General features: G+C 51.7%; 52 protein-coding genes and 2 tRNA genes (1 of these 54 running past the window's edge). 29 read left to right on the plus strand and 25 right to left on the minus strand.

Going from position 1 to position 57,671, the window contains the following annotated elements; genetic code table 11:
• Nucleotides 1-212: 212 nt before the first annotated feature.
• The 3 genes from BS639_RS12050 to BS639_RS12060 all read left to right on the plus strand — a co-directional run bounded on the left by BS639_RS12050 (nt 213) and on the right by BS639_RS12060 (nt 5,317).
• Nucleotides 213-497, plus strand: a complete 285-nt coding sequence (locus tag BS639_RS12050; protein WP_055782614.1) for a YjcB family protein — start codon at nt 213-215, stop codon at nt 495-497.
• Nucleotides 498-751: 254 nt separating this feature from the next.
• The gene (gene bglX, locus BS639_RS12055) at nt 752-3,064 is read left to right on the plus strand and encodes a beta-glucosidase BglX (RefSeq protein WP_084983187.1); all 2,313 of its coding nucleotides are present in this window, start codon (nt 752-754) and stop codon (nt 3,062-3,064) included.
• Between the two features lie 219 nt (nt 3,065-3,283).
• Nucleotides 3,284-5,317 carry an oxidoreductase gene (locus tag BS639_RS12060; RefSeq protein WP_084983188.1) on the plus strand — a complete coding sequence of 678 codons (2,034 nt, stop codon included), beginning with the start codon at nt 3,284-3,286 and terminating at the stop codon, nt 5,315-5,317.
• Between the two features lie 22 nt (nt 5,318-5,339).
• Here the strand turns inward: BS639_RS12060 and rlmG are convergent, their stop codons facing one another.
• Nucleotides 5,340-6,479 (minus strand): 23S rRNA (guanine(1835)-N(2))-methyltransferase RlmG, encoded by a 1,140-nt coding sequence (gene rlmG / locus BS639_RS12065; protein ID WP_055782604.1) that lies wholly within the window; start codon nt 6,477-6,479, stop codon nt 5,340-5,342.
• Nucleotides 6,480-6,650: 171 nt separating this feature from the next.
• Between rlmG and BS639_RS12070 the strand changes: the two genes are divergently transcribed.
• The 7 genes from BS639_RS12070 to BS639_RS12100 all read left to right on the plus strand — a co-directional run bounded on the left by BS639_RS12070 (nt 6,651) and on the right by BS639_RS12100 (nt 12,788).
• On the plus strand, nt 6,651-7,157 hold the full coding sequence (locus BS639_RS12070) for a M48 metallopeptidase family protein (RefSeq protein WP_055782601.1): 507 nt from the start codon (nt 6,651-6,653) through the stop codon (nt 7,155-7,157).
• A gap of 70 nt (nt 7,158-7,227) precedes the next feature.
• Entirely contained in the window at nt 7,228-8,241 is a 1,014-nt protein-coding gene (locus BS639_RS12075; RefSeq protein ID WP_084983189.1) for a Gfo/Idh/MocA family protein, read from the plus strand.
• Between the two features lie 9 nt (nt 8,242-8,250).
• Complete coding sequence (locus BS639_RS12080; RefSeq protein ID WP_055782594.1) at nt 8,251-8,997, plus strand: glutamine amidotransferase; 747 nt, start codon at nt 8,251-8,253, stop codon at nt 8,995-8,997.
• Nucleotides 8,998-9,371: 374 nt separating this feature from the next.
• Nucleotides 9,372-10,331, plus strand: a complete 960-nt coding sequence (locus tag BS639_RS12085) for a TerC family protein (RefSeq protein ID WP_084983190.1) — start codon at nt 9,372-9,374, stop codon at nt 10,329-10,331.
• A gap of 361 nt (nt 10,332-10,692) precedes the next feature.
• A complete protein-coding gene (locus BS639_RS12090) occupies nt 10,693-11,157 on the plus strand; it encodes a hypothetical protein (RefSeq protein WP_084983191.1) in 465 nt (154 codons plus the stop codon).
• 96 nt (nt 11,158-11,253) lie between these two features.
• Nucleotides 11,254-11,730, plus strand: a complete 477-nt coding sequence (locus BS639_RS12095; RefSeq protein ID WP_084983192.1) for a hypothetical protein — start codon at nt 11,254-11,256, stop codon at nt 11,728-11,730.
• 140 nt (nt 11,731-11,870) lie between these two features.
• Nucleotides 11,871-12,788, plus strand: coding sequence for a nucleoside hydrolase (locus tag BS639_RS12100; protein ID WP_055782578.1), 918 nt, complete (start codon nt 11,871-11,873; stop codon nt 12,786-12,788).
• Nucleotides 12,789-12,851: 63 nt separating this feature from the next.
• Here the strand turns inward: BS639_RS12100 and mgtA are convergent, their stop codons facing one another.
• Nucleotides 12,852-15,563 (minus strand): magnesium-translocating P-type ATPase, encoded by a 2,712-nt coding sequence (gene mgtA / locus BS639_RS12105; protein WP_084983193.1) that lies wholly within the window; start codon nt 15,561-15,563, stop codon nt 12,852-12,854.
• 466 nt (nt 15,564-16,029) lie between these two features.
• On the opposite strand from mgtA, the gene treR reads away from it, so the two are divergent.
• The 3 genes from treR to treC all read left to right on the plus strand — a co-directional run bounded on the left by treR (nt 16,030) and on the right by treC (nt 20,244).
• Nucleotides 16,030-16,989, plus strand: coding sequence for a trehalose operon repressor TreR (gene treR, locus BS639_RS12110; protein ID WP_055782569.1), 960 nt, complete (start codon nt 16,030-16,032; stop codon nt 16,987-16,989).
• Between the two features lie 138 nt (nt 16,990-17,127).
• Complete coding sequence (gene treB / locus BS639_RS12115) at nt 17,128-18,543, plus strand: PTS trehalose transporter subunit IIBC (RefSeq protein WP_055782952.1); 1,416 nt, start codon at nt 17,128-17,130, stop codon at nt 18,541-18,543.
• 51 nt (nt 18,544-18,594) lie between these two features.
• The gene (gene treC, locus BS639_RS12120) at nt 18,595-20,244 is read left to right on the plus strand and encodes an alpha,alpha-phosphotrehalase (protein WP_084983194.1); all 1,650 of its coding nucleotides are present in this window, start codon (nt 18,595-18,597) and stop codon (nt 20,242-20,244) included.
• On the opposite strand, the gene BS639_RS12125 is transcribed toward treC, so the two are convergent.
• Complete coding sequence (locus BS639_RS12125) at nt 20,217-20,762, minus strand: NAD(P)H-dependent oxidoreductase (RefSeq protein WP_055782563.1); 546 nt, start codon at nt 20,760-20,762, stop codon at nt 20,217-20,219. The two genes, treC and BS639_RS12125, sit on opposite strands and share 28 nt — an antisense overlap.
• A 306-nt stretch (nt 20,763-21,068) precedes the next feature.
• On the opposite strand from BS639_RS12125, the gene nrdD reads away from it, so the two are divergent.
• The 12 genes from nrdD to BS639_RS12185 all read left to right on the plus strand — a co-directional run bounded on the left by nrdD (nt 21,069) and on the right by BS639_RS12185 (nt 31,460).
• Nucleotides 21,069-23,195, plus strand: coding sequence for an anaerobic ribonucleoside-triphosphate reductase (nrdD, locus tag BS639_RS12130; RefSeq protein ID WP_084983212.1), 2,127 nt, complete (start codon nt 21,069-21,071; stop codon nt 23,193-23,195).
• Between the two features lie 4 nt (nt 23,196-23,199).
• Nucleotides 23,200-23,664 carry an anaerobic ribonucleoside-triphosphate reductase-activating protein gene (gene nrdG, locus BS639_RS12135; protein WP_084983195.1) on the plus strand — a complete coding sequence of 155 codons (465 nt, stop codon included), beginning with the start codon at nt 23,200-23,202 and terminating at the stop codon, nt 23,662-23,664.
• Between the two features lie 212 nt (nt 23,665-23,876).
• On the plus strand, nt 23,877-24,602 hold the full coding sequence (phnF, locus tag BS639_RS12140) for a phosphonate metabolism transcriptional regulator PhnF (RefSeq protein ID WP_084983196.1): 726 nt from the start codon (nt 23,877-23,879) through the stop codon (nt 24,600-24,602).
• Entirely contained in the window at nt 24,602-25,045 is a 444-nt protein-coding gene (phnG, locus tag BS639_RS12145; protein WP_055782554.1) for a phosphonate C-P lyase system protein PhnG, read from the plus strand. The genes phnF and phnG overlap by 1 nt, the downstream gene beginning before the upstream one ends.
• 2 nt (nt 25,046-25,047) lie before the next feature.
• Nucleotides 25,048-25,629: a phosphonate C-P lyase system protein PhnH gene (gene phnH, locus BS639_RS12150; protein WP_055782551.1), complete on the plus strand. Its 582-nt coding sequence runs from the start codon at nt 25,048-25,050 to the stop codon at nt 25,627-25,629.
• Nucleotides 25,629-26,723, plus strand: a complete 1,095-nt coding sequence (locus tag BS639_RS12155) for a carbon-phosphorus lyase complex subunit PhnI (protein ID WP_084983197.1) — start codon at nt 25,629-25,631, stop codon at nt 26,721-26,723. Before phnH ends, BS639_RS12155 begins: the two co-directional genes overlap by 1 nt.
• Entirely contained in the window at nt 26,713-27,594 is an 882-nt protein-coding gene (locus tag BS639_RS12160; protein ID WP_055782545.1) for an alpha-D-ribose 1-methylphosphonate 5-phosphate C-P-lyase PhnJ, read from the plus strand. Before BS639_RS12155 ends, BS639_RS12160 begins: the two co-directional genes overlap by 11 nt.
• The gene (gene phnK, locus BS639_RS12165; protein ID WP_055782542.1) at nt 27,591-28,379 is read left to right on the plus strand and encodes a phosphonate C-P lyase system protein PhnK; all 789 of its coding nucleotides are present in this window, start codon (nt 27,591-27,593) and stop codon (nt 28,377-28,379) included. Before BS639_RS12160 ends, phnK begins: the two co-directional genes overlap by 4 nt.
• A gap of 24 nt (nt 28,380-28,403) precedes the next feature.
• Entirely contained in the window at nt 28,404-29,114 is a 711-nt protein-coding gene (phnL, locus tag BS639_RS12170; protein ID WP_055782541.1) for a phosphonate C-P lyase system protein PhnL, read from the plus strand.
• On the plus strand, nt 29,111-30,247 hold the full coding sequence (gene phnM, locus BS639_RS12175; protein ID WP_055782538.1) for an alpha-D-ribose 1-methylphosphonate 5-triphosphate diphosphatase: 1,137 nt from the start codon (nt 29,111-29,113) through the stop codon (nt 30,245-30,247). Before phnL ends, phnM begins: the two co-directional genes overlap by 4 nt.
• Entirely contained in the window at nt 30,247-30,849 is a 603-nt protein-coding gene (phnN, locus tag BS639_RS12180; protein WP_084983198.1) for a ribose 1,5-bisphosphokinase, read from the plus strand. Before phnM ends, phnN begins: the two co-directional genes overlap by 1 nt.
• Entirely contained in the window at nt 30,846-31,460 is a 615-nt protein-coding gene (locus BS639_RS12185; protein WP_084983199.1) for an LbetaH domain-containing protein, read from the plus strand. Before phnN ends, BS639_RS12185 begins: the two co-directional genes overlap by 4 nt.
• Nucleotides 31,461-31,674: 214 nt before the next feature.
• Here BS639_RS12185 and BS639_RS12190 read toward each other — a convergent pair whose 3' ends face one another.
• The gene (locus tag BS639_RS12190; protein WP_084983200.1) at nt 31,675-32,112 is read right to left on the minus strand and encodes a YhbP family protein; all 438 of its coding nucleotides are present in this window, start codon (nt 32,110-32,112) and stop codon (nt 31,675-31,677) included.
• Between the two features lie 228 nt (nt 32,113-32,340).
• On the opposite strand from BS639_RS12190, the gene BS639_RS12195 reads away from it, so the two are divergent.
• Nucleotides 32,341-32,628: a GIY-YIG nuclease family protein gene (locus BS639_RS12195; RefSeq protein ID WP_084983201.1), complete on the plus strand. Its 288-nt coding sequence runs from the start codon at nt 32,341-32,343 to the stop codon at nt 32,626-32,628.
• Between the two features lie 61 nt (nt 32,629-32,689).
• On the opposite strand, the gene BS639_RS12200 is transcribed toward BS639_RS12195, so the two are convergent.
• The 3 genes from BS639_RS12200 to ubiT form a co-directional block, all read right to left on the minus strand.
• Complete coding sequence (locus BS639_RS12200) at nt 32,690-34,045, minus strand: carbohydrate porin (protein WP_055782522.1); 1,356 nt, start codon at nt 34,043-34,045, stop codon at nt 32,690-32,692.
• A 406-nt stretch (nt 34,046-34,451) separates the two neighbouring features.
• The gene (locus tag BS639_RS12205) at nt 34,452-34,955 is read right to left on the minus strand and encodes a GNAT family N-acetyltransferase (protein ID WP_055782519.1); all 504 of its coding nucleotides are present in this window, start codon (nt 34,953-34,955) and stop codon (nt 34,452-34,454) included.
• Nucleotides 34,949-35,500: a ubiquinone anaerobic biosynthesis accessory factor UbiT gene (gene ubiT / locus BS639_RS12210; protein ID WP_084983202.1), complete on the minus strand. Its 552-nt coding sequence runs from the start codon at nt 35,498-35,500 to the stop codon at nt 34,949-34,951. The genes BS639_RS12205 and ubiT overlap by 7 nt, the downstream gene beginning before the upstream one ends.
• A 281-nt stretch (nt 35,501-35,781) precedes the next feature.
• Between ubiT and ubiU the strand changes: the two genes are divergently transcribed.
• Nucleotides 35,782-36,777: a ubiquinone anaerobic biosynthesis protein UbiU gene (gene ubiU / locus BS639_RS12215; protein ID WP_084983203.1), complete on the plus strand. Its 996-nt coding sequence runs from the start codon at nt 35,782-35,784 to the stop codon at nt 36,775-36,777.
• Between the two features lie 13 nt (nt 36,778-36,790).
• Complete coding sequence (locus BS639_RS12220) at nt 36,791-37,669, plus strand: U32 family peptidase (protein ID WP_084983204.1); 879 nt, start codon at nt 36,791-36,793, stop codon at nt 37,667-37,669.
• A 24-nt stretch (nt 37,670-37,693) separates the two neighbouring features.
• Here the strand turns inward: BS639_RS12220 and BS639_RS12225 are convergent, their stop codons facing one another.
• From BS639_RS12225 to BS639_RS12235, 3 genes are read right to left on the minus strand one after another with little or no spacing between them, the layout of a single operon-like run.
• Complete coding sequence (locus tag BS639_RS12225) at nt 37,694-38,863, minus strand: ABC transporter permease (protein ID WP_084983205.1); 1,170 nt, start codon at nt 38,861-38,863, stop codon at nt 37,694-37,696.
• Nucleotides 38,860-40,008, minus strand: coding sequence for an ABC transporter permease (locus BS639_RS12230; RefSeq protein ID WP_084983213.1), 1,149 nt, complete (start codon nt 40,006-40,008; stop codon nt 38,860-38,862). Before BS639_RS12230 ends, BS639_RS12225 begins: the two co-directional genes overlap by 4 nt.
• A gap of 11 nt (nt 40,009-40,019) precedes the next feature.
• Nucleotides 40,020-40,997: an HlyD family secretion protein gene (locus BS639_RS12235; RefSeq protein ID WP_055782505.1), complete on the minus strand. Its 978-nt coding sequence runs from the start codon at nt 40,995-40,997 to the stop codon at nt 40,020-40,022.
• A 225-nt stretch (nt 40,998-41,222) separates the two neighbouring features.
• On the opposite strand from BS639_RS12235, the gene BS639_RS12240 reads away from it, so the two are divergent.
• The gene (locus tag BS639_RS12240) at nt 41,223-42,260 is read left to right on the plus strand and encodes a luciferase-like monooxygenase (RefSeq protein ID WP_055782502.1); all 1,038 of its coding nucleotides are present in this window, start codon (nt 41,223-41,225) and stop codon (nt 42,258-42,260) included.
• A gap of 86 nt (nt 42,261-42,346) precedes the next feature.
• Here BS639_RS12240 and BS639_RS12245 read toward each other — a convergent pair whose 3' ends face one another.
• The 15 genes from BS639_RS12245 to folP form a co-directional block, all read right to left on the minus strand.
• A complete protein-coding gene (locus BS639_RS12245; RefSeq protein ID WP_055782499.1) occupies nt 42,347-44,278 on the minus strand; it encodes a DEAD/DEAH family ATP-dependent RNA helicase in 1,932 nt (643 codons plus the stop codon).
• The gene (gene yrbN / locus BS639_RS25285) at nt 44,268-44,348 is read right to left on the minus strand and encodes a protein YrbN (protein ID WP_096335046.1); all 81 of its coding nucleotides are present in this window, start codon (nt 44,346-44,348) and stop codon (nt 44,268-44,270) included. The genes BS639_RS12245 and yrbN overlap by 11 nt, the downstream gene beginning before the upstream one ends.
• 115 nt (nt 44,349-44,463) lie before the next feature.
• Entirely contained in the window at nt 44,464-45,348 is an 885-nt protein-coding gene (nlpI, locus tag BS639_RS12250) for a lipoprotein NlpI (RefSeq protein ID WP_009636792.1), read from the minus strand.
• Nucleotides 45,349-45,478: 130 nt separating this feature from the next.
• Nucleotides 45,479-47,596, minus strand: coding sequence for a polyribonucleotide nucleotidyltransferase (pnp, locus tag BS639_RS12255; protein ID WP_055782496.1), 2,118 nt, complete (start codon nt 47,594-47,596; stop codon nt 45,479-45,481).
• Between the two features lie 343 nt (nt 47,597-47,939).
• Nucleotides 47,940-48,209 carry a 30S ribosomal protein S15 gene (gene rpsO / locus BS639_RS12260; RefSeq protein WP_055782493.1) on the minus strand — a complete coding sequence of 90 codons (270 nt, stop codon included), beginning with the start codon at nt 48,207-48,209 and terminating at the stop codon, nt 47,940-47,942.
• A 155-nt stretch (nt 48,210-48,364) separates the two neighbouring features.
• Nucleotides 48,365-49,309 carry a tRNA pseudouridine(55) synthase TruB gene (gene truB / locus BS639_RS12265; RefSeq protein ID WP_084983206.1) on the minus strand — a complete coding sequence of 315 codons (945 nt, stop codon included), beginning with the start codon at nt 49,307-49,309 and terminating at the stop codon, nt 48,365-48,367.
• Nucleotides 49,309-49,722, minus strand: coding sequence for a 30S ribosome-binding factor RbfA (gene rbfA / locus BS639_RS12270; protein ID WP_055782486.1), 414 nt, complete (start codon nt 49,720-49,722; stop codon nt 49,309-49,311). Before rbfA ends, truB begins: the two co-directional genes overlap by 1 nt.
• 98 nt (nt 49,723-49,820) lie before the next feature.
• Nucleotides 49,821-52,520, minus strand: coding sequence for a translation initiation factor IF-2 (gene infB / locus BS639_RS12275; protein WP_055782483.1), 2,700 nt, complete (start codon nt 52,518-52,520; stop codon nt 49,821-49,823).
• Between the two features lie 24 nt (nt 52,521-52,544).
• Nucleotides 52,545-54,053, minus strand: a complete 1,509-nt coding sequence (gene nusA / locus BS639_RS12280) for a transcription termination factor NusA (protein ID WP_055782480.1) — start codon at nt 54,051-54,053, stop codon at nt 52,545-52,547.
• A gap of 21 nt (nt 54,054-54,074) precedes the next feature.
• On the minus strand, nt 54,075-54,527 hold the full coding sequence (gene rimP / locus BS639_RS12285; RefSeq protein WP_139804091.1) for a ribosome maturation factor RimP: 453 nt from the start codon (nt 54,525-54,527) through the stop codon (nt 54,075-54,077).
• Between the two features lie 213 nt (nt 54,528-54,740).
• Nucleotides 54,741-54,817, minus strand: a tRNA-Met gene (locus BS639_RS12290).
• A gap of 91 nt (nt 54,818-54,908) precedes the next feature.
• Nucleotides 54,909-54,995 (minus strand) — tRNA-Leu (locus tag BS639_RS12295).
• A 111-nt stretch (nt 54,996-55,106) separates the two neighbouring features.
• Nucleotides 55,107-55,442, minus strand: a complete 336-nt coding sequence (secG, locus tag BS639_RS12300) for a preprotein translocase subunit SecG (RefSeq protein ID WP_045049016.1) — start codon at nt 55,440-55,442, stop codon at nt 55,107-55,109.
• Between the two features lie 289 nt (nt 55,443-55,731).
• Nucleotides 55,732-57,066, minus strand: a complete 1,335-nt coding sequence (gene glmM / locus BS639_RS12305; RefSeq protein ID WP_084983207.1) for a phosphoglucosamine mutase — start codon at nt 57,064-57,066, stop codon at nt 55,732-55,734.
• A gap of 10 nt (nt 57,067-57,076) precedes the next feature.
• Nucleotides 57,077-57,671, minus strand: the 3' portion of a protein-coding gene (folP, locus tag BS639_RS12310) for a dihydropteroate synthase (protein ID WP_055782471.1). 242 nt of this gene lie beyond the right edge of the window; 595 of the gene's 837 nt are visible here — the last part of the coding sequence; the start codon falls outside the window, past its right edge; the stop codon is at nt 57,077-57,079.

Genomic DNA, 57,671 nt, shown 5'->3' on the forward strand with positions numbered 1-57,671 from the left:
TTTTATTACTTTTATGCGAATTAGGCAGATTTATATTCCAGATTGTTTTTTGCACAACCTCCGAATCCGATGGTAGAATGTGATCTGCATCACACTTGGTAGTATTTAACGCCTTACACTTTAATACTTTTAATTTTTTAAAATCAGTTAATTACCTAACTCAGGCAACGTTTTAAGCGTAAAAAACTAACTGCATCAAAGGAAAATATTCGATGAGTACCCTAACGACTGGATTCATGATGATGCGCTGGGAATTGCTGAGCGCACTGATGATGTTTCTCGCCAGCCAAATGAACGTGGTATGCCGTCAAACCAGTAAAAATACCCTCGCCTTTATGTGCAGTGGTTTAGGCCTGTCCATGACCTGCTGGTTTGTGATGGGATTAATGGGCATGACATTCAGCGTTGAGGCTATTACACAATTCTGGATGACGTCCAAAGATGTATTCATCGATATTATGAGCAAAACGCCAACCAACTGGCCAATGCCGTCATAACAGGTCTGTTGCCCGAAATCTGCCTTTAAGCGAGTGCCTGCCAGTACTCGCTGTCACTCCCCTCCTCATTGCTTCAGGGCAAATGGCTGCCTGCATCCGTAAAAATTAAATAATGAGTTGTTTAACAGAGTTATTAATTGCTAAATCGCGAATTCCCGTATTAGATTCACCCTTACTTCACCTAAAATTAATAATCTTTCCATCACCCTTTGAGCCATTGGCCGGGTAGAAGAAGTTGGGATAAAGGATCTTGAATGAAACCGCATTACTTGATTAGCGCCGTTGTTTTACTGTTTAGCTCACCGCTTTATGCTCAAAACGTACCGCCAGCTTCTACAAATTCGGATATACCTCAGTCACAGACTCAGGCGCGCGAGCTCTTCATCTCGAACCTGATGAAAAAAATGACCTTGGACGATAAAATCGGCCAGCTCAACCTCGTCAGCGTGGGCCCCGAGAATCCCAGGGAACAAATTATGGCCGATATTCGTGCGGATAAGGTTGGCGGCGTTTTTAACACCGTCACCAAGCATGATATTCGTCAGATGCAAGATCAGGTGCAATACAGCCGACTGAAAATCCCTCCTTTTTATGCCTATGACGTCGTGCACGGTCAACGTACCGTTTTCCCTATCAGTCTGGGGTTAGCCGCCAGCTGGGACATGAGCGCCGTAGCGCTGAGCGCGCGCATTTCTGCCGAAGAAACTGCGGCAGATGGCCTGAACATGACCTTTTCACCGATGGTCGATATTACCCGAGACCCGCGCTGGGGCCGTGTTTCTGAAGGCTTCGGGGAAGATACCTATCTCACCTCGCGCCTGGCCTATGAAACGGTCAAAGCCTATCAGGGCAATGATCCTTCAGCCCCGAACAATGTCATGGCTAACGTTAAACATTTTGCGCTGTATGGCGCGGTGGAAGGCGGACGCGAATACAACACCGTGGATATGAGCCTGTCGCGGATGTTTAACGACTATATGCCCCCCTATAAAGCTGCCTTGGACGCTGGAGCCGGTGGCGTAATGGTTGCACTCAACTCGGTCAATGGCGTACCCGCCACCTCAAATTCCTGGCTGTTAAAAGACATTTTACGTGACCAGTGGAAATTTCACGGGCTAACGGTCAGTGACCACGGCGCAATCGGCGGATTAGTTAAACACGGCGTAGCGGAGAACGATCGTCAGGCGGCCGCAATGGCGCTGAAAGCCGGTGTCGATATGGACATGGCCGACAACATGTATGGTAAATATCTTAAAGGCTTACTTAAAGATGGGCTGATATCACAAAAGGACATCGACAGCGCAGTACATGACGTATTAACGGCCAAGTGGGACATGGGCCTGTTTGTCAGTCCGTATCGCCATCTAGGCCCCGTCTCATCGGACCCTGTCGATACTAACGCCGAAAGTCGCTTACACCGCAAAGAGGCGCGAGAAGTTGCTCGTACCACCTTAGTGCTGCTTAAAAATGAAAACCAAATACTGCCGTTGCAGAAAAAAGGCACCATCGCGCTGATTGGGCCGCTAGCGGACAGCCAGCGCGATATGATGGGCAGTTGGTCGGCCGCAGGGGTGGCCAAGCAGTCAATTACGGTGCTTAAAGGTATGCAGGATGCTTTGGGCGATAAAGCTACCCTGCTTTATGCCCGCGGTGCCAACATTACCAATGATAAAACCATTTATGATTTCCTGAACTCCTATGACAAGGCGGTAACCAACGATCCGCGAACGCCGCAGCAGATGATTGATGAAGCGGTTAAAACGGCCGAAAAAGCCGACACCGTCGTCGCGGTGGTCGGTGAGTCACAGGGTATGTCTAGCGAAGCCTCGAGCAGAACGGATATCAACATCCCTGAAGCTCAACGTGAGCTGCTCAAAGCGTTGAAGGCCACTGGAAAACCGCTGGTACTGGTGCTGATGAACGGCCGCCCGTTGACGTTAAGCTGGGAAAACGACATCTCCAACGCCATGCTGGAAACCTGGTTTAGTGGCACCGAGGGAGGCCATGCAATCGCCGACGTACTGTTTGGCGACTACAATCCGTCAGGAAAACTGCCGATGACCTTCCCGCGCGACGTGGGTCAAATTCCTATTTATAACAGCATGTTGAATACCGGCAGGCCGTTCAATCCTCAAAAGCCTGATAAATATACCTCGCGCTATTTTGATACGCCGAATGGCCCACTGTTCCCCTTCGGCTATGGCCTGAGTTACACCCAGTTCAGCGTCTCGGATATTACTCTGTCAGCCACCACGCTTGCGGCGAAAGGTGACATCAAGGCCAGCGTGATGGTTAAAAATACCGGCAAAGTTGCGGGCGCAACCGTGGTGCAGCTGTACATGCAAGATGTGACCGCCTCTATCAGTCGTCCGGTGAAAGAGTTACGTGGATTTGAAAAAGTTTATCTGCGGCCCGGTGAAGAAAAACGAGTGACCTTTAGCCTAGAAGAAAAAGATCTGCGTTACTTCGACAACCAGCTGAAATGGGCTTCACAACCCGGTAAATTCAACGTATTCGTTGGATTAGATTCTCAAAACGTTAAGCAAAGCAGTTTCCAATTGCAATAAACGTTATCGCTATGCCAAACATCGCCTCTCGGGCAGTCATTCTCCCGAGAGGCGATCGCTCACGCCTCTTTCCCGCATTATTTATGACCCCTATCACAATCACAGCAGCCTTTATTTGAAAGCCCCACGGCAAGCGGTAGATTTAATCTCATCTCATCCGACCACTTAAGGCATTACCCCCATTTATGGGTGTGGCGGAATTTATTGATGGAGCCCGTTATGAAAAATCAATCCGCCCCCTACCCTCATCTGCTTGCGCCACTGAGTCTCGGCTTTACGCAGTTGAAAAACCGCGTCCTTATGGGCTCAATGCACACCGGTTTAGAGGAAAAAGAAGACGGTCCACAGCGCATGGCGGCCTTCTATGCGGAAAGAGCTGCCGCTGGCGTTGCGCTGATTGTGACCGGAGGCATTGCACCCAATGCTCAGGGGGTGGTGTATCAGGGGGGAGCGATATTCAATCACGCCTCGCAAATTCCTCATCACCAAATCGTGACTGACGCTGTGCACGCCGCAGGAGGAAAAATTGCGCTGCAAATTCTTCATGCCGGGCGCTACAGCTATCAGCCAAACCCCGTTGCTCCCTCAGCGCTGCAGGCGCCAATTAACCGTTTTTCACCGCAGGCGCTAAGTGATGAACAAATTGAACAAACTCTTGAGGATTTTGCGCAATGTGCAGAGTTGGCGCAGCTGGCGGGCTATGACGGCGTGGAGATCATGGGCTCAGAGGGATATTTGATTAATCAGTTTCTGACCGCACGTACCAACCAGCGTGAAGACCAATGGGGAGGTAACGCAGAGAATCGTAGGAAATTTGCGATTGAAACCGTGCGCCGCGTGCGCGCCCGCTGTGGGGCCGAATTTATCATTATTTATCGACTGTCGATGCTAGACCTGGTGGAACAGGGTTCTGACTGGCATGAAATCGAGCAGTTGGCGGTAGAAATTGAACGCGCCGGTGCGACGCTGATTAATACCGGGATCGGCTGGCATGAAGCCCGCATTCCAACCATCGCCACCCGCGTACCTCGCGCCGGGTTTAGCTGGGTCACGCAACGTCTCATGGGAAAAGTGACTATTCCACTGATCACCACGAACCGAATTAACGATCCGCAGGTTGCTGAAGACATACTCGCACGCGGAGACGCCGACATGGTTTCTATGGCACGGCCGTTTCTCGCTGACCCGCAGTTTGTGCAAAAAGCCGCGGAAAACCGCGCCGACGAAATTAACACCTGCATTGGTTGTAATCAGGCCTGCCTTGACCAGATTTTCATTGGCGAGTTGACCTCGTGCCTGGTCAATCCGCGCGCCTGTCGTGAAACACACATGCCGATTGTCGCCACCGAGCGGCCTAAACGGCTTGCCGTGGTGGGCGCAGGTCCAGCGGGGCTGGCGTTTGCCACTGCCGCCGCCCAACGCGGGCATCGTGTGACCCTGTTTGATGCCAAGCGGGAAATTGGTGGGCAGTTTAATATCGCCAAGCAAATCCCGGGTAAAGAGGAGTTTTATCAGACTCTGCGCTACTTCTCACGTCAGCTCAGCCTGCTTAATGTACAGCTTGAACTGGGCGAAAAGGTGGAGGCGGATGCGCTGACGGAGTTTGACGAGGTCATTCTCGCCTGCGGTATTTTACCGCGCCTGCCGGAAATAAACGGCATCGACCACCCCAGCGTACTCACTTATCTTGACGTGCTGCGTGATAAAAAACCGGTCGGACAGCGGGTGGCTATTATCGGCGCGGGCGGAATTGGTTTTGATACCGCAGAATATCTCAGCCACGTTGAACCCTCGTCAAGCCTGAATATTCAGGCCTTTCAGCAGGAATGGGGTATCGATCCCAGCCTAAAAACGCGCGGAGGTTTAGCCGCAGAAGGCCCTCATCCCACGCCCTCGGCACGCGACATCACGCTTTTGCAACGTAAGAGCAGCAAAGTTGGGGCGGGATTAGGTAAAACGACTGGCTGGATCCACCGAGCAAGCCTGTTGGCACGCGGCGTTCATATGCAAAATGGCGTGACCTATGAGCGCATCGACGGCGAGGGGCTGCACATTATTCGTGAGGGAGAAACTTACTGCCTGCCGGTAGATAACGTGATTATTTGTGCGGGACAGGAGTCACAGAGGAGCCTGTCGGAGCCACTGCGTCAACGAGGGAAAATTGTTCATCTGATAGGCGGCGCAGATGTCGCCGTTGAACTGGATGCCCGTCGCGCCATCGATCAGGGCACCCGTTTAGGTCTAACTATTTAATAATATCTTTTTAATCAAAATGTTAGTAACCCGCGTTGGTTTTCACCGAGCGCAGGATAACAAATTTCTGATTGGTGGCAATGGTGGTGCAGTTGCCGAACAGGCGGCGCAGTTTCTGGTAATAGTCCAGGTGACGGTTGCCGACTATACGCAATTCTCCCCCCGGCTGTAGGCAGCGCTTGGCGTCGCAGAACATACGCCATGCGGTGTCATCGCTGACCACGGTCCCCTGATGGAACGGCGGATTGCACAGTACGGCGTGCAGCGTTTCACGTTCAACGCCGGCCAACATGTTGTTCACTTCAAACTCACAGCGGGCAAGATCCTGCGGCAGGTTATTTTCGACGTTGGTGCGACTTGATTCAACGGCCATGTAGGACTCATCAACAAACAGCATGTCAGCCTCTGGATTAAGCGCCAGTGCAGTGATGCCGATGACGCCATTGCCGCAGCCAAGATCAACCATCCGGCCTTCAATGCCCTCAGGCAAGTGCTGCATAAAGAAACGTGCGCCAATGTCCAGTCCGGTGCGAGAAAATACGTTGGCGTGGTTGGTGATACGCATTTCGCTGTCGTCTAGCGCCCATTCGGCGGTGACCGGTTCGGCAGGCTGCATATCGCTTTCAGCCTGACAGTGGATCAGACGGGCTTTTTTCCAGGCCAGGCTGGTACGCGTGGTGCCGAGGATCTTTTCAAACAATTGCAGTGTAGAGGTGTGAATGTCTCGCGCCTTGGCACCGGCGATAATTTGCGTATCGGGGGTCACGACTTCACGCAGTGCACGCAGCTGTTGCTCAAGCAGTGCCAGCGTTTTGGGCACTTTGATAACCACCAAACCCGGCGCCTGCGGTAGAGGTGCCAGGCTGCTCTGGTGGGTTACCCGCGAATCATCCAGTCCGTTGAGGCGCAGATTATGCTGGGTCGCCAGTTGGCTCATAAACGAGTCGCCGATGCTGACCGGTGAAAACGCATGCAGCGCGCAGGTCAAGGTACCGAAACTGTCGTTAAAAATAAGCACAGGACGGCCATTGAGTGTGTCGGTGGTCAAAGTTTGCAGCAAATACTCATCCGCCGCTTCCCATGCCTGCAACGTGGTGGATTCTTCCTGCAGCGGATAACGTTCCAGCTCAAGATGCAGTGTATCCAGTTCAAAATGGCTCATTGGCCCTCCTCAAATTTCAATTTGCGCTGTTTATCCCTTAAATTGCGCTATCAGTAAAATGTTTTTTCAGTTAAAAAGGGATTATCTGTCACCCCCTGCTGCCCACAGGCCTGTTATGGGCGGATTGCGTGCAGGTTTTCCCCTAATTAAAGAGAGCCAAAGCAAATAGTTATGCCAGAATTGACCTATCTGCAAGGGTATCCGGAACATCTTCAGGCCCAGGTTCGCCAGTTGATCGACCAAAATCGTCTTGGCAGCGTTTTGCTGAGTCGCTATCCAGAACCTCACGAGCTGACTACCGACAAATCGCTCTATCAGTATACGCTCGACCTTAAAAACCAATATTTACGCAGCTCGTCTCCGCTAAGCAAAGTGGCCTACGACAATAAAATTCACGTTATGCGCCACGCGTTAGGTCTGCATACTGCAATTTCTCGTATTCAGGGCGGCAAACTAAAAGCCAAGGCCGAAATACGCGTTGCGACCGTGTTTAAAAGTGCACCGGAGGCTTTTCTGCGTATGATTGTGGTTCACGAGCTGGCACATATTAAAGAAAAAGAACATAACAAAGCGTTCTACAGCCTGTGCTGTCATATGACGCCGGATTATCATCAGCTGGAATTTGATACGCGTATGTACCTGACTCACCTCGATCTGTTTGGAAAACTGTATCGTTAGTAATCTGTGTTCACTCACATCTTACTCATGTTTTTCTCAGATATTTTTCATGCCAATAAGGGAGTAAACCATGATTCGCTTTGCCGTAGTGGGCACTAACTGGATAACCAAAAGCTTTATCGACGCCGCCCACGAAAGTGGCAAACTCAAGCTGACGGCGGTTTACTCACGCACGCTGGAAAATGCCAAAGCACTTGGTCACGACTACCCGGTAGAACACTATTTTGACTCGCTGGAAGCGCTGGCTGCTTCTAACGAAATTGACGCCGTTTATATTGCCAGCCCCAACTCCCTGCACTGCGAACAAACTCTGCTGTTTCTCAACCATAAGAAACACGTAATTTGCGAAAAACCGCTGTCCTCGACCCTTGCAGAGGCAGAGCGCGCTATTCGCTGTGCCAACGAGAATCAGGTGGTGCTGTTTGAGGCCTTCAAAACGGCCTATTTGCCTAACTTCCTGCATATGAAAAGTACGCTCGGTAGAATGGGCCCACTGCGCAAAGCCGTTTTCAACTACTGCCAGTACTCGTCGCGCTATCAACGCTATCTGGCGGGAGAGAACCCAAATACCTTTAATCCGGCGTTTTCCAACGGCTCCATTATGGATATCGGTTATTACTGCCTCGCCAGCAGCGTGGCCCTTTTTGGCGAGCCGGACTCGGTGATTGCCAGCGCGACGCTGCTTGAGAGCGGCGTGGATGCTCAAGGAACCGTGCTGATGGGCTATAAAAATACGGCCTACGGTAATTTTGAGGTGGTGATCAACCACTCGAAAGTGAGTGATTCGCTGCTGCCAAGTGAAATTCAGGGCGAAGATGGCACACTGCAAATCGATAAGCTGTCTGAATGCCAAACGCTGCGCTATACGCCGCGCGGAGGGCAAACGCTGGACCTGACGCAGCCTCAGCACATCAACACCATGCTCTATGAGGCAGAAACTTTTGCCACCTTGGTAGACAGCAAGTTTTATGGCCATCCGGGATTAGAAGTGTCGCGTATCACGGCCAAACTGCTGACCGAAATTCGTCGTCAGACGGGCGTAGTCTTCCCTGCGGATATCAATCCGGTTGTTGAAAATAGTTAAGGAATTAGCATGAGTCAACGCGTCCAAAAACCCCTGCTTATTTTGCAAACCGGCCAGGCGCCTGAACCTATTCGTGCGCTGCACGGCAATTTCCCGCAGATGTTTATTCGTCAGGGAAATATCGACAGTCAGCAGGCAGTCATCATCGACCTACAGGCCGGTGAGCGACCTCTTCCACCGAGCCACTATGCCGGAGCCGTCATTACCGGTTCACGCAGCATGGTGACTGAGCACCTCGAGTGGAGCGAGTACGCCGCTGACTGGATACGACAGGCCATGCTAAGCAATTTACCCATGTTTGGTGCCTGCTATGGTCATCAACTGATGTCGTATGCGCTAGGCGGAAAAGTCGATTTTCATCCACAGGGGATCGAAGTCGGCACGGAAGAAATTGAGCTGCTGCCGGCGGCCGACAATGACCCGCTGGTTTCATCCCTTCCAGCTCGGTTCAGCGCCAACTTGATCCATCTGCAAACCGTGCTGCAACCACCAGCCTGTGCCACGGTCTTGGCAAAATCAGCGCACGATCCGCATCAGATCCTGCGCTACGGCCCCAATGCCATTAGCACCCAGTTTCACCCAGAGTTCAGCGCAGCCGTGATGAGAACTTATCTGCCCTGGCTTGACCAGCAAGCCTCCGATGACAGCGTTGATTACTATGGGAAACTCGAAAACGTAAGCGAAACGCCGCGCAGTCAGGGCCTGCTACTCGCTTTCATAGCGTCAGTGGAAAAGCAGCGCGCACTGGCAGGTTAGCCACCTAAATGTTTCGCGGCGCTTGACGAATGAAACATTTTGAATTACTTTCCCCTCTGCAAAGGGGAGTAACTTCCTAGTCGGCTAATCGTCAATACGGTGATTCACTTCACCCGGTTACCGAGCAACCCTAATTATATATTCCTGTTATAGATACTGTAGCAAGGCGGTAAGTGAACGCATTCCAATGAGCCTACGAGTGTAGGTGATTCGGGTAAGTGAACGCAGCGAACGCCGCTACAGTGTCAAGAACGCAGAATATTTTGGGTTGTGAGTGAGACCTTGCCAGAAGGCGAGGTTTGCTCACAGCTCAACAAAGAGCGGCTAACGTCTTCTGACGTTAGCCGTTTTTTTGCTTTTTAGAGGGTTGTAACATGATGAATTCCGTAGGAAATCCGCTGCTTTGGGGTTCTTTCGCAGTGGTGGTGGTGATCATGCTGGCGATAGACATGCTGCTGCAAGGGCGCAAAGGCGAGCAGAGCATGACGATGAAAAGCGCAGCACTGTGGTCACTGCTCTGGGTAGGCCTATCACTGCTGTTTAACTATGGTTTCTGGTGGTATCTCAACGGCGAATTTGGCCGCGAAGTTGCCGATAAGCAGGCGCTGGCATTTCTAACCGGCTATCTGATTGAGAAAGCCCTGGCGGTCGATAACGTCTTTGTCTGGTTAATGTTGTTCAGCTATTTCAGCGTACCTGCCAGCCTGCAACGCCGAGTGTTGGTCTACGGCGTGCTGGGTGCAATTGTGCTGCGTACCGGCATGATTTTCGCCGGCAGCTGGCTGGTCTCTGAGTTCAGCTGGATCCTTTACGTATTTGGCGCGTTCTTGCTGTTTACCGGTATTAAAATGGCACTGGCCAAAGAAGATGATGGCGCGATTGGCGACAAACCTATTATCCGCTGGCTGCGCGGGCGTTTACGCATGACCGATGAGCTGTCGGGCGAGAAGTTTTTCGTGCGCCGCAACGGTCTGCTGTACGCAACCCCGCTGGTGTTAGTATTAATCATGGTTGAACTCAGCGACGTTATCTTTGCCGTTGACAGCATTCCAGCTATTTTTGCCGTCACCACCGATCCGTTTATTGTGCTGACCTCAAATCTGTTTGCGATCCTTGGCCTGCGCGCGATGTATTTCTTGTTGGCTAACGTTGCCGAGCGTTTCTCAATGCTCAAATATGGCCTTGCCGTGATTCTGGTATTTATTGGTGCAAAAATGCTGCTGCTGGACCTCATTCACATTCCAGTGGGGATCTCTCTGGGCGTTGTTGCCAGTATTTTGGCCTTAACCTTAATCATTAACGCCTGGGTTAACTACAGAAACGATAAATCTTAGATTGCCTAAAAATGTAATAACTGTTAACACAAAGGCATTATTTTGATGTTTTAAAAAACCTCACTATATATTCAATTAACTCAATCGATTAATAAAGCTTTGAAACATCCCTTTCTACCGGTAAAAGAAATCACCAATACGGGTAGAAAGGGAAACGAGTACGCTGAGTATTTCATCCTTCGACAGCACAAATACCTTAAACAATATAAACATCAAATGAGTTAACTCACTAAAAATCACACATGCAAATGATGAAGTATCCGAAATGCGTCATAGGCGATAGGATTAAAGCGTTTTTTGATAAAACAACATCCATTTTCAGCCTAATATCGATCACTATTTCAATAACTAGGTGAAGAAAATGCCGATGATGTCCGTTATGTTTATTAGACAACCTGCGACTTCTTTTATCATGACAGCTGTTCCAAAAGCAGGTGATAACCCTAAGGGGTTTAAAAAATTTATAAGTAAGGTAATGAATATTTTTAAAAAACCATCAAGCACTAAGAAAAATACCCACATTTCAAGTTTACCAGCCGAATTGGAGCACTTCACCACACATACGGGAGTCAGTAACCGCATCATTGATATATATAAATCCATCACACTCCCCCCAAGAATAACTGCCAGAGATGACCGTTATAATACTATTGAAATCTGCTATAAAAAGCCCGACATTTTACCCGAAATATCAGCAGAGGAAATTTTCAACAGCATATTTAAGCCATCGGAAAGACAGTCTGACCTTGCGAAGTGTATAATTAGAGCAAGAGAAGAAACGGCTAAAAAACACTTAGATCAGCGCCCTAAAGATCAAGAAGTTTAGAAAAAGTTGCATGCAAAAGAAATTTGAGCGTTTTTTGATAGTTTATAATTCTAAAAATATTAAGTTATGAAAAAACAATTTTATAGAGAATAATCGATGACTACACAAATCGCACAAATCAATTGTTCAATGGCTCGCATCAGCAAGTTGTCTAATAACGCAATTAATGAACCATTAAATAAAAATTATAACAAGGTGATTGACACTATTCTCGGAATAAAAAACGGCGGCCAAACTCTGACAAAATTACTGCCCATAAAAATAGAACATCAACCGGTACCCTTCGCGTTGGATCATCTGAAAGAATTTCAGAAAAAACTCATTAATCATAGAAATGTCAGCTATGAGCCGTTAGATGCATTAATTACCACGATGATTAATAACGAAAAGGAAAAATCCACCAGAGTTAACAACATTAAAAAAAACCTTTCTCAGGATGAGAGTCTGTCTGCAAAATCTAAAACGCTTACGCATTCATTCCAGCCCTTGGCATCTCTTCACGCTTTTGCGAAAAAAATACTCATTAAAATCAAAACCTGGTTTACGCAGTCTCCATTCCCCCAGCCACCATAAAAACAGAAAATAACCGCAATGAGTCAGACGCATAATGACATCAAGTATCACTAAAATCGGTTGCCGATGTGTCACAAGGCAGCTAGTTTTATAGCCTCTGTGGCGCGTAGGCGCGCCCATAAACTAGAGGCAGGTGTTCTGTGGCACATCATAAAATTATTCTCGATTGCGACCCAGGTATAGATGACGCAGTGGCCATTTTACTGGCGCTGGCCTCACCCGAAGAGATAGAACTGGTGGGCATAACCACGGTTGCAGGCAATGTGCCACTCGAGCGTACGGCCTACAATGCCAGACGAATTTGTACTCTCGCGGGTCGTGAAGACATTCCAGTATATGCCGGCTGCCCTCGCCCGATGCTTGAGACAGAAGGCCTGCATTCAACGGTACACGGCGACGACGGACTAGGCAGTGTCAAACTGCCCGAGCCGGGCTTTGCTCTACAGGCTCAACATGCCGTAGATTTTATCATCCATTCAGTTCACGCCGAGCCGGGTCAGATAACCCTTTGCCCTATTGGGCCGATGACGAATATTGCGCTGGCGATTATTAAAGACCCGTCTATCGTCCCAAAAATAAAGCAGATTGTTTTCATGGGCGGTGCGGCTTTTTGCCAGGGAAACGTCTCTCCGGTGGCCGAATTTAATATCTTCGTTGACCCTTTGGCGGCGCATGTGGTGCTGAGCGCGGGCATTCCTCAGATTATGCTAGGTCTTGATGTCACCTTGCAGGCTAAAATTGACGCCGCTTATCTTGATGAGCTGCAACAGGTTAATTCTCTGCTGAAAACCACCACGGCGATGATGCGCAGCTATGGCGCAGCTGACCCTTGTCTGCATGACCCCTGTGCAATTGCCTGGCTTATTGACCCAAGTTTATTCAAAGGGATACGGGGAAATATTAGCGTAAGTTATCAGGATGGCAGGCACCGCGGCCAAACGTTGGTGGCGGTGAAGTCGCGCCATTTAGAAAACGACGCGACCAATATTGAAGTGATTACCGAGGTGAATAATCCTCTACTGCTAAAGATGCTGAGCGAACGACTGAGCCGCCTGTAAGGCAAGCGACTCCCCGCGCACCGTGCAGCATCACGCATTAAGCGCGCAGGGAGTTTACAGCGATTACTGCCAACCGTAGCGGCGGAAAAAAATGCCTTTAACCGCCTGAGTTAACACCATATAGCCCGCCAAAATCGCCACCAGCCACGGGAAGTATCCCAGCGGTAATGCCTGAAGCTGAAGGAATCCGGCGGCGGGAGTAAAGATCAGGCCAATGCCCACCACGACCACCAGCAACGTCATCATACACAGCGGCCAAGACGCGCGACTCTGAATAAAGGGGACTTTCCGGGTGCGGATCATATGCACAATCAACGTTTGGGACAGCAGCCCTTCTATAAACCAGCCGGTCTGGAATAAGGTGTGCATTTCTGGCGTATTAGCCTTGAATACCCACCACATTAGCGCGAAGGTCAGCATATCAAACACCGAGCTTATCGGACCAAAGAACACCATAAAACGACCGATATCTCCCGCGTTCCAGCGCTGTGGCTTCGCCAACTGTTCTTCGTCAACGTTATCAAAGGGGATCGCGACCTGAGAGACATCATAAATCAGGTTCTGCACCAGCAGGTGCAGCGGCAGCATCGGCAGAAACGGCAGAAAGGCACTGGCTACCAATACGCTGAAAACGTTACCGAAGTTGGAGCTGGCGGTCATTTTGATATATTTGAGCATGTTGGCAAAGGTGCGACGGCCCTCGGTAACGCCCTGCTCCAGCACCATCAGGCTTTTTTCCAGCAGGATAATATCCGCCGCTTCTTTGGCGATATCTACCGCAGAATCTACGGAAATACCAATATCAGCCGCCCGCAGTGCCGGTGCATCATTGATGCCGTCGCCCATAAAACCAACGACGTGGCCCTGTTCACGCAGCACGCGGACAATGCGTTCTTTATGTAACGGCGCAAGTTTAGCGAATACGCGGGTTGTTTTAGCCACCTCTGCCAGTTCGGCATCGCTAAGTCGTTCTATTTCACTGCCGATGACAATTTTATCCACAGACAGACCGACGTCCAGACAGACTTTTCTCGCCACCAGTGGATTGTCACCGGTGAGGATTTTCACCGTTACGCCTTTATTTTGCAGCGCTTTTAAAGCCGGTGCGGTGCTCTCTTTTGGCGGATCGAGGAAAGCAATATATCCGGCGAGGATCAGGCTGGACTCATCGGCCACCGCATAGTCTCCTGCACGCGACGGCATAACTTTATGGGCAACGGCGACGACTCTCAATCCCTGCTGATTAAGATCATCGGTAATACGACGGATGCGCTTTAACAGTTGATCCGTCAGCGGTACGGTTTCATCATTGAGCTGCACAAGGGTACAAATCGACAGAATTTCTTCCAGCGCGCCCTTACAGATCAGCCGATGATGATCGGCGGCTTCTGACACCACCACCGACATACGACGTCGATCGAAATCAAACGGGATTTCATCGACTTTACTGTAATGATCAACACCCTGCTCCATCTTCACGGCTTCCGCACCTGCAAGCACCGCCACGTCGAGCAGATTTTTCAGTCCGGTCTGATAATGGCTGTTGAGCCAGGCAAGATGCAGCACGTTGTTGCACGGTGAACCCAGTACATCGGTATGACGCTCAAGAATGATTTTATCCTGCGTCAACGTCCCGGTTTTATCGGTGCACAGAATGTCCATCGCGCCAAAGTTTTGAATCGCATCCAGATGTTTAACAATTACTTTCTGACGTGAGAGCTTAACCGCGCCTTTTGCCAAAGTAGAAGTCACAATCATCGGCAGCATTTCAGGCGTGAGGCCTACGGCAACAGATAGTGAGAACAACGCCGCTTCCCACCAGTCACCCTTGGTATAGCCATTAATCAGCAACACCACCGGCGTCATCACCATCATAAACCGAATCAGTAACCAGCTCACTTTGCTGATCCCGCGCTGGAAGGCGTTCGGCTGCTCATCCTGTTTAATCACCCGTTCGGCGAGCTGGCCAAACCAGGTCTGTGCGCCCGTGGAAATCACCATCGCCATCGCGGTACCACTGATAACGTTGGTGCCCATAAAGCACAGCGTGTCCTGCTCCAGCGGGTCACAGTCAACCGGCAGACGGCTGTGGGCCAATTTTTCGACCGGCAATGACTCACCGGTCAGCGCCGCTTGGCTGATAAACAGGTCTTTTGCGGAAAGAATACGCAGGTCTGCTGGGATCATATCCCCCGCCGAGAGTTTGACCAGGTCACCCGGCACCAACTGATTGATAGGTAATTCTAGCGTTTCACTGCGCCCAGTGTGGCTATCGCAGCGCAAAACTGTGGCGGTATTACTGACCATGGCTTTCAAGGCGTCGGCAGCTCTGTTCGAGCGGGCTTCCTGCACGAAGCGCATAAGGGTAGAAATAACCACCATGCTGCCAATCACCAGCGTAGCTTTCATGTCTTCCGTGGCGTAGGACACCGCAGCCAGCAGGGTTAGAAGCAGGTTGAAAGGGTTACGATAGCAAATCCACAGATGCTGCCACCAGGGCGCAGGCTGCTGATCGTCGGTTTGATTGGCCCCGACACGTTCGCGTATTGCGTCGGCTTCAGCATGGGTTAGCCCTTCAAAATGGCTATCGAATTGGGTATATAATTGTTCAACATCGGCACGGGCACAGGCCTGTGAGTGCTGAACAATAGACGTTGGTACATCATGACCTGCGGTGGGTTGCGCATTTTCCAGCATAGGAGAACGGCGGATCAGGCGGCGTGGCAAATTACGGCTGAACATAGTGAACAGACGGTGGGTGAAAGCTTTGAACATAACTCGTACCTTTATTGCGCCCACGACCCGACATTCCCTTGGGTTTTAAAGCAATATCCGCAGTCATTAAAACGCAGACACCGCATCAAACCACGGGCTATTACGTCGTGGGGATGGCAAAGGATTAAAAGCATTGCGAGCAAGAGTGCAGGCAGATGCTTACCAAATTTTATCCGGTAAGTAGCTGCAAAAAGGCGGGTGCTTACCGGATCAAGACGAACTCACTGGGTTGGGGTCGGGATCCATAAAAATTTTCTCGGTAAGTTAAAAACATTTTCGCTGAGAGAAGGGACATGTGTAAAACTCTGACCCAGGTTGCATTCGTCTCAGGAATTCATGCCTAAAGAAGTAAAATCCGTTAGGGTATGACGGTGCGTCATTGTCGCGCATACTGCGCCACTTGAACTGATCTCGATCAATTCGGTGCGCGAAATATACTCCTCTTAACTTGAACCGTTGATAAACCATGCAAAATCGTCTGACTATTAAAGACATTGCCCGACTGAGCGGTGTGGGGAAATCTACCGTTTCCAGAGTGCTGAACAATGAAGGCCACGTCAGTCCACAAACGCGTGAACGCGTGCTGGCGGTTATCGAGCAACAGTCATTTCTGCCCTCAAAATCCGCCAGAGCGATGCGCGGTCAAAGCGACAAAGTGGTTGCCATTATCGTCTCCCGACTTGATTCGCCCTCTGAAAATCAGGCGGTACGCACTATGCTGCCGCTGCTGTATGAACAGGGCTACGATCCCATCGTGATGGAAAGCAAGTTCAGCGTGCAGCGCGTACAGGAGCATCTGCAAGTTTTACAACAGCGTGCGGCCGATGGCGTCATTCTGTTTGGCTTCACCGGCCTCGACGAGCAAATCCTAGAAGGCTGGCAGGAAAAAACCGTGATCGTGGCGCGTCAGTATCAGGGATTTTCCAGCGTGTGCTACGACGACAGCGGTGCCGTTAATCTGCTGTTGAATCAGCTTTATCAGCAAGGGCATCGCCACATCAGCTACATGGGAACCCACGAGGCCGACACGACGACGGGTGCGCTGCGTACTCAGGCTTATCAGGCATTTTGTGAGCATAAACAGCTTGAACCGGTGCTGATATTGGGCGAGCTCACCTATCACAGCGGATATGAGCTGGCAGAGGGAATTTTACGCCCCGACACCACGGCGGTAATTTGTGCCTCCGACAGCATCGCACTTGGGGTAGCCAAGTACCTGCAACAGCAGCATAAAAGCGACATTACCCTGTGCGGGATCGGTAATAACCTATTGATGCGCTTCCTGTTTCCTCAGGCACTGACGGTGGAATTAGGCTATGGGCGCGCAGGCACTGAAGCCGTACGCCTGCTGATGTCGCAGCTGCACTCCGCCCCGTCTGGACAACATATTATTGTGCCCTGCCAGCTGGCCGATCCCCTGCCTTAGACCGTCTGATTTATATCTGAATGTGCGTACAAAAAGATGATTTTGTGATCTTCCGCTAATTTCCGGGAACGTTCCCAGACAGAGTTAACTTCTCAGGATATGCTCATGTTTTTCTCACACTGCCGGAAAGGCCAAACCATGAGTAAAATGAGACTTCAGGATGTAGAACAACTGATTGAGTGGGTGGGCGGCAGCGAAAATATCGCCTCCGTCACTCACTGTATTACCCGTTTGCGTTTTGTGCTTAACGACACCTCGAAGGCCAAGCCCTCAGAGATTGAAACTCTGCGCATGGTCAAAGGGTGCTTCACCAATGCCGGTCAATTCCAGGTCGTTATCGGTCCTGAAGTGGATGACTATTATAAAGCTCTGCTTAAGCTCACCGGCAAAAACAGCGACAACAAAGAGCAAACCAAGGTGGCCGCTCGCCAGAATATGAATATATTCGAGCGCTGCATCTCTCATTTTGCCGAAATATTTTTCCCCCTGCTGCCAGCGTTAATCAGCGGCGGTCTGATCCTCGGATTCCGCAATCTGATCGGCGACATCCCGCTCAGCGGCGGTCAAACGCTGGCACAGATGCACCCGCTATGGCAGACGGTTTATGATTTCCTGTGGCTGCTCGGCGAAGCGATCTTTATGTTCCTGCCGGTCGCGGTGTGTTGGTCAACCGTTAAAAAGCTCGGCGGTACCGAGATTCTGGGCATTGTTTTGGGCATCACACTGGTGTCACCACAGCTGATGAATGCCTATCAGCTGGGTCAGCAAACGCCTGACGTGTGGCATTTCGGTTGGTTCACCGTGCAAAAAGTGGGTTACCAGGCGCAGGTCATTCCTTCCATGCTCGCCGGTATTGCACTGGCCTGGATTGAAAATGGCCTGAAGAAAATAATACCTAACTATCTGTATCTGGTGATTGTGCCGGTTACTTCGCTGATTATTGCCGTATTCCTGGCGCACACGCTGATAGGGCCGTTTGGCCGCATGATTGGCGACGGTGTTGCCTGGGCGGTTAAGTCGGTAATGACGGGCAGCATGGCGCCGATTGGTGCCGCACTGTTCGGCTTCCTCTATGCGCCTCTGGTGATTACTGGCGTGCATCAAACCACACTGGCTATTGATATGCAGATGGTGCAAAGCACTGGCGGAACACCGGTCTGGCCGCTTATCGCCATCTCCAACATTGCACAAGCCGCTGCGGTGCTGGGCATTGTGATCATTAGCCGCAAACACAACGAACGTGAAATCTCTGTCCCAGCCACTATTTCGGCCTTTTTAGGGGTAACCGAGCCAGCAATGTACGGGATTAACCTGAAATACCGCTTCCCGATGCTCTGCGCGATGATAGGTTCTGCCCTCGCCTCACTGGTCTGTGGCCTGTACGGCGTTACCGCTAACGGTATCGGCGTAGGTGGCTTACCCGGCATTCTGTCCATCAAATCTCAGTTTTGGTCGGTGTACCTGGTCTCGATGCTCATCGCCATCGTGGTTCCGCTGGTGCTGACCATCCTGGTTTATAAACGTAAACATCGCCGTGGTGAATTGGCCGTTTAACTTTTCTCGGCGGAAGTCCCCCTTCCGCCTAATTTGAGAGGGATTTTGTTAATGAGTACTTCTTTACCCTGGTGGCAAAACGGCGTTATCTATCAAATTTATCCCAAGAGTTTTCAAGACAGTACCGGCAGCGGTACGGGAGATTTGGTAGGCATTATTCGCCGTCTGGACTATTTGCAGCAGCTTGGCGTGGATGCCATTTGGCTCACGCCGGTTTATCTGTCGCCACAGGTTGATAACGGCTATGACGTGGCCGACTACTGCGCCATTGACCCGGCTTATGGCACCTTAGACGACTTTATCGCCTTGGTTGATGCTGCCCACCAGCGCAATATTCGCATCGTTATGGATATGGTGTTTAACCACACCTCTACCCAACACCGCTGGTTTACCGAGTCGCAAAATCCACAAAGTCCTTATCGTCAGTACTATGTATGGCGCGACGGGGAAGCCGATGTGCCGCCTAACAACTGGCACTCAAAGTTTGGCGGCAATGCCTGGCAATGGCACGCAGAGAGCGGGCAATATTATTTGCATCTTTTTGCCCATGAGCAGGCAGATTTGAACTGGGAACATCCTCCGGTTCGCCAAGAGCTCAAAGAGATTTGCGAGTTTTGGTCCAATATTGGCGTTGACGGTCTGCGCCTCGACGTCATTAATCTGGTGTCAAAACAGCAAGATTTCCCGAATGATGACCAGGGCGACGGGCGCCGTTTCTATACTGATGGTCCGCGCATTCATGAGTTTTTGCAGGAGATGAGTCGTGACGTCTTTAAGCCACTCGGCCTGATGACAGTAGGTGAAATGTCGTCAACGCGTTTGGAACACTGCCGCCGCTATGGCGCACTGGACGGCAGTGAGCTTTCAATGACCTTTAACTTCCACCATCTCAAAGTGGATTATCCTGGCGGTCAAAAATGGACGCTGGCCAAGCCTGATTATGTGGAACTCAAAAAAATCTTCAACCAGTGGCAGCAGGGAATGCACGGACATGCCTGGAATGCGCTGTTCTGGTGTAACCACGATCAGCCGCGGATCGTGTCTCGCTTTGGCGACGAGGGAATATATCGAGTTAAAGCCGCCAAAATGTTAGCCATGGTGCTGCACGGCATGCAGGGAACACCCTATATATATCAAGGGGAAGAGCTTGGGATGACCAATCCTGGCTTTAAAGACATCAAGCAGTATCGCGATGTTGAAAGCCTGAATATGTTTGCCGAGCGGTGGGCTTTGGGTCAGGACAGCAAACCACTGCTGGATATTCTGGCCTCAAAATCTCGCGATAACGGCCGCACGCCGATGCAGTGGGACGACACTGAAAATGCGGGCTTTACCCAAGGAGAGCCGTGGATTGAGCTGTGCGCTAATTATCCCATCATCAATGCGGCAGAGGCGCTCGAAGATATTGATTCGGTGTTCTATTTTTACCAGCGGCTCATTACGCTGCGTAAAAAGCAGCCGCTACTGACCCACGGTGACTATGTCGATCTGTTGCCTGAACATCAGGCGCTCTGGTGCTACCAGCGACGTTGGCAGAGTCAGCAACTCAGCGTGCTGGCAAATCTGAGTAACGAACCGCAGTTCTTTGATTTACCAGACGTTAAAGGGAGTCTGCTGTTGAGTAACTATCCAAACAAACCGCAGGATAACGTCCTGCGGCCGTTTGAGGCGGTTTACTGGCTGCACAATAGCGACGACTGATGGCTCACCAACCTGACCGCGGCATCAACGTGCTTTTCCAGCAGGCTATCGGTCAGGCTATTCGCGCCCTGCAGCAGCAGCGGCGCGGCATAGTGCATGCCGGTACGATTTGCCATTGCGTGGAAAGGCAGCAGCAGTGACTCCACAGGATATCGGTTATAACCTTCTGCCGTGTAGGCCTGCTCGTTACCACCGGTTGATACCACCAGTTGCAGGGTTTTACCTTGCAGCGCATTGCCTTCAGAACCGTAAGCATAACCATAAGTTAATACCGCATCCTGCCATTCGCTGAGGATAGCCGGGGAGCTGTACCAGTAGAATGGAAACATCATCACCAGTCGTTGATGAGCATCCAGCAGTTGATGCTCACGCGCCACATCAATCTTATAATCTGGATAAGCACGTGACAGCTCATGCAACGTGACGTCAGGCAGATCTTTCAGAGCATTGACCAGCGCTTTGTTGATAACCGCAGTGTCCGGGGTACGATGGGCGCTTAAAATCAGCGTTTTTGGCATAGTAAAATCCTCAAATCAGAATGTAAATCCCCCCCTACTGATGGAGTGGCGTTCAATATTGGGCATTGTTTCACAGCTCTCTCTCAGTCTGTAGAGTGTCACCGGTCAATTCAGTTTCAACCCAAAGTTAAAGCCACTTCATCGCACCTCGCGATAACAAAATTCCTTGTTTCAGATCAATTCGCACGGGATTAAGCTCAGGGAAAAATCAACATATGGTGTGTATAGTGATTTGATTATCCATATGTAGTAACCATACCCCTTAAAAGGAGTGACCTTGTGAATTCAGAAACCCCGCACCTGCTGGTGATTAAACGCGATGGCTGCCTGGTAGCATTTGATGAGAAACTGATCGAACAAGCCGTTCAGCGCGCCGCGCAGGCCGTGGGTATTGAAGATGTGGCGTATAGCATTCAGGTCGCGTGCAGGGTCGCCGAAAGTTTCAATGGCTGCCAGAGAGTGGATATTCACGACATTCAAAACGCAGTTGAAAATCAGCTGATGGCCGGTGCGCACAAACGCCTCGCACGGGCCTATATTGAATACCGCCACGACAGAGACGTAAAACGCGAGCAGCGTGGCCGTTTAAATCAGGAGATCCGCGGTCTGGTTGAGCAAAGCAACCTTGAGCTGCTTAATGAAAATGCCAATAAAGACAGCAAAGTCATTCCTACCCAGCGTGATCTGCTGGCCGGTATTGTGGCGAAACACTATGCCCGGCAACATATTTTGCCGCGTGACGTGGTGCTGGCCCATGAGCGCGGTGAAATTCACTATCATGACCTCGATTACTCGCCTTTTTTCCCCATGTTCAACTGTATGCTCATCGACCTAAAAGGCATGTTGAATCAAGGTTTTAAAATGGGTAATGCCGAAATAGACACGCCAAAGTCGATTTCGACCGCCACCGCAGTGACGGCTCAAATCATTGCTCAGGTTGCCAGCCATATTTACGGCGGCACCACGATAAACCGTATTGACGAAATTCTGGCCCCCTTTGTCACGCAAAGTTTTGAGAAACATAAGAAAACCGCACGAGAATGGAGCATCACCGACGTTGAGGCCTACGCCCACCGATTAACCGAAAAAGAGTGCTACGACGCCTTCCAGTCTTTGGAATATGAGGTTAACACGCTGCACACCGCCAATGGACAGACGCCTTTCGTCACCTTCGGCTTTGGTCTGGGCACCTGTTGGCAGTCGCGCCTGATTCAGCAGTCGATTCTGCGCAATCGCATCGCTGGGCTAGGTAAAAATCGAAAAACGGCGGTGTTTCCGAAACTGGTTTTTGCCATTCGCGATGGGCTCAATCATAAAGCAGGTGATGCCAATTATGACATCAAGCAGCTGGCGCTAGAGTGCGCCAGCAAGCGCATGTATCCTGACATTCTTAATTATGATCAAGTGGTCAAGGTTACCGGTTCGTTTAAAACCCCGATGGGCTGCCGCAGTTTTTTAGGCGTTTATGAAGAGCACGGTGAGCAAATTCACGACGGGCGCAACAACATCGGCGTGATTAGCCTTAATTTGCCGCGCGTGGCTCTGGAGGCCAAGGGAGACGAAAGCGTCTTTTGGACTCTGCTCGACCAGCGCCTGCTGTTGGCCAAAAAAGCCTTGATGACGAGAATTGCACGCCTCGAAGGGGTAAAAGCACGCGTGGCGCCCATTCTTTATATGGAAGGCGCATGCGGTGTTCGTTTGCAGGCCGATGATAATATTGCCGAAATTTTTAAAAATGGCCGCGCCTCAATCTCATTGGGCTATATCGGCGTGCATGAAACCATTAATGCGCTGTATGGCAATCGACAGCATCCGTTTGATGCCAGCGCCCTGCGCGACAAGGCCATTGCTATTGTTGCCTATCTCAAAGCGGCCACTGAAAGTTGGAAACAAGAAACCGGTTATGGGTTCAGCCTCTACAGCACGCCGAGCGAGAATCTTTGCGACCGTTTCTGTCGCCTCGATAAGGCAGAATTCGGCATCATCGCCGACGTCACCGACAAAGGCTATTACACCAACAGCTTCCATCTCGACGTTCAGAAAAAGGTTAATCCTTATCAAAAACTGGATTTTGAAGCACCTTACCCTCCGATTAGCAACGGCGGTTTCATCTGCTATGGGGAATACCCCAATCTGCAGCACAACCTGCGCGCGCTGGAAGACGTGTGGGATTATAGCTATTCGCGCGTGCCCTATTACGGCACCAATACGCCGATCGACGAATGCTATGACTGCGGTTTTACCGGCGAGTTTTCCTGCACCAGCAAGGGGTTTACCTGCCCGAAATGCGGCAATCACGATTCGGCCCGCGTATCAGTGACCCGGCGAGTTTGTGGCTACCTAGGCAGCCCCGATGCTCGACCATTTAATGCCGGCAAGCAGGAGGAAGTGAAACGGCGGGTGAAACATCTTGCCAGTGGACAATTAGGCTAATAGCATGAATTATCATCAATATTATCCGGTCGATGTGGTCAACGGCCCCGGTACTCGCTGCACGCTGTTTGTTTCCGGCTGCGTGCATCAGTGCCCCGGATGTTATAACAAAAGTACCTGGCGGCTGAATTCCGGCCTGCTTTTTACTCAGGAAATGGAAGACCTGATCGTCGCCAATCTGCAGGATACGCTTATCCCGCGTCAGGGGCTGTCGCTGTCGGGCGGCGATCCGCTTCATCCGCAAAATCTTCAGGCAATTAATCAGCTGTTGCGGCGCGTGGTCAGTGAGTGTCCGGGGAAAAACGTCTGGATGTGGACCGGCTATCGGCGAGAAGATCTCACCGGCGAACAGCAGGAAACATTGGCAAGGGTTAACGTGCTTATCGACGGGAAATATGTACAGAGCCTGCGCGACCCGTCATTAATCTGGCGCGGAAGCAGCAATCAAGTGGTCCATTACCTGCGTTAATTCTCCTCCTCTATTATTCATCTCCCTGCAACCCCCGCTTCACCGAACTGTCATTTTTGCGCTTCAAGATGGTGCCAACGTCGAACTGAGGTTGACATCATGCACGCTTTTACCCCAATCGCATCGTCTCTACATCAAGCGCAAAAGCGCGGCCGCCGAGCAGTTTATTACGCAGTCGCTGCACTCCTGCACGCCGCGAGGTATTCATTGTGATGGACTTATCTAGACATCCGACCAGTTATCCAACCCGCTATCAGCAAATCGCCGCCCAACTAGAGCATGAGTTGCGCAGCACTTATCGCTGCGGCGATTATCTTCCGCCAGAAAATCAGCTTGCCGAACGTTTTCAGGTTAATCGTCACACGCTCAGACGTGCGGTGGATGAGCTGGTTGAACGCGGCTGGCTCCAGCGCCGTCAGGGCGTTGGCACGTTGGTGCTGATGCGTCCTTACGACTATCCGCTGCATTCTCAGGCGCGCTTTAGTCAAAATCTGCTGGATCAGGGAAGCCATCCTACCAGTGAAAGGCTGCTGGGCGTGCTGCGCCCCGCCACCGACCACGTAGCAACCGCCGTTGGCCGCCAAGAAGGCGACACGGTTATTCACCTGCGTACCCTGCGTCGCGTCAACAATGTGCCGGTCTGCGTGATTGACCACTATTTGCCTGACCTCGACTGGTGGCCGGTGTTGCAACATTTTCAAAGTGGATCGCTGCACGACTTTATCCGCACTGAAATAAATCAGCAGTTAAGTCGCTGTACTACCCGTATCAACGCCCGTCGCGCATTGGCAAAAGAGAGCAAGCTGCTGGAAATCGTCCCGCAGGCGCCGCTGCTTTGTGTGCGTACCATAAATACCTGTGACAGCAACGATAGCGTGGCGGAATACTCCGTCAGTCTGACGCGTGCTGACATGATTGAACTGACCATGGAGCACTAATGGACGCCTTACAAAATCGTCAACGCTGGATGTCGGTACTGGCCCACAGCCAGCCGTCGGAGCTGCTTGAGCACTGGCAGCCGCTAAATCTCTCCCCCACTTTTCAACGCCTTCGCCCGGCAGAAACCGGACTCACTCAGCTTCAGGGCCGCATGGGCGGCACCGGAAAACGCTTTGTGATGGGCGACATGACCGTCACGCGTGCGGTGATTCAACTCGCTTCAGGCGTTTACGGCTACAGCTACGTCAGCGGCCGCGACAAAGACCACGCGGAGCTCTGCGCGGTAATCGATGCCCTGCTGCAAGTGTCCGGCATGGAAGAGTTAATACACAAACGCGTGATTGCCCCTCTGGCCGCCAGCCAGCAGGCTCGTCGCGAACAGCGCGCCCGCGAAATCGCCTCAAGCCGTGTCGATTTCTTCACCCTCGTTCGGGGAGAATAATAATGTCACTTGTTGCCAGCTTTCAGCATCCAGTTGCCGATGCGCAGTACAGTTTTCGCCGTATTCTCAAAGCGTTAAGCGAGCCAGGCTCGGTGGTTACCCTGCCTTCCATGCCCGGTTTCGGCAAGCTCGGTTCCGCCAGCGCTTGCGTGCTGCTGACGCTGATTGATAAAGACACGCCACTGTGGATAAGTCCGCAACTCGACGATGACGTTTTACGTCAAAATCTGCGTTTTCACACCGGTGCGCTACTGACCGAAGATCCGAGCAGCGTCAGTTTTGCTCTGGCCCAAGGCTCACTCGATAGCGCCACCTTGCTGGCATTTCCATGCGGCGACGAGATGTCTCCCGAGTTGGCAACCAGCGTGATTGTGCAGCTTGAGTCTCTGGAAGGCGGAACGCCGCTGCGCCTGCTGGGTCCGGGTATTGAGCACCAGCGGGTAATCTGCCCGCAATTGCCGCAGGCCGTCACGGAGTATTTGTTGAATCGTCCGCACCGTTTCCCACTGGGGCTGGATTTCATGTTTACCTGCGGTGAGCAGTTGCTTGCCTTACCGCGCACTACCCGCGTGGAGGCCTGCTAATGTACGTTGCCGTTAAAGGGGGCGAGAAGGCCATTGAGGCCGCCCATGAACTGCTGGCGCATCAGCGTCGCGGAGATAGCCAGGTTGTTGAGCTCAACGCCGAACAAATTGAGCAGCAGCTTGGCCTCGCGGTCGACCGCGTGATGAGCGAAGGTGGAATTTACGACCCACAGCTGGCCGCACTGGCGATAAAACAGTCGTCCGGTGACCTGGTTGAGGCCATTTTTCTGCTGCGCGCGTACCGCACCACGCTGCCGCGTCTCGCCGTCAGCCAGCCGCTGAACACCGCCAATATGCGTCTCGAGCGCCGTGTTTCGGCAATTTATAAAGATCTTCCCGGCGGCCAGGTGTTAGGCCCGACCTATGATTATACCCATCGCCTGCTGGACTTTGCTCTGCTGGCCGAAGGGCTGGATCCCATCGCGCCAAAAGCCGATGAAACTCTGCCCGAATCCTGCAGCCACGTGTTTGACCTGCTGACCCATCAGCAGCTCGCGGTGCGTGAAGACGACGACGGCAGCGAGCCGGACGACATCACCCGCACTCCGCCGGTTTATCCCGCCTCACGCGCCGCACGATTGCAGCAGCTGGTGCGCGGAGACGAAGGCTTTTTGCTGTCGTTGAGCTACTCCACTCAACGCGGCTATGGCCGCACCCACCCGTTTGCCGGTGAAATTCGCACCGGTTGGGTGACGGTAGAAATCGTCCCGGAAGAGCTGGGCTTTGCCATTGATATTGGCGAAATTCTGCTGACCGAGTGCGAGATGGTTAACGGTTTTATTACGCCAGAAGACCGGCCACCGCATTTCACCCGCGGCTACGGTTTAGTGTTTGGTCGCGCAGAACGCAAGGCAATGTCGATGTCACTGATTGACCGCGCGCTGCAAACCACTGAACACAATGAGCAGGTTCGCAGTCCGGCGCAAGACGATGAGTTTGTGCTGTCGCACGCCGATAACGTTGAAGCCGCTGGCTTTGTGTCACACCTTAAACTTCCTCACTACGTCGATTTCCAGGCCGAGCTGGAGCTGTTGCAGCGTTTGCGCAAACAGCGTGACGCCGCCTTGGGCAAGGACACTTCTAATGAAAAATAATAAAGCGGCTGCTACGGCCACCGGCTACAACCAGGGCTATCTCGACGAGCAAACCAAGCGCATGATCCGCCGTGCCATTCTCAAAGCCGTGGCGATCCCGGGTTATCAGGTACCGTTTGCCGGCCGTGAAATGCCGATGCCTTACGGCTGGGGCACCGGTGGTATTCAGATTACTGCCAGCGTTATCGGCCAAGAAGACGTGCTGAAAGTGATTGACCAAGGTGCCGATGACACCACCAACGCCGTGTCGATCCGCCGCTTTTTTAAAAACGTTGCCGGTGTAGAAACGACCGAGAAAACCTGCGATGCGACGCTGATTCAGACCCGCCACCGTATTCCTGAAACGCCGCTGGTGGAAGATCAGATCCTCATATTTCAGGTGCCGATCCCAGAACCGCTGCGCTTTATTGAACCGCGTGAAACTGAAACGCGAAAAATGCACGCGCTGGAGGAGTACGGCGTCATGCAAGTGAAACTGTACGAAGACATCGCGCGCTTCGGCCACATCGCCACCACCTATGCTTATCCGGTGAAAGTGAACGATCGCTACGTGATGGATCCCTCGCCCATCCCAAAATTTGATAACCCAAAGATGCACATGATGCCCGCGCTACAGCTGTTTGGTGCCGGGCGTGAAAAACGCATTTATGCGCTGCCGCCTTTTACCAAAGTTGAAAGCTTAGACTTTGAGGATCACCCGTTTACGGTGCAGAAATGGGATCAGCCCTGTGCCATCTGCGGATCGCACGACAGCTATCTCGACGAAGTGGTGCTCGACGATCTGGGCAACCGAATGTTTGTCTGCTCCGACACCGACTACTGCGCGCAGCAGCTTGAAACCGCATCTTCTCAAGAGGCCAACACTAAATGAATCCGGTCAACTCTTCCGCCATGCCGCTGCTTTGTGTCGAGAATCTGACGCACCTTTACGCGCCGGGCAAAGGCTTTAGCGATGTGTCATTCCAGCTCTATCCTGGCGAAGTGCTGGGCATTGTCGGCGAATCTGGCTCAGGTAAAACCACGCTGTTGCAGTCCATTTCAGCGCGTCTTGCGCCGCAGCAGGGTCAGGTAATTTACAACAACGGCGTACAGCCAGCGCAGTCACTTTATCAGATGCCTGAAAGCGACCGTCGCCGCCTGTTGCGCACCGACTGGGGCGTGGTGCATCAACATCCGATGGACGGCCTGCGTCGTCAGGTCTCCGCGGGCGGCAACATCGGCGAACGTTTGATGGCGGTTGGCGAGCGAAACTATGCGCGCATTCGCCAGCAGGCCAGTCAATGGCTTGAAGACGTCGAAATCCCGGTTTCGCGCCTCGATGACTTGCCTACGACTTTCTCCGGCGGTATGCAGCAGCGCCTGCAAATTGCCCGCAATCTGGTGACGCATCCACGTTTGGTCTTCATGGATGAGCCAACCGGCGGCCTCGACGTCTCCGTTCAGGCTCGCCTGCTGGACTTGCTGCGCACGCTAGTCGTTGAAATGCAGCTGGCGGTGGTGATTGTCACCCATGATTTGGGCGTTGCGCGCCTGCTGGCTCACCGTTTACTGGTGATGAAACAGGGTCAGGTGGTGGAAAGCGGCCTAACCGACCGAGTGCTGGATGACCCGCATCATCCTTATACCCAACTGCTCGTTTCATCCGTTTTGTCCTGAGAACCCTTTAAGAGTGATAAACCAATGACAACCAGACTCCGGGTCGAAAAACTGAGTAAAACTTTTGTCTTACATAATCAGCAAGGGATCAGGCTGCCGGTGTTTCACAACGCCAGCCTTGACGTTAACGCAGGTGAGTGCGTGGTGTTGCACGGCCATTCAGGCAGCGGAAAATCCACCCTGCTGCGCTCGCTATACGGCAACTATCTGCCGGACAGTGGCCACATTTGGGTTAAACATCAGGAACAGTGGGTCGATATGGTCAGCGCACAGGCGCGTGAAATTCTCGACGTACGCCGCCACAGCGTAGGCTGGGTGAGCCAGTTTCTGCGTGTTATTCCGCGCATCAGCGCCCTTAATTTAGTGATGCAGCCGTTGGTGGAGTTAGGTATCGACAAACCGCAGGCCGAGCAGCGCGCCAGCGAACTTTTACAGCACCTGAATGTGCCTGAGCGCCTGTGGCAGCTCGCCCCTTCAACGTTTTCCGGTGGTGAACAGCAGAGGGTAAACATTGCGCGCGGATTTATCGTCGATTATCCGGTGCTGTTGCTCGATGAGCCCACCGCCTCGCTGGATGCCACCAATCGCGCGGCAGTCGTCACGCTGATTGAAAAGGCCAAAGCGCGCGGCGCGGCGGTAGTGGGGATTTTCCACGATGAAGACGTGCGTGAGCGCGTGGCCGACCGGCTGCACGTCATGGCACCAGAATTAGCGAATGCGGAGAATTTGGCATGATTATCAACAACGTCAATCTGGTGTTGGCGGAAGAAACCGTAAAAGGCTCTATCGAAATCAAGGAAGGGATTATCGCTTCCTTTACTGATACCACCAGCCAACTGCCGCAGGCGCTTGATGCTGAGGGTGGCTGGTTGATGCCCGGTTTTGTCGAACTGCACACCGATAATCTGGATAAATTTTTTACCCCGCGCCCCAAAGTTGACTGGCCAGCCCATTCGGCGATGAGCAGCCACGACGCGCTGATGGTTGCCAGCGGGATAACCACCGTACTCGACGCGGTGGCCGTTGGCGACGTGCGTGACGGCGGTCATCGGCTCGAGAATCTGCAAAAAATGATCGACGCGGTTATCTACAGTCAGAAGGCCGGACTTAACCGCGCCGAGCACCGCCTGCACCTGCGCTGCGAGCTTCCGCACTCCTCTACGCTGCCTCTGTTCGAAGAGTTGATGAAAAAACCGGGCGTGTCGTTGGTGTCACTCATGGACCACTCACCGGGCCAGCGTCAATTCGCCACTCCGCAGAAGTATCGCGAATATTATCAGGGCAAATACCAGCTTAACGATCAGCAGATGGAGGAGTTTCAGGCTACGCAAATCGCTAACTCGCTGCGCTGGGCGCAGCCTAACCGCAGGGCGATTGCCGCACACTGCCGTGAGTTGGGCATCGCACTGGCCAGCCACGACGATGCCACTGCGGCGCACGTCAGCGAGTCGAAAGCACTGGGCAGCGTCATTGCCGAGTTCCCAACCACTGAAGAGGCGGCCCGTGCTTCGCACGCAGAAGGTCTGCAAGTGTTGATGGGTGCGCCCAATATTGTGCGCGGCGGCTCGCATTCCGGCAACGTGGCGGCGAAACATCTGGCCTCGGTGGGACTGCTTGATATTCTTTCTTCCGACTACTATCCCGCCAGCCTGATGGACGCCGTGTTCCGCATTGCGCTGGATGAAGGCAACGCCTTCAGCCTGTCACAGGCGGTGGCGCTGGTGACGCGCAATCCGGCGCGCGCGTTGGGATTAGAAGACCGGGGAGTGATTGCCGAAGGCAGACGCGCAGACATGGTATTGGCGCGGGCGCACGAGAGTCATCACTATGTGCAAAACGTCTGGCGTCAGGGAATACAGGTATTCTGATGGCTAAGTTAGTCTACGTGATGGGCGCGTCGGGCGCGGGCAAAGACAGCCTGCTCGACGCGCTGCGCAACAAAACGCCGCTTGGGCTGCTGGTTGCGCATCGCTATATCACCCGCCCGGCTAATGCTGGGGCGGAAAACCATATTGCGCTCAGCCTTGATGAATTCCACCAGCGCCAAGCGCACGGGTTGTTTGCCCTCGACTGGCAGGCGCACCAAACGCACTACGCGCTGGGCGTCGAGATTGACCACTGGATGCAGCAGGGTTTTAGCGTAGTCATCAACGGATCGCGTGCCCACTTGGCTGAGGCAAAAGCGCGCTACGGCCAGGCGCTGCTACCGGTTTGCCTGCACGTCTCTGCGCAGGTGCTTGCCGAACGACTCCATGCCCGCGGCCGTGAAACGGAGCACGACATTCAGCTACGCCTTCGGCGGGCCGCAGACTATCAGCACAGCCTGCCCGCCGAATGTCGTCTGCTCAATAATGACGGCCGTCTGCAGGACACACTGGCCGAACTATTGACGCTGCTTTCTTCACTGGCCGTTAGCCCAGCGACCTCCAATAACCCCACGCTTGTTTACCCACAGGACAATGCACTATGACGCTTTCTAACCCAACGCAGAGTGAAGCAAAGATTGGTGAAAACGTAATACTGAAACAAACGCGTTTAGGCCAATACGTGCATATTTCTGACGATGCTATCTTTGAAGAAGTCGATATTGACGACTACTCCTACACGGCGGGCCATAATCAGATCCACTATGCCTCAATCGGCAAATTTGCTTCCATTGCCACCTATGTACGCATTAATCCAGGAAATCATCCTACCTATCAGCGTATTGCGCAGCACCATTTTACCTACCGCAGCTCGGCCTACGATTTGGGTCAGGACGATAATGACTTCTTCAACTGGCGTCGCGAGCACGCCGTTACTCTTGGCCACGACGTGTGGATCGGCCACAATGCGGTGATCATGCCGGGCGTGAAGATAGGCAACGGCGCAGTGATCGGATCGTCTTCGGTTGTCACCAAGGACGTCGAGCCATTTTCGATCGTTGCTGGCGTGGCGGCGAAAAAGATCGGCATGCGTTTTGAAGATTCACTGATCGAAAGGATCGAGCGTAGCCAGTGGTGGAACTGGAGTCATCAAACGCTGGAGGAAAGAATGCCGGAATTCAGAAATCTAGACAGTTTTGTCGAGAAGTATCTGTAAGCTGCCCCGATAAGACACTTGGCGCAAACAGCATGGGGGAGGGTTTTAGATCTGCGAAAATTTGGCGTTTTTGGTTATAGACTACCACAGAGTTCAATGACTGATTAATACCTGGAATCACAATTTACACGGCCCCGTTGCCGCAGGCTGATCTTCTCTCCTTGAATACTGACCTTGCCGCCTGAATAAAAAAGGAACAAGGTCAGCCGTTAAATCACGTCTCCCGCTGCCAGAACACTTTTTTACCGAAGCCCAACGTGTTATCGGTCATTTTGATTTCATCTAACCGCAGTGCCCAAACGGGCGCTTTCATGGCAATCGCGACCGGGAACTGTTTACAGTAGCGCGCACGGGCGGCGGCATCCTCTTCACCTTCTAAAATCGTCGCGCTGCCGCTGTACTGAATGCCCTGAATAAGCGCCACTGTTTTAGGTTGTTTGGCGACGGTGCCTACGACGTGAGAATTGCGTTGCATCAGTGAGCCGTGACGCGTCTTTAACTCTGTCATGAAATACAGGCACATACGTTCAATGTCCGTCACGTAAAAACAGGTCGCACTCCATATGTCACCGTCTGCATGGGCGCACAGCGCCAGCACGTGATTTTTACTCAAGTAACGGCTAATAATTTTTAGATCTTCGGGATCGTTCATGCCCGGCTCCTGCCAAAAAATTTGCCCTATCTTAGCGCGATGTCGACCAAGTTACAGTCTGCCGTTTTTTATGCACAGCATAGAAGGTGTGGTTTTACTTCACTTATTCTGGCCGCTGTGGGTTAATCTGCTTCATCCCCCACTATCGCAAAGAGCCACGTTTTTATTGTGAAAAGCACTGTTCCTCGCCCTTCTTCGCCTCACGCAGCCGCTGTCTGGCATCTTTACATGCTGCGCACGCCGACGGGTATGTTGTACACCGGCATCACGACCGACGTTTTGCGCCGTTTACAGCAGCATCAATGCGGGAAAGGTGCAAAGTCGCTACGCGGAAAAGGTGAATTGACGCTGGTATTTCACTGTGCAGCGGGCGACCGCTCGCAAGCGTCGCAGCTGGAATATCAAATAAAACAGTTGAGTAAAAAACACAAAGAGATATTGGTGAGGGAGTGCCCGGAGAATATCGTTGAATATTTAGCCGTCACGACGGGATATTCACCCAACGTTATTATATAAATGGGGCGCCGGAAGCGCCCCATATTAGTAAACTGGCCGTTTAACGCATTCTCTGCATTAATTACAGTGCCACGTTGACCATTATGCCGCCAACGAAAGCATCTTTAACCTGACTGACTGCGCCCGGTGCGGAAATATATTGCAGGTTCGGACGAACTGTCAGCCAATCCGTTGCCTGAATACCGTAGTAGAGTTCGTAATCATATTCAGCCCCACTTTGTACTGGCAAATAAGTTGGGTTGTTATAATTATTAACGCCGTTAGCCGCATTTTGATCGCGCTGCGTTTGGCTCAAATCACTGTTAACGTGAATACGACCTACGCCGAAGCCAAGTTCATCTTTAGGACGTGAATCGAAAATCCCTTTATAAGTAATCGCCACGGACTGATAGTTGTCAGTGCTGGAGGTTTTCTTGTCGTTCATTACGCCCTGAACAGTCAACGACAGTCCGCGACTGTTGTCGCCGTTAACCGCGGTCAGTTGTTGCTGAACCAATACATAACCGCCGTAGGCGTGCGCTTGGTCGCTGTACTGCTCGGAACCGTTTTGAATCGATCCGCTGCTGTAGACGTTGCCTTTGGTGGAGCTGTAATAGAAGCCCAGCGCGTATTTACCGGCCAATTTATCCGGCCCTAACGTCGGTGTCCAGCCAGCTTCTACCGGGATTAGGTTACCAATCGAGCCAGAGCTATCGAGACGGAAGCCGTTGCCGGTATCGTAGTTTTTAGGGTTCTGATTATAAATACCCACCTGTGTATAGATTTCAGGCGTAATATTAAGCTTGATGCGACCGCCCCATTGGGAGATTGGCCAGTTGTACCAACGATCACCGCGCCAGTTACCCGCCTGACCGCTGCCCAGCGCCAAGTTCTGGAAGTTGCTTTTCAGTGAGTCAAAATCTTCGCCAACGGTGACGCGACCGGCTTTAATATCCAGCGTATCGTTGAAATATCCCTGACGGATCCAGAATTGAGTCAGGCGCGTTGTTTGACCACGGCCCCACACTTCCTGCGAAGACGACAGGGTGCCGGTACGCGGGTCGCCGACGGCATCGTTGGAGATATTTCTGCCGTTACGGTTGGTGACGGTCATCTGGAATTCGGTGTCTTTCCAGTTAAGCAATTTGTCTAAATCAAGGTCGACGCCAAACTGCCACTGGTCAGCATAGCGCGCCGTCGTGCTTTTATCATAGCCGCCGGAAAAGTTGCTTGCCGCCTCACCGGTATAGTTTACTTGGAAATCAACGCCTTCCTGCTTGAGTGTGGATCGCTCGCCGCCCCAATCCCCGAGCATCCACGGAGAGTTTGGCGAAAATGGCCCGCTGTCAGCGGCCAATACTTGGGCTGAGCTAAAAAGTAGTCCAACAGAACATGCCAGATACAGCTTTTTGAAACGAAGGGGGGATTTATTGGCCACTTTAGATTCCTTTTGATTCTTAAAGTTCAGTATTAACTTCAGTGACAATAATGTTATTCCCTGCAGAGTAATATTCTGTGACGTGCATTCGATTATTTAAAACAAGACAATTAAATATGTAACACAACGTTGGTACTCAGCGGTTTAAATATCGGCAGTTTTTACCTTTTGTGCTAAAAGCTGCAATGATGGATATTAATTTATAATAACGCAGTGAATTTTACGGCCATTTGTAATTATTCGTAAATATCAAATAGAGTAATAATTACACGGGGATAGTGTAAGTTAATTTTTTATTCCGCTCGTTGCCATTAGCAAATAAAGCTATTTTACGGAATAAGCATTTTTTACCTATAAAAAGGCCGATGTAACAACATCGGCCATTGAGCAGAATATATTTCAGCGATTAAATGTGATTAAAATGTGGAGGATATTCCACCAACCCGCTGGCGCCTTCGAGAGCATTGTCCGCTAAAACATACAGTTGGAAAGCCTTTTCAGTTTCTGGCCAGCGGCAGTGGAGATTGTGCTCTGCGGCGGATTTAAAACCAAAGCGCCCGTAATATTCTGGCGATCCCAGCACTACCACGGCGGCATAGCCAAATTCGTTGAGCGAATCGAGGCCCTCATACACCAGTTTTTCACCCAGTCCTTGACGACGCAGTGACGCATGTACCGCCAACGGGCCTAATCCCACCCATTGACGGTCTTCGCCCTGCACATCGACCGGCGTAAATGCGGCATAACCTACCACGCCGCCTTCATCATCTGTCGCGACAACGCCCAGCGTCAGCAAACCGTCTTCACGTAAACGCTGAACCAAGTCAGCTTCGATATCGCGGCCAAAGGCTTCGCGCAGCAGATTATCGATGCCTGCGGCATCTACAGGTATTTCAACTCTGATTAACATGACGATACTGCCGGTGAGAATGACTCGCCGTCCTCTTGTTTACGCGTTTCAACGCAGGCCGTTTCAACACTGCCTGCTGCAACAAAGGCCGCAAGCTGGTCAAGCCCGTGGCGCAATAGCGCGGGCATGCTGTCGAGCTCGATAGAGTCCATCAGGTTTTTAACGTTCAGGCCCAATTCAGTGTCTCCTTCAATACGTAAACGCCGTTTGAAGAACAGCGTGTCAGGATCTTCTCGGCGTGCGGCGACCAATATCATATCGTTTGCCGTGCCATAGAAGCTTACGTCGGCCTCTCCCTGCTGGCAAACCTCAAGTTTGCCGTCATTCACTGTCATCAACCATTGCAGATTAAGATCCGTGATCTCAATGCGCAACCAACGTCCCGACAGAAAATCGAGCTCTCCATCGGCCAGCGCTTCCTGAAATTGCCAGCCAAGCACCTGTTGCAGAACCTGTCGCTTAAGTGCAAAGGGGGTAAATTTTAACGGTACACTTAACAGTGACGGCCCTTGACGCACCCATCGTGCTCGTAGTTTTTGCAACACTGGCACTTCTCCTTTTGATAACAGTCTTCTGGGAAATATTGAGCTGAAAACAGCTCATTTTGCCATATCGGCAGCAGCGCGCCGCCGTCTACATCAATATTTCCCTATAAAAATAGTGCACCAGAAATACCCCATACACAACCTCTGCCTGTTGTTGGAATCGCTCAACCGAACATAAGCTGCCTTAAATCAAAATATTGCCTGCCGAGCTTATCTAAAATGAGCGTCGATTCCGGCCGCACGTCGTGCAGGCCTTTAAGCAGTGTTAGCAGGAGATGACGATGGAGCTACTTTGCCCGGCGGGGAATCTTCCCGCGCTGAAAGCGGCGATTGATAATGGCGCGGATGCGGTTTATATCGGGCTGAAAGATGATACCAATGCCCGGCACTTTGCCGGTCTCAACTTCACCGAAAAAAAGCTGCACGAAGCGGCAGAGTATGCACACCGTCGGCGCCGCAAGCTGCATATTGCTATTAACACTTTTGCTCATCCTGACGGCTATGCTCGCTGGGAACGCGCCGTTGATATGGCTGCACAACTGGGAGCCGACGCGCTGATATTGGCTGATTTGGCGATGCTCGAGTACGCCGCCACGCGCTATCCGCAGGTTGAACGCCACGTATCGGTACAGGCCTCGGCCACCAACGAGCAAGCAATCGCGTTTTATAAAAACAATTTTGACGTCGCCCGTGTCGTGCTGCCGCGCGTGCTGTCGATGCATCAGGTCAGGCAACTTTCGCGCAGTAGCCCGGTTCCGCTCGAAGTTTTTGCCTTTGGCAGCCTGTGTATTATGGCGGAGGGCCGCTGCTACCTCTCCTCCTACCTGACCGGTGAATCACCTAACACTGTGGGTGCCTGTTCACCCGCGCGCTTCGTTCGCTGGCAGCAAACGCCGCAGGGCATGGAGTCGCGGCTCAATGATGTGCTGATTGACCGCTATGGGCCCAACGAAAATGCCGGCTACCCCACACTGTGTAAAGGACGTTATCGGGTGGATGACGTTCGCTATCACGCGCTGGAAGAACCCACCAGCCTCAACACCCTTGAACTGCTGCCTGAACTGTTTGCCGCAAATATTGCCTCGGTGAAAATTGAAGGCCGACAAAGAAGCCCGGCCTATGTGAGCCAGGTGACACGAGTTTGGCGGGCGGCCATTGACCGCTGCCGCAATAATCCTCAGGAATTTAAAGCTGAGAAAACCTGGATGGATGAGCTGGGCTCGCTGTCGGAAGGGACACAAACCACACTGGGTGCTTATCACCGCAAATGGCAATAATTAAGGGAAAATCATGAAATACTCATTAGGTGCCCTGCTCTATTATTGGCCAAAAACAGAGGTTGAGGCTTTTTATGCCGCAGCTATGCACAGTGAAGCTGACATTATTTACCTCGGCGAAAACGTCTGTACTAAACGGCGCGAGATGAAAGTAGCAGACTGGATAGAGTTGGCTAAGCAGGTCAGCGCAGGCGGAAAACAAGTGGTTATCTCAACGCTGGCGCTGCTGCAGGCACCTTCGGAACTGAACGAATTAAAACGTTACGTTGAGAACGGCGATTTTCTCATCGAGGCGAATGATATCGGTACGGTCAATATGGCGGCAGAACGCAAACTGCCATTCGTGGCGGGTCATGCGCTTAACTGTTATAACGCCGTCACGCTTAACATCTTATATAAACAGGGGATGGTTCGCTGGTGCATGCCGGTGGAGCTCTCTCGTGACTGGTTGGCCAATCTGATGACGCAATGTCAGACATTGGGCATTCGCGGTAAATTTGAGGTTGAAGTGCTGGCCTATGGTCATTTGCCGCTGGCGTATTCGGCGCGTTGCTTTACCGCTCGCGCCGAGAATCGCGCCAAGGACGACTGTGAAACCTGCTGCATTAACTATCCTCAGGGACGCAAGGTGATGTCGCAGGAAAATCAGCAGCTGTTTGTCCTTAACGGCATTCAAACTCAAAGTGGTGCCTGTTATAACCTCGGCAATGACCAACTGACCATGCAGGGAATGGTTGATATTGTTCGGCTCTCACCGCAAGGGCTTGATACCCTAAAAACGCTGGCCGATTTTCGCGCCAACGAGCGTGGACTTTATCCCCTCCCGCTCAGCCAGGGCACCGAGTGCAACGGATATTGGCAGAATATTGCCGGTCTGCAGTTGGTTGAATAGCCACTGTCACCTTATATTGCCGGATTAATCATTACGCAGCGGTTTTTTGCGATGCAGTAGGCTGCGCAAACGGCCGCTGTCACGCAGTAATCCCAATCCAATACCCAACACGGTGTAAAACACGCACAGTAACAATAGCATCAGGATATCGCGGCCTACCTCATTAAACGGCAACCCCATTTGGTTAACCCCGGCAATGGCCTTGGTTGCCCAGGTGGAAGGCAGCATGGAAGATACGGCGCGTACCCAGTCGGGCTGCGCCTGAAGCGGCCAGATAGTGCCCGAAATATAGAACACCGGCATGGTAATAAACGACAGCGTCAGGTAGATCATTTCAACGCTGCGCAAACATTCGGTGACAAACTTGCCCAACCCCAGCACCGCCAGCAGAAACGGGAAGGTTAGCAGCAGAATTTCCCCAATACTGGCCGTTTGCCGGTAGCCCAATACCCACGGCCACAGTACAAACAGTACGATCGACAAAAATAACCAGATGGGGATCAGCGCAGACAGGCCGCCAAGAAACGCCGGAATGGCCGGTTTGCCGTCGGGCGCGCTTTTTAAGGTGATATTAACCCGCACGCTGGCGATTAACAGCGAGTGCTGCAAGAGCATCACCAACAGCCCAGGGAAGATGATGGCTGCAAAGCTTATACCAGGGTTAAATAAATCAAGCGTCTGGCCTACAATCGGCGTAAGTAGCACGTTGGCCTGCCGGTTGCTGAAACCACTACCCAACAGCAGTTGGGTGTTGTATTGCGACAGCAGACTTTGATAAGCGGCTACGACGTCCTGCTGAATTTGCCCGTTGGCCAGTCGGTTGGTCGCATCGCCGTAAACCGGGATCACGATGTCCTGACCGGCGAGAATTTTCTTTTCCAAATCGACCGGCATAATAACCACGGCAAACAGCTTGCGGTCTCCCAGGTCGCGACGCGCCTCGGGAATGCTGTCATAACTTATCGTTTTAATCTTTGACGTTGCATCGAGATCCCGCGTTAACAGACGGCTGGCGCTGCTGTGGTCCTGATCGATAACCGCAACGGGCAGATCCCAGACCGTTCGGTTGGCATAAACCGTGCTCATCAGGCACAAAGAAATAAGCAGCATCATCCACATCGGCTTTTCCAGCATACCGTGCAGAGAGTGCGTAAAGGTACGCCAATAAATCGAAAACCCTTCGCGGCGCGTCATTTACCCGGCTCCTGTTTTTTCAGCCGCATAAAGAGTTTTCTGTGTACTAACAGGCCCGTTATCAACGGATAGACCAGTAAAATGGCACAAACGCCCAGAATACGGCTGCTGGGAACTTGGCGCAGAAAGACGTCGAACATCGCATTCAGCGCATGGGTCAGCGGCTCGATTTCAGAAATTATTCGCGCTGGCAGCGGCATAGATAACTCGGGGACGGCCATTCCCGAGAAAGTTAGCGCCAGACCCACGAAGATAGCCATCATTGAGTAAGCCGAAATTGTGGTGCTCGTGAAGGTAAACAGCAGCAACCCCAGACTTTGGGCGGCAATCACATAGAAAAATGAAATTAACAACATATCGAGAGGATTACCGCTGACTCTCGCATCAAACACGCCGACCAGTAGCGCAATCTCCACCATCAGCAGCGCCGTAAAGCACAGAGTATAAGGTGCCAGTTTTCCGAGCAGGCTGAAGGTAAAAGATGGCGCGGCAAGCAGCGCCTGACTGCGCGCCATGACATAAATCATGCAGGTGACGGTAAACAGCTGTAAAAGATGAATAGTTGCGGCGAACTGCTGATAGTAAATATAGCTGCCGCTGGCGTTGAACAGACTCCCGTAAGAGAGATCGACGCTGGCTAATGAAGGCACCGTTTTACCGATTTCGGCGGCAATAATGCTGCGATAACGGGTATTAAGCTCGGTCATTAATCCGCTGAAGTCCTGAGTGGAGTACAGCCCGGCACCGTAAAATAGCGCATTGTAATACAGTACAACGCTCGGCTGGCGACCGGCCAAAACGTCGGCTTCAAAGCGCGGCGGAATATACAGCAGCGCATAATCTTGAGCCGTGCGCAGCCGATGCTCTGCCTCCGGTAAACCACCGGCATAGGCGACAACGTGGGCATGCGAACCGGCGTCGAGCTTGCGAACCAACTCCTTTGAGAGTTTGCTGTGATCGTTATCGACGACTGAAACCGGCAGGTCGAGCAACGTGCCCTCCGAGAAGTTACTGGCAATCAGCGCGAACAAAATCAGCGGAAAACACCAGCACAGCCAGTGGATCACCGGTTGGCGAAAAGCATGGCGGGTCTCACGGGTAAACGCGCGGCTGAAACAGCGCCATGCGGCCTTTGCTCGATGCATTGCGTGCGCCATCAGTGCGCTGCTTTCCACTGCCACAACGCACTCATACCCTGCCGAAGACCGGGAACCGGCTGTAGCGGATAGAGCCTGACCTCAAACGTTTTTAAATCGAAATCACCGGTGGCGCGGGTGGCGCGTTTCGTAGCGTAGTCTCCCAACGGGGCAATATAACGGACCTCAGCCTCGACGTGTTTGTCGCCAATACCCGGCACCCGCAGCGAGATTTTATCGCCCTTGCGAATTCCCGCTAAAATATCCTCACGCAGGTTAAAGACGAAATAGGCCTGCGGCAAACGCACCAGCGTCAGCAGCGGACTGTCGGCGCTTTGAAGCTCACCGACCTCGGTAGGGATTGGCCCTACTTCGCCGTCTACCGGCGCCTTGACCTGCAAATCATCGGTCTGCGCTTTAATTTCCAGCAAATTCTCTTCGGCAGCGCGCAGTTGAGCGGCATAAACATCACGCTGCTCAATGCGATCGCCGTTGACGCCCTCATCCAAATTAGCCTTCGCGACCTGCACCTGCTGATAGGCACTGTCGCGCGCTTCACGGGAGTCCTCAAGGTCAGAAGCCGAAATATAACCTTTGGCAGCAATACGGGCGTTGCGATTAAAAAGGTCGCGCGCATTAGCATACGCGGCCTGCGACTGCGCCAGTGTCGCTTTCAGATTACGGATACTCTCTTCACGGGTGCCGTTCAAAGAGAGATCAAGCTGCGCTTTAGCCTGATCGCGGGAAGCCTGAAGCGAACGTAGCTGAGCCATCAGCTCAGGACTGTCGAGAGTGATTAACAGTTGACCCGCCTTAACGTCGTCACCGCGCTGAACGTGACGTTCAACAATGCGCCCTTTAGCCTTTGAGGCAACAATAACTTCTGGCGCATCAACCTCGCCCTGTAATAACAGGGACTGATTGCTGGCGCGAAATAAAACGGCAAGAGAAATAACGACAGCAACCAGCAGCAGGGTTAATAATATCCTTTTGTTCATTTTTTCTCTCTTACCTTCTTATCTGTTTAATTCGACCATTTTTAGCACATATTGCCGTGCTTTATAAGGCATTGAATTGTTCGCGATTACTGATCAAACAACCGCAGCAGCAGTCAGTACCGCTCAAATAGCGTATTCAGGCAGCTGGAAATGATGAATACTGGTTTTTATCATTAACTGGTAAATATTTAAAACGTTTACCAGAGATAACAAGGTGAATAAAACATGTCTGAAGCGAACGCTAAAAACATTCCAGTCCCCTTCTCTGTGCTCGATCTTGCGCCCGTCCCTCAGGGTAAAACACCTGCCAATGCTTTCCAAAGCTCGTTAGAGCTGGCGCAGCATGCTGAAAAATGGGGCTATCAGCGCTACTGGTTGGCCGAGCATCACAACATGACCGGCATTGCCAGCGCCGCAACCTCAGTATTGATCGGCTTTATCGCCGCCGGCACTAAAACGATCCGCTTGGGATCGGGTGGCGTGATGCTGCCCAACCACTCACCGTTGGTGATTGCCGAGCAGTTCGGCACGCTGGCCACGCTGTATCCTGACCGCATCGATTTAGGCTTGGGTCGTGCGCCGGGTACCGATCAGCGCACTATGATGGCACTGCGCAGGCATATGTCGGGCGAAATCGATAATTTTCCACAGGATGTTCAGGAACTTCAGCACTATTTTGCCGACGTGAAGCCAGAACAGGCTGTACAGGCAGTTCCAGGTCAAGGATTGCATGTGCCAATCTGGCTGCTGGGATCAAGTCTCTATAGCGCCCAACTGGCCGCTGCGTTAGGCCTGCCGTTTGCCTTCGCCTCCCACTTTGCACCCGATATGCTTTATCAGGCACTGTCGATTTATCGCAGCAAATTCAAACCGTCGGCGCAGCTGCAAAAGCCGCATGCCATGGTCTGCATCAACGCGATTGCCGCCGATACCGATGAAGAAGCGCGCAGGATGTTTACCTCAAACCAGCAGCAGTTCATTAACTTGCGTCGTGGTAAACCTGGCAAGCTGCCTGCACCGGTGGATAACATTGAAAGCCTGTGGTCACCGCAGGAAAGTTTTGGCGTCGACCAGGCGCTGCGCCTTTCGGTGGTAGGTAATAAAGAGACCGTTCGTCACGGACTCCAGGCGATTGCCCGTGAAACCGAGGCTGATGAGTTAATGATTAACGGCCAGATATTTGACCACACGGCTCGACTGCATTCGTTTGACATTGTGTCGCAGCTTCAGGGTGAAATCTTTAAACAGCCCCGTATCGACTGATCCCTGACGTTTTCAGCCCATAAAAAAACCAGCCCGAGGGCTGGTTTTTTATTGCACATTTATCTCAAGCCTTGCGGCTGGACAGATTATGCGTCGGTAGTGCGACGTGGTGCGCGGCTTGGCGGACGACGATCGCCTGCTGCCGAGTTGCCACCTTCACGACGTTCGCCGTTGAATGGACGACGACCCGCAGGTGCGCCACCTTCACGACGATCACCGCTGAAAGAACGTGGAGCACCGTTACCACGACGTTCGCCGCCAGCTGGACGCTCACGACGGTCTGCCTGAGGTACTGCATCGCCCATCAACTGCATGTTCATCGGCTTGTTCAGGATGCGAGTACGGGTGAAATGAGACAGAATTTCGCCCGGCATACCTTTAGGCAGCTCGATAGTTGAGTGGGTACCGAACAGCTTGATGTTACCGATGTAACGGCTGCTGATATCACCTTCGTTAGCGATAGCGCCAACGATGTGACGAACTTCAACACCATCATCACGGCCAACTTCAATGCGATACAGTTCCATTTCGCCAGCGTCACGACGCTCACGACGTGGAGCATCACCATCACGAGCAGGACGGTCGCTACGAACAGGACGATCGCCACGAGCAGGACGGTCACCGCGTGCAGAACGCTCGCCACGGTCTGGACGATCTTCAAATTCGCGACGCGGTGGACGGCTTTTGAAGATTGGATCAGCGGCAACGATCAGTGGACGTTCGCCCTGAGCCATTTTCAGCAATGCTGCGGCCAGAGTTTCAACATCCAGCTCTTCAGCAGGCTGAAGTTTAGCCAGCAGAGCACGGTACTGATCCAAGTCACTGCTTTCAAGCTGCTGCTGAACTTTAGCGGCAAACTTGGCCAGACGACGTTGACCCAGCACTTCTGCAGTTGGCAATTCCACTTCTGGAATAGTCAGCTTCATGGTGCGTTCTACGTTGCGCAGTAAACGACGTTCGCGGTTCTCAACGAACAGCAGCGCGCGACCTGCACGTCCAGCACGACCAGTACGGCCGATGCGGTGAACGTAAGACTCTGAATCCATAGGGATATCGTAGTTCACAACCAGGCTGATACGCTCAACGTCCAGACCACGTGCTGCCACGTCGGTTGCAATCAAAATATCCAGACGGCCGTCTTTCAGACGTTCCAGAGTCTGCTCACGCAGAGCCTGGTTCATGTCGCCGTTCAGTGCTGCAGAGCTGTAACCACTACGCTCCAATGCTTCAGCCACTTCCAGGGTCGCGTTTTTGGTGCGAACAAAGATGATAGCAGCGTCAAAATCTTCAGCTTCAAGGAAACGCACCAGTGCTTCGTTCTTACGCATGCCGTGCACAGTCCAGTAGCTCTGGCTGATGTCTGGACGCGTGGTCACGCTTGACTGAATGCGAACTTCCTGTGGATCTTTCATGAAGCGACGAGTAATGCGACGAATCGCTTCTGGCATGGTTGCAGAGAACAGCGCGGTCTGATGTTCAGCCGGGATCTGCGCCATGATAGTTTCTACGTCTTCGATGAAGCCCATACGCAGCATTTCATCGGCTTCGTCCAGTACCAGACCGCTCAGGTTAGAGAGGTTCAAGGTACCGCGTTTCAGGTGGTCCAGCAGACGACCCGGTGTACCCACAACAACCTGTGGACCCTGACGCAGTGCGCGCAGCTGCACGTCATAGCGTTGGCCGCCGTACAATGCAACAACGTTCACGCCGTGCATGTGTTTAGAGAAATCGGTCATCGCTTCAGCAACCTGAACCGCCAGTTCGCGGGTAGGGGCCAAAACAAGAATTTGTGGTGCTTTCAAAGAAGCATCAATGTTGTGCAACAGTGGCAGCGAGAATGCTGCAGTTTTACCACTACCGGTCTGCGCCATGCCCAGAACATCGCGGCCTGCTAACAGGTGCGGAATACATTCGGCTTGGATAGGTGATGGTTTTTCGTAGCCCAGATCGGTCAGGGCAGAAATGATCGGAGCAGACAGCCCCAGGTCAGCAAAAGAGGTTTCAAGCTCAGTAGTCATGTACACGTGCCTCATTAATAATGGCAGCCAGTCTACATAACTCGTCGAGAAAATTTTCAGTCATTTTCATTGAAAAGTGTGAACCGGCTCAAATTAGTTTATAAAACGAACAAAGCAACCCTCGCCCGTAAAGGCGATTAAAAATGGCATAGGCCATGGTTAATCAGGCTGATTAGTGTCGTCAGCTATTGCTGGTCCGATTCTGATAGGTCGTCTTGCTCTTGGCCCAAAAGTGCCAATTCCAACAATGCATAGCGGTGCTCAACAAAGTTGTGAACGTTGTTAGCTACCGTCAGTTTGAACAGAGCAGAAGCGCTGTCCTTGTCCCCCAGACTTAGGTAATGTTTACCTAAATAGAAGTCAGTTTCACTGAGATGCTCAGCGAGCGAAGTGTTATCCGTTGCTTCTGCCTTCAGGCGGTCCATCAGCGTGGATTCGCTGATTTTGCCAAGGTAGAATTCGACGATATTCCATCCCCATTGCCCTCTGTCCGCTTTGTCATAACGCTGCTGCAGCGCTACTTCGGCATTCTTCGGATTGATTTCTCTTTCCACAAGATATAGCCATAACGAACGGAAGGGATCATTTGGATCGTCTCGATAAAACGCCTGCAAATCATCCTGCGCCAGCGGATATCTACCACCGTAATACAGTGCGATACCGCGATTTAAACGCGCGTAATTGTAAGTTGGATCAAGCTCTAGTACAGAATCAAACGCTTCATAGGCAGCATCGTAATTGCCTGCCTGCGTTAGGTATATCCCAAGGTAGTTAAAAACTTCTGGCATATCAGGACGAATAGACAGCGCTTGTGAGAAATCATTTCGCGCCAGTGCTCTTAGCCCGAGACTATCATACAGTACACCGCGCTCATATAATAGCTGCGCACGCTCATCATCTGTTAATGAACGACTGGCAAGTATTTGTTCCATTCGAGCCAGGATAACTTCCTGCTGCAATGTAGGTTGCAGCGGGATTGCCAGGACTTCGTTTTTGCGCCAATCATGGTTGCTGCATCCTGCCAACAAAAGTGTTGTCGCAACATAACAACAGCGCAAGAAAGGCTTCATTTCAACTCCCGAAGACAAACATTGGACAAACATCCTGTTATCCGCTTGCTTAACATAAATGCATCCTGCACTCATGATACGAACAGCTCCCGACGTAATAGCCGGGAGACTGTAAACTACAGGTTACAGATTACTCTGCAGCTGGCTCAGCTGAATCTTCAGAAGGCGTGGTGGCTTCTTTAATGCTCAAGCGCACACGACCCTGACGGTCAACTTCCAGAACCTTAACCGGCACTTCCTGACCCATCGTCAGATAGTCAGTCACTTTCTCTACGCGCTTGTCGGCGATTTGAGAAATGTGGACCAGACCTTCTTTACCGCCGCCGATGGCAACGAACGCGCCAAAGTCAACGATGCGGGTAACTTTACCCTGATAGATGCGGCCAACTTCGATTTCAGCAGTAATTTCTTCGATACGACGAATAGCGTGTTTCGCTTTCTCGTTGTCAGTCGCAGAAATTTTAACCGTGCCGTCATCTTCGATTTCGATGGTAGTACCGGTTTCTTCGGTCAGCGCACGAATTACAGAACCACCTTTACCGATGACATCTTTGATTTTGTCAGCGCTAATTTTGATGGTGTGAATACGTGGAGCAAACTGAGAGATATCGCCGCGAGACTGGCTGATCGCCTGGTTCATCACGCCCAGAATGTGCAAACGTGCACCTTTGGCCTGGCTCAGAGCAGCCTGCATGATTTCGCGGGTGATACCTTCGATTTTGATATCCATTTGCAGTGCAGTGATACCTTCGCTGCTGCCTGCTACTTTGAAGTCCATATCACCCAGGTGGTCTTCGTCACCCAGAATGTCGGACAGAACAACAAAGTTTTCGCCTTCTTTAACCAGACCCATCGCGATACCCGCAACGGCGGCTTTAATCGGCACACCTGCGTCCATCAGGGCCAGTGACGCGCCACAAACGGAAGCCATTGAAGATGAACCGTTAGATTCGGTGATTTCAGATACAACACGGATGGTGTATGGGAAGTCTTCGAACTTAGGCATTACGGCCAGAACACCGCGTTTTGCTAAACGGCCGTGACCGATTTCGCGACGCTTAGGTGAACCTACCATCCCTGTTTCACCTACGGAGTACGGAGGGAAGTTGTAATGGAACAGGAAGGTGTCAGTTTTGGCACCCATCAGTTCGTCAAGATTTTGCGCATCACGGGTTGTGCCCAGCGTTGCAGTAACCAGTGCCTGAGTTTCACCACGAGTAAACAGTGAAGAACCGTGGGTACGTGGCAGCACGCCAGTACGCACGTCCAGACCACGGATCATGTCTTTTTCGCGACCATCGATACGCGGCGCACCGCTAAGAACGCGGCTACGAACGACGTTTTTCTCGATGGAACCCAACAGGTCAGAGATTTCGCCAGCGTCCAGCGTGTCGTCTTCGACCAGCAGGGCAGTGGTGACTTCGTCTTTGATGACGTTAACGCGAGCATAACGCTCTTGTTTGTCAGTGATGCGGTAAGCGTCACCCAGTTGAGCTTCAGCTTTAGCAGCGATGCGAGCGTGCAGGTCGGCGTTAACCACTTCTGGCTGCCAATCCCACTTAGGTTTGCCAACTTCAGCAACCAGTGAATTGATTTCGTTGATAACGATCTGCTGTTGGTCATGACCAAACACCACTGCGCCGAGCATTTGCTCTTCGCTCAGTACTTCAGCTTCTGATTCAACCATCAGCACTGCGCCTTGGGTACCGGCAACAACCAGGTCCAGTTTGCTTTCAAGCAGTTCGTCGGCGGTTGGGTTCAGCACGTACTGGTCATTGATATAACCAACACGAGCAGCACCAATTGGGCCGTTGAACGGAATGCCTGACAGGCTCAATGCAGCAGAAGCACCGATCATCGCAACGATGTCCGGGTTAACCTGTGGGTTCAGTGAAACCACGGTTGCGATAACCTGAACTTCGTTCAGGAAGCTGTCTGGGAACAGGGGACGAATTGGGCGGTCGATCAAACGAGAAGTCAGAGTCTCGCCTTCGCTTGGGCGCGCTTCACGACGGAAGAAGCTGCCTGGAATTTTACCGGCAGCGTAAGTACGCTCCTGGTAGTTTACAGTCAGAGGGAAGAAGCTCTGGCCTGGTTTCGCTTTTTTCTGGCCAACAACGGTAACGAATACCGCAGTATCATCCATGCTAACCATAACGGCGGCGGTGGCTTGACGCGCCATCATGCCGGTTTCGATGGTCACGGTATGTTGACCGTATTGGAACTTACGAACTGTCGCTTTAAGCAATGTAATATCCTTTTCGTGTGACGCGCAGCTGTTATGACAGCAGTTCACGTCAATAAATTCTGAACTTCACACTACATCCTCGCGACTAATGACAATCCTTAACCCTCTCATTGGGATTAAAGTCTCTCATTAGCCGCGCGAACCTCTGTAACGGAAGATCTCGCAAACAAACTACTCTTTTAAAACTCTACTTTTTTATAAAATCGGGTCTGTAGACCCTGCATTACACACTTTTATTTATAAAAAAGTAGCGTAGAAACAACAGACTTGCCAGTAAAAGCTTTTCTGTCGCTTCCTAGAATAAAGGGGCCAACTTGGCCCCTTTACACTGAAACTCGCTAACTTAGCGACGCAGACCAAGACGTTCGATAACGCTGGTGTAACGTGCTACGTCTTTACGCTTCAGGTAGTCCAGCAGCTTACGACGCTGAGAAACCATACGCAGCAGACCACGACGGCTGTGGTGATCTTTTTTGTGCTCTGAGAAGTGACCTTGCAGATGGTTAATCTGAGCAGTCAACAGGGCAACCTGAACTTCGGTAGAACCGCTGTCGTTAGTACCGCGACCGTAGTCAGCAACGATTTGAGCTTTAGCTTCAACGCTTAGAGACATAATGAACTCCAAAATATTATAGATTAATTTAAACGGGCGCCGATCTCTAATTCAGCAACCCCATGCACAAGCTGCGCTATTCTACTCTTTGATATGCGCGATCGCAACATGAGCAACACGGTGTTAACCCGCATTCGGAATTCCCCGACTTCTGGTTACTCCGGATACTCTACGACCAGGCGCTTGGGAGCAACGCGGCCTTGATCATCGATTTCACCTACACCGATGAACTTTCTCTCTTCACCTTCAGTCATTCGCACTAGGCCGGAAAGCGGTATACCAGAGGCCTGCACGGGCTGGCCCTGCTTGACATAACCCGCCACGAAGGGCAGCAAATTAACTTCGGGAAAATCTTCACACGGGCTGTCCATTGGCAACAGCAGAGGATCGAGCAGTAAACGCGGTTCGATACCCTCGGCTTCTGCTTTGGCAATCAGTTCGTGCAGCTGTTCCATAGTAACCATACGCTCAGACGGGTAGGTCGCCACCTGCAGGCGGCGCAGGAAGGACACGTGCGCACCACAACCGAGTTTTTCACCCAGATCATCAATGATAGTGCGAATATAAGTGCCTTTCGAACAGTGGATTTCCAGTTCGACTTCATTACTTTCCCAGCGGATGAACTGTAGTTCATAGACTGTGATACTGCGCGATTCACGCGGAACTTCTATCCCTTCGCGCGCATACTCATAAAGTTTACGGCCTTGGTATTTCAATGCTGAATACATTGAAGGGATTTGCTGCGTCTCACCACGGAAACTATTGAGGGCAGCCTGCAACTCGGCTTCGCTAAAGGTGACGGGGCGTTCTGAAATGATCTGACCTTCTGCGTCAGAGGTATCAGTACGCTGGCCCATGCGGGCTATCACGCGGTAACGCTTGTCGGAGTCGAGCAGAAAACGTGAAAACTTGGTCGCTTCACCCAGACACAGCGGCAGCATGCCGGTTGCCAGAGGATCCAACGCACCGGTATGCCCCGCGCGATTGGCGTTATAAAGGCGTTTTACCTTTTGCAACGCATCGTTTGAAGACAGACCCAGTGACTTATCCAGTAACAGAACGCCGTGAATATCACGACCGCGGCGACGTGGACGACTCATTAGGATTCCTCGTCGTCGCCTGCTGCAGAACGACGTTCAGCATCATTTTTCACGACGTTGGTGACCAAGTTAGACATGCGCATACCTTCAACTAAAGAGTCGTCGTAGGCGAAAGTCAGCTCTGGTACTACGCGCAAACGCATAGCTTTGCCAATCAGGGTGCGGATGAAACCTTGAGCATCCTGCAGGGCCTTAATTCCGTTTTTAACGCGGTCAGGATCCTGAGGCTCAGTGGTCAGCACGTCTAAAAAAGTCACGAATACTTTGGCATACGCCAAGTCGCGGGAAACTTCTACGCCGGAAACCGTTGCCATACCTACGCGCGGATCTTTCACTTCACGCTGCAGGATAATAGCAATTTCTTTTTGCATCTCTTGGGAGACGCGTTGGGTACGGCTGAATTCTTTAGCCATAATTTATTACTCCAAACTTTTACTTCAACCATGCATCAGACAAATAAGGGGGCGCAAGGCCCCCCAATGGTTCTGGATGTAATCGAAAACGTAAAACGTTAAGCGATGGTGCGCTTGATTTCGATGATTTCGAATACTTCGATAACATCGCCAGGGCGCACGTCGTTGTAGTTCTTAACGCCGATACCACATTCCATGCCGTTACGGACTTCGTTAACGTCATCTTTGAAGCGGCGCAGAGATTCCAGCTCGCCTTCATAGATAACCACGTTGTCACGCAGAACGCGGATTGGGTTATTACGTTTAATCATACCTTCAGTAACCATACAGCCTGCGATAGCGCCAAATTTCGGTGACTTGAACACGTCACGAACTTCAGCCAGACCAATGATTTGCTGTTTGTATTCTGGTGCCAACATACCGCTCATCGCCTGTTTGACTTCATCAATCAGGTTATAGATCACGGAGTAGTAACGCAGATCCAGGCTTTCGTTTTCAACGACGCGGCGAGCAGATGCATCGGCACGCACGTTAAAGCCAAGGATGATTGCGCGAGAAGCGGCAGCCAGCGTTGCGTCGGTTTCGGTGATACCACCTACGCCCATACCCACAATTTTGACTTTAACTTCTGCGGTTGACAGATTTTGCAGCGCATCAGAGATAGCTTCGCAAGAACCCTGCACGTCAGATTTCAACACGATGTTAAGTTCAGAAACTTCGCCTTCGGTCATGTTCGCAAACATGTTTTCCAGTTTAGATTTCTGCTGGCGAGCCAGTTTAACTTCGCGGAACTTACCTTGACGATACAGCGCAACTTCGCGCGCTTTCTTCTCATCACGAACAACGGTAACTTCGTCACCCGCCGCCGGAACGCTGGACAGACCCAGAACTTCGACAGGGATAGAAGGACCCGCAGAGGTGATGTCGCGACCCATTTCGTCACGCATCGCACGCACACGGCCGTATTCGAAGCCGCACAGGATGATATCACCCTTGTTCAGCGTACCTTCTTGAACCAGCACGGTAGCCACTGGGCCACGACCTTTATCAAGGAAGGATTCGATAACAACGCCGCTTGCCATGCCGGTGCGAACTGCCTGCAATTCCAGAACTTCAGCTTGTAGCAGGATGGCGTTCAACAGTTCGTCGATACCGGTACCGGCTTTCGCAGATACGTGGATGAACTGAGACTCGCCGCCCCACTCTTCTGGCATAACGCCATACTGAGAAAGTTCGGTTTTAACGCGCTCTGGATCAGCGTCTGGCTTATCAACTTTGTTCACCGCAACCACGATAGGCACACCCGCTGCTTTCGCATGCTGTACGGCTTCGATGGTTTGTGGCATCACGCCGTCATCAGCAGAAACAACCAGAACAACGATGTCGGTAGCCTTGGCACCACGTGCACGCATTGAAGTAAACGCGGCGTGTCCAGGGGTATCGAGGAAAGTTATCATGCCGTTTTCGGTTTCTACATGATAAGCACCGATGTGCTGTGTAATGCCGCCCGCTTCGCCTGCAGCTACTTTCGTTGAACGAATGTAGTCAAGCAAAGAAGTTTTACCGTGGTCAACGTGACCCATGATGGTAACGACTGGAGCACGCGGTTCAGCAGCAGCTGAAGCGGTATCACGGTCGCTCATCAGCGCTTCTTCCAGCTCGTTTTCACGACGCAGGATAACTTTGTGGCCCATTTCTTCAGCAACCAGCTGAGCAGTTTCCTGATCGATAACTTGGTTGATGGTGGCCATAGCGCCCAGTTTCATCATCGTTTTGATGACCTGAGAACCTTTAACTGCCATTTTGTTTGCCAATTCGGCAACGGTAATGGTTTCGCCCACGACAACGTCGCGGTTCACGGCAACGACAGGCTTGTTAAAGCTCTGCTGCAGCGTGCTTGGTTTGCGTTTGCCTTTACCACCACGGCCAACGGCACGGGCTTCTTCGCGATCCGCTTTAGATTCAGACAGTTTATTGCCTTTCTTCTGCTTGGTCGCTTTGCCACCGCGTGAACGGGTACGGCGTTCGCCTTCAACTTTGGCATCATTTTCATCTTCTGCAGCACGTGCGTGCTGTGAAGTCGTCACATGATAATCCGCAGTTTCAGCTTCGGCTTCGCTTGGCGCTGGCGCTTCAGTCCATACGCCTGAGTCAGCCATTTTACGAGCTTCTTCAGCTACGCGCTTGGCATTCTCTTCGATTTTACGCAGTGCTTCTTGTTCCGCTTTGCGCTTAAGTTCAGCGGCTTCGGCTTCACGGCGTGCTTTTTCTGCCTGAGCTGGCTTGGTTACTTCGTCGGTATGTTGATTCGTCACTTTATCTTTTTCCGCTGCGTCACGCTTAGCTTTATCAGCGGCCTCACGTTTGGCTTGCTCAGCGGCTTCACGTTTAGCTTTTTCCTGAGCGGCCACTTGCTGGGCCTGCTCTTGTGCTACACGCTGAGCCTGTTCTTCCGCTTCACGCTTTGCCTGCTCTTCCGCTTCGGCCTGGGCAAGTTCTGCCTCGGTCATATCACGTTTAACATAAGTGCGTTTCTTGCGGACCTCGATTTGCACCGATTTACTCTTCCCGCCGGTGCTCGGAACATTAAGTGTACTACGCGTTTTGCGTTGTAACGTCAGTTTGTTTGTCGCATTCGAATTTCCACCATTCAAATGCGCCAACAGTGTTTCTTTTTCGTGCTGGGTGACAGAGTCAGCTTCAGACTTGTCAATCCCTGCGTCAGCAAATTGCTGTACCAGGCGATCGACCGGAGTTTGGATCTCCGCTGCCAGCGATTTTACGGTTACATCTGTCATGCTGTTCCTTCCTGCTACAGTTGATTACGCATTGTCGCCAAACCAACAGATATTACGTGCGGCCATGATTAATTCACCAGCCTGCTCGTCATTTAGACCTTCAATATCTGCCAGATCGTCGACACCCTGCTCGGCAAGATCTTCCAGCGTGCAAACACCGATTGCTGCCAGTTTAAACGCCATGCTGCGTTCCAAACCTGCAAGATTCAGCAGGTCCTCAGCAGGCTTGTTGTCACCGAGACTTTCTTCCTGTGCAAGGGCCAGGGTGGTCAGCGCTTCTTTCGCACGTTCGCGCAGCGCATCTACCGTGTCTTCGTCCAGACCATCGATTTCTAACAACTCGTTCACCGGCACGTAGGCCAACTCTTCGAGGGTAGAGAAACCTTCTTCAACCAGAACAGTCGCGAAATCTTCGTCGATTGCCAAGTATTTTGTGAAGGTCTCAATTGCAGCATGCGCCTCGGCCTGATGTTTGGCCTGCAGGTCGTCTGCCGTCATCACGTTCAGTTCCCACTTGTCGTCACCACGATGCTGTTTCAACAGTTGAGAAGCTAAACGTACGTTTTGGCCATTACGGCCAATCGCCTGTGCCAGGTTGCTGGCTTCAACGGCGATATCCATGGTGCACTTGTCTTCATCAACAACGATTGACGCGACGTCTGCCGGCGCCATAGCGTTGATAACGAATTGCGCAGGATTATCATCCCAAAGGATGATATCGATACGTTCACCGCCCAGTTCACTGGAAACGGCCTGAACGCGCGCACCGCGCATACCGACACAAGCACCAACAGGGTCGATACGCTTATCGTTAGTTTTTACTGCAATCTTGGCACGTGAACCCGGATCGCGGGCGGCGGCTTTGATTTCAATAAGTTCTTCGCCGATTTCTGGTACTTCGATGCGGAACAGTTCAACCAGCATCTCGTTACGTGAACGGCTAACAAACAGTTGAGCACCGCGAGCTTCAGGGCGCACAGCGTAAAGTACGCCGCGAATACGGTCACCTGAACGGAAGTTCTCGCGTGGCAACATGTCTTCACGAAGGATCACGGCTTCAGCGTTGCTACCCAAATCCAGGGCAATGCTGTCACGGTTAACTTTTTTAACCACGCCGGTAACGATCTCGCCTTCCTGTTCACGGAACGCGTCAACCACCATTGCACGTTCAGCTTCACGTACTTTCTGTACGATAACCTGTTTTGCAGTCTGCGTGGTGATACGGTCAAAGGTGACGGATTCGATTTGATCTTCGACGTAGTCGCCCAATTCAATGGAAGGATCTTCGTATTGAGCAGCTTCAAGCGTAATTTCGCGCGTCGGTTGGGTAACTTCATTTACAGCTACCCAGCGGCGGAAGGTGTCAAAGTCGCCGGTTTTACGGTCAATGGTGACGCGAACTTCGATTTCCTGCTCGTACTTTTTCTTGGTCGCTGTCGACAATGCAGTTTCCAGCGCTTCAAAAATTTTCTCGCGCGGAAGGGACTTTTCATTCGAAACTGCTTCTACAACAGCCAGAATTTCTTTATTCATCCTCGTTGCCTCATCCTAACTTTAAAAGTGGGGTACCAGGTTCGCCTTCTGGATGTTGCTCAGTGCGAACACTTCGTCTTTACCATCCACCGTAACCGTGATCATTTCGCCTTCGACAGCCTTGATTATTCCCTGCCATTTGCGGCGGTTCTGCATTGCCATACGCAATACCACGCTGACTTCATCACCGAGGAAACGTTGATAATGAGCGGCGGTGAACATAGGGCGGTCGAGGCCCGGGGAGGAAACTTCCAGATTGTAGGCAACGGTAATCGGGTCTTCTACTTCGAGTACAGCGCTAACCTGGTGGCTGACATCAGCACAATCATCAACGTTGATCCCGTCTTCACTATCAATATAGATGCGTAGTGTCGATTGGCGAGCTCGAACGAACTCAATACCTACCAGCTCGAAACCTAATGCTTCGACCGGCGCTGAAATCATCTCTGTTAATTTTTGTTCTAATGTGGACAAGTCCACCCCCAAGACATAAAAAAAGGGCCTAATAGCCCAGTGATTCTGTTGCCAAATAACAAAAAACCCCGATAAATCGGGGCTTTATGCAACTGGACCCTATTCGCCGCAAGGCGGCTTCGGCTCACTTTCAAAAGGATTTTTTTCAAATGGATACTCGGAAGCACCAGGGAGATACTAGCAGTATATTTGAAAACAAATACTTGAGGAAAGTGGTTGCGGGGGCCGGATTTGAACCGACGACCTTCGGGTTATGAGCCCGACGAGCTACCAGGCTGCTCCACCCCGCGTCCGAAAACAACGTAACGCGTACATATTGTCGCGACTTGATGCCGCAAAATACTACGCTGATAACCGCAAGAATGCAAGTTATCAAAAGATTGGTACCGAGGACGGGACTTGAACCCGTAAGCCCATTCGGGCACTACCACCTCAAGGTAGCGTGTCTACCAATTCCACCACCTCGGCACTCTTTTTTTCCCAATCGCACTTACTGTCCAAGTAATTGCCATTGTTAGAAACTTTTTACTTCTCCACTGACGCTGGCGTCAATGTTTGCTGCTGATACTGAACGACAACTTACTTAGGAATATCGCTGCTTGGGCCTGTCGGAGCTGCCGGTGCAGTAGTCTGCTCAGATTTAACTGGCTGACCCAGATTTTCCCACTCGCTGCCTTTTTGGCTTTTATTGGTGCTCATGTTCCCCAAGATCAAACTAATGACGAAGAACAGCGCCGCCAAAATAGCCGTCATGCGGGTCATAAAGTTACCGGAACCGCTCGAACCGAACAACGTGCCTGACGCACCTGCTCCGAAAGAGGCTCCCATATCTGCACCTTTACCTTGTTGCAGCATAACCAGACCGACAAGGCCGATTGCCACGATAAGGAAAATCACCAGAAGAGCATCGTACATAGTTGTACCTGTATCCTTGCGGGTTCACCGCGTGCTAATTGCTTCTCACCAGCTTCTTACTATGATTAGCCGTAGACCTTCAAGGACCTACTGAAGCGGGTGTGAATACTAACCAAAGCGTTATGCTCGTGCAAGGGCAATTTTCAGCTAATTGTTCAATTGCAGAAAAAAGCGCCAAATACTGCTATTTTACCGCCAAAATGGCGATAAGATAAGCAATTGCGAGCAATATTTTCGTATCATTGCAATGACATGGCAACACCTTTGCCGATGTTGCCCTGTCAGTCAATCAAACAGCTTTTACGGCGTCGGCGATGCGATTGGCCAGTTTTTCAACCAATGCAGCATCTTCGCCTTCGACCATCACGCGGATCAGTGGCTCAGTGCCGGATTTACGCAACAGCACGCGTCCTTTGCCCGCCAACTGTTTTTCAACATCTGCGGTGATGCTTTTAACGTTAGCGTCTTCCAGCGGGTCACTCTCTCCGGAGAAGCGCACGTTAACCAGAATCTGCGGCAGCAGTTTCATGCCGCTGCACAGGTCGTGCAAGGTCATATGATTACGCACCATTGCAGTGAGCACTTGCAAACCGGCTACGATACCGTCGCCGGTCGTGGTTTTGTCTAGCAAAATTACGTGACCTGAGTTTTCAGCACCGATGCGCCAGCCTTTTTCCTGCAATTTTTCAAGCACGTAACGGTCACCCACTTTAGCACGTGCAAAAGGGATCCCCAGCTGTTTAAGCGCCAATTCAAGGCCCATATTGCTCATCAGCGTGCCGACAACACCGCCGCGCAGTTGGCCCTGACGTAGGCCTTCACGAGCAATGATGTAGAGGATCTGGTCGCCATCAACCTTGTTTCCTTCATGGTCGACCATGATGATGCGGTCGCCGTCGCCGTCAAAAGCCAGGCCCAAGTCGGCCTTTTCTTCAAGCACGCGCTGCTGTAATAACGCTACGTCGGTAGCGCCGCAGCCTTCATTGATGTTCATACCGTCTGGCTCGCAGCCGATAGCAATCACTTTGGCACCCAGTTCACGCATGACGCTGGGTGCAATGTGATAGGTGGCGCCGTTGGCACAGTCGACAACAATTTTTAACCCGCTTAGGCTAAGCTCGGCCGGAAAAGTGCCTTTACAAAATTCGATGTAGCGGCCTGCAGCATCAACAATACGGCTGGCTTTACCTAACTCGGCAGACTCAACACAGGTCAACGGTTTTTCCATCTCGGCTTCGATGGCTTCTTCTACGTGATCCGGCAGCTTTGTTCCGTCGGTCGAGAAAAATTTAATCCCATTGTCGTAATACGGATTGTGGGAAGCAGAAATGACAATTCCGGCCTCGGCGCGGAAGGTTCGGGTCAGATAAGCAATCGCCGGCGTTGGCATTGGGCCGGTGAATGAGGCTGAAAGCCCCGCGGCAGCAAGCCCTGCCTCAAGAGCAGACTCCAGCATATAGCCTGAAATACGCGTATCTTTACCAATGATCACTTTGCCGAAGCTGTGACGAGCCAGTACTTTGCCCGCAGCCCAACCGAGCTTTAGTACAAAATCAGGCGTGATCGGGGTATCGCCAACCTTGCCGCGTATGCCGTCTGTACCAAAGTATTTACGGTCGCTCATAATTTATTTTTCATCCCTTCTTAGCTGAAAGTGTTGCTTCGACGATACGCATGGCCTGCACCGTTTCTTTAACGTCATGGACTCTGACAATCTGCGCACCCTGCATGGCGGCAATCACCGCGCAGGCAATGCTTCCTGCCACTCTTTGTTCAGGGGAAACGTGCAACAGCTGGCCAATCATCGATTTTCTCGACATGCCGACGAGTAGCGGTAACCCAAAATGGTGAAATTCGGCCAGTCTGGCCAGTAATTCATAGTTGTGGTGTAAATTCTTACCGAAACCGAACCCAGGGTCGAGCAACAATTTATCTTTCGCTATTCCCGCCTCAAGGCACTGGGCAATATGTTGCACAAAATAGCCATCAACTTCAGCGATCAAATCGTCGTAATGCGGCGACTGCTGCATTGTTTTTGGGTCACCCTGCATATGCATCAGGCAAACTGGAAGCCCCGTCGCCGCCGCAGCCTGCATCGCACCGGGTTCTTGAAGCGAGCGAATATCGTTAATCAAATGCACGCCAGCCGCGGCAGATTCGCGAATGACTGAGGCCTTAGAGGTATCGACCGACAGCCACACGTCAAAACGGCGAGCAAGCGCCTCAACC

It is taken from the genome of Rouxiella silvae, from assembly GCF_002093625.1.
In the GTDB taxonomy this organism is placed as follows: Bacteria; Pseudomonadota; Gammaproteobacteria; order Enterobacterales; family Enterobacteriaceae; genus Rouxiella; species Rouxiella silvae.

Excerpts from the sequence above, each read along its gene's own strand:
- BS639_RS12050 (WP_055782614.1), top strand. The coding sequence starts at position 213 with ATGAGTACCCTAACGACTGGATTCATGATGATGCGCTGGGAATTGCTG.
- bglX (WP_084983187.1), top strand. The coding sequence starts at position 752 with ATGAAACCGCATTACTTGATTAGCGCCGTTGTTTTACTGTTTAGCTCA.
- BS639_RS12060 (WP_084983188.1), top strand. The coding sequence starts at position 3,284 with ATGAAAAATCAATCCGCCCCCTACCCTCATCTGCTTGCGCCACTGAGT.
- rlmG (WP_055782604.1), bottom strand. The coding sequence starts at position 6,479 with ATGAGCCATTTTGAACTGGATACACTGCATCTTGAGCTGGAACGTTAT.
- BS639_RS12070 (WP_055782601.1), top strand. The coding sequence starts at position 6,651 with ATGCCAGAATTGACCTATCTGCAAGGGTATCCGGAACATCTTCAGGCC.
- BS639_RS12075 (WP_084983189.1), top strand. The coding sequence starts at position 7,228 with ATGATTCGCTTTGCCGTAGTGGGCACTAACTGGATAACCAAAAGCTTT.
- BS639_RS12080 (WP_055782594.1), top strand. The coding sequence starts at position 8,251 with ATGAGTCAACGCGTCCAAAAACCCCTGCTTATTTTGCAAACCGGCCAG.
- BS639_RS12085 (WP_084983190.1), top strand. The coding sequence starts at position 9,372 with ATGATGAATTCCGTAGGAAATCCGCTGCTTTGGGGTTCTTTCGCAGTG.
- BS639_RS12090 (WP_084983191.1), top strand. The coding sequence starts at position 10,693 with ATGCCGATGATGTCCGTTATGTTTATTAGACAACCTGCGACTTCTTTT.
- BS639_RS12095 (WP_084983192.1), top strand. The coding sequence starts at position 11,254 with ATGACTACACAAATCGCACAAATCAATTGTTCAATGGCTCGCATCAGC.
- mgtA (WP_084983193.1), bottom strand. The coding sequence starts at position 15,563 with ATGTTCAAAGCTTTCACCCACCGTCTGTTCACTATGTTCAGCCGTAAT.
- treR (WP_055782569.1), top strand. The coding sequence starts at position 16,030 with ATGCAAAATCGTCTGACTATTAAAGACATTGCCCGACTGAGCGGTGTG.
- treB (WP_055782952.1), top strand. The coding sequence starts at position 17,128 with ATGAGTAAAATGAGACTTCAGGATGTAGAACAACTGATTGAGTGGGTG.
- treC (WP_084983194.1), top strand. The coding sequence starts at position 18,595 with ATGAGTACTTCTTTACCCTGGTGGCAAAACGGCGTTATCTATCAAATT.
- BS639_RS12125 (WP_055782563.1), bottom strand. The coding sequence starts at position 20,762 with ATGCCAAAAACGCTGATTTTAAGCGCCCATCGTACCCCGGACACTGCG.
- nrdG (WP_084983195.1), top strand. The coding sequence starts at position 23,200 with ATGAATTATCATCAATATTATCCGGTCGATGTGGTCAACGGCCCCGGT.
- phnF (WP_084983196.1), top strand. The coding sequence starts at position 23,877 with ATGGACTTATCTAGACATCCGACCAGTTATCCAACCCGCTATCAGCAA.
- phnG (WP_055782554.1), top strand. The coding sequence starts at position 24,602 with ATGGACGCCTTACAAAATCGTCAACGCTGGATGTCGGTACTGGCCCAC.
- phnH (WP_055782551.1), top strand. The coding sequence starts at position 25,048 with ATGTCACTTGTTGCCAGCTTTCAGCATCCAGTTGCCGATGCGCAGTAC.
- BS639_RS12155 (WP_084983197.1), top strand. The coding sequence starts at position 25,629 with ATGTACGTTGCCGTTAAAGGGGGCGAGAAGGCCATTGAGGCCGCCCAT.
- BS639_RS12160 (WP_055782545.1), top strand. The coding sequence starts at position 26,713 with ATGAAAAATAATAAAGCGGCTGCTACGGCCACCGGCTACAACCAGGGC.
- phnK (WP_055782542.1), top strand. The coding sequence starts at position 27,591 with ATGAATCCGGTCAACTCTTCCGCCATGCCGCTGCTTTGTGTCGAGAAT.
- phnL (WP_055782541.1), top strand. The coding sequence starts at position 28,404 with ATGACAACCAGACTCCGGGTCGAAAAACTGAGTAAAACTTTTGTCTTA.
- phnM (WP_055782538.1), top strand. The coding sequence starts at position 29,111 with ATGATTATCAACAACGTCAATCTGGTGTTGGCGGAAGAAACCGTAAAA.
- phnN (WP_084983198.1), top strand. The coding sequence starts at position 30,247 with ATGGCTAAGTTAGTCTACGTGATGGGCGCGTCGGGCGCGGGCAAAGAC.
- BS639_RS12185 (WP_084983199.1), top strand. The coding sequence starts at position 30,846 with ATGACGCTTTCTAACCCAACGCAGAGTGAAGCAAAGATTGGTGAAAAC.
- BS639_RS12190 (WP_084983200.1), bottom strand. The coding sequence starts at position 32,112 with ATGAACGATCCCGAAGATCTAAAAATTATTAGCCGTTACTTGAGTAAA.
- BS639_RS12195 (WP_084983201.1), top strand. The coding sequence starts at position 32,341 with ATGCTGCGCACGCCGACGGGTATGTTGTACACCGGCATCACGACCGAC.
- BS639_RS12205 (WP_055782519.1), bottom strand. The coding sequence starts at position 34,955 with ATGTTAATCAGAGTTGAAATACCTGTAGATGCCGCAGGCATCGATAAT.
- ubiU (WP_084983203.1), top strand. The coding sequence starts at position 35,782 with ATGGAGCTACTTTGCCCGGCGGGGAATCTTCCCGCGCTGAAAGCGGCG.
- BS639_RS12220 (WP_084983204.1), top strand. The coding sequence starts at position 36,791 with ATGAAATACTCATTAGGTGCCCTGCTCTATTATTGGCCAAAAACAGAG.
- BS639_RS12225 (WP_084983205.1), bottom strand. The coding sequence starts at position 38,863 with ATGACGCGCCGCGAAGGGTTTTCGATTTATTGGCGTACCTTTACGCAC.
- BS639_RS12230 (WP_084983213.1), bottom strand. The coding sequence starts at position 40,008 with ATGCATCGAGCAAAGGCCGCATGGCGCTGTTTCAGCCGCGCGTTTACC.
- BS639_RS12235 (WP_055782505.1), bottom strand. The coding sequence starts at position 40,997 with ATGAACAAAAGGATATTATTAACCCTGCTGCTGGTTGCTGTCGTTATT.
- BS639_RS12240 (WP_055782502.1), top strand. The coding sequence starts at position 41,223 with ATGTCTGAAGCGAACGCTAAAAACATTCCAGTCCCCTTCTCTGTGCTC.
- BS639_RS12245 (WP_055782499.1), bottom strand. The coding sequence starts at position 44,278 with ATGACTACTGAGCTTGAAACCTCTTTTGCTGACCTGGGGCTGTCTGCT.
- yrbN (WP_096335046.1), bottom strand. The coding sequence starts at position 44,348 with ATGAAAATGACTGAAAATTTTCTCGACGAGTTATGTAGACTGGCTGCC.
- nlpI (WP_009636792.1), bottom strand. The coding sequence starts at position 45,348 with ATGAAGCCTTTCTTGCGCTGTTGTTATGTTGCGACAACACTTTTGTTG.
- rpsO (WP_055782493.1), bottom strand. The coding sequence starts at position 48,209 with ATGTCTCTAAGCGTTGAAGCTAAAGCTCAAATCGTTGCTGACTACGGT.
- truB (WP_084983206.1), bottom strand. The coding sequence starts at position 49,309 with ATGAGTCGTCCACGTCGCCGCGGTCGTGATATTCACGGCGTTCTGTTA.
- rbfA (WP_055782486.1), bottom strand. The coding sequence starts at position 49,722 with ATGGCTAAAGAATTCAGCCGTACCCAACGCGTCTCCCAAGAGATGCAA.
- infB (WP_055782483.1), bottom strand. The coding sequence starts at position 52,520 with ATGACAGATGTAACCGTAAAATCGCTGGCAGCGGAGATCCAAACTCCG.
- nusA (WP_055782480.1), bottom strand. The coding sequence starts at position 54,053 with ATGAATAAAGAAATTCTGGCTGTTGTAGAAGCAGTTTCGAATGAAAAG.
- secG (WP_045049016.1), bottom strand. The coding sequence starts at position 55,442 with ATGTACGATGCTCTTCTGGTGATTTTCCTTATCGTGGCAATCGGCCTT.
- glmM (WP_084983207.1), bottom strand. The coding sequence starts at position 57,066 with ATGAGCGACCGTAAATACTTTGGTACAGACGGCATACGCGGCAAGGTT.